Source organism: Enterococcus sp. C76, from assembly GCF_040886985.1.
Taxonomy (GTDB): Bacteria; Bacillota; Bacilli; order Lactobacillales; family Enterococcaceae; genus Enterococcus_B; species Enterococcus_B lactis.
Map to the genome: position 1 here is coordinate 1 of NZ_JBFOEY010000009.1, position 57,671 is coordinate 57,671.

The 57,671-nt window shown below is 38.4% G+C and carries 56 protein-coding genes, 2 pseudogenes and 1 riboswitch (1 of these 59 running past the window's edge); of the genes and pseudogenes, 9 read left to right on the forward strand and 49 right to left on the reverse strand.

Annotated elements, in window-relative coordinates:
- A pseudogene (locus AB3I00_RS11330) lies at positions 1-106 on the forward strand (peptidase M23); the annotation flags it as partial.
- An 83-nt stretch (positions 107-189) separates the two neighbouring features.
- Here the strand turns inward: AB3I00_RS11330 and AB3I00_RS11335 are convergent.
- The 8 genes from AB3I00_RS11335 to AB3I00_RS11370 all read right to left on the reverse strand — a co-directional run bounded on the left by AB3I00_RS11335 (position 190) and on the right by AB3I00_RS11370 (position 8,153).
- A complete protein-coding gene (locus tag AB3I00_RS11335; protein WP_086286089.1) occupies positions 190-912 on the reverse strand; it encodes a TatD family hydrolase in 723 nt (240 codons plus the stop codon).
- A 1-nt stretch (position 913) separates the two neighbouring features.
- Complete coding sequence (locus tag AB3I00_RS11340; protein WP_024636196.1) at positions 914-1,639, reverse strand: ABC transporter ATP-binding protein; 726 nt, start codon at positions 1,637-1,639, stop codon at positions 914-916.
- Between the two features lie 11 nt (positions 1,640-1,650).
- Positions 1,651-2,643 carry an ABC transporter substrate-binding protein gene (locus AB3I00_RS11345; protein WP_368025244.1) on the reverse strand — a complete coding sequence of 331 codons (993 nt, stop codon included), beginning with the start codon at positions 2,641-2,643 and terminating at the stop codon, positions 1,651-1,653.
- A 14-nt stretch (positions 2,644-2,657) separates the two neighbouring features.
- On the reverse strand, positions 2,658-3,401 hold the full coding sequence (locus tag AB3I00_RS11350) for an ABC transporter permease (protein ID WP_368025245.1): 744 nt from the start codon (positions 3,399-3,401) through the stop codon (positions 2,658-2,660).
- 73 nt (positions 3,402-3,474) lie between these two features.
- A riboswitch (TPP riboswitch) is annotated at positions 3,475-3,579 on the reverse strand.
- Between the two features lie 62 nt (positions 3,580-3,641).
- Entirely contained in the window at positions 3,642-4,964 is a 1,323-nt protein-coding gene (locus tag AB3I00_RS11355; RefSeq protein WP_368025247.1) for an NAD(P)/FAD-dependent oxidoreductase, read from the reverse strand.
- A complete protein-coding gene (locus tag AB3I00_RS11360) occupies positions 4,951-5,916 on the reverse strand; it encodes an ABC transporter ATP-binding protein (RefSeq protein ID WP_024636195.1) in 966 nt (321 codons plus the stop codon). The genes AB3I00_RS11355 and AB3I00_RS11360 overlap by 14 nt, the downstream gene beginning before the upstream one ends.
- Complete coding sequence (locus AB3I00_RS11365) at positions 5,913-7,451, reverse strand: ABC transporter permease/substrate-binding protein (protein ID WP_002290253.1); 1,539 nt, start codon at positions 7,449-7,451, stop codon at positions 5,913-5,915. The genes AB3I00_RS11360 and AB3I00_RS11365 overlap by 4 nt, the downstream gene beginning before the upstream one ends.
- A gap of 414 nt (positions 7,452-7,865) precedes the next feature.
- A complete protein-coding gene (locus AB3I00_RS11370; RefSeq protein ID WP_002290251.1) occupies positions 7,866-8,153 on the reverse strand; it encodes a hypothetical protein in 288 nt (95 codons plus the stop codon).
- 132 nt (positions 8,154-8,285) lie between these two features.
- Between AB3I00_RS11370 and AB3I00_RS11375 the strand changes: the two genes are divergently transcribed.
- Positions 8,286-8,954 (forward strand): YitT family protein, encoded by a 669-nt coding sequence (locus AB3I00_RS11375; RefSeq protein WP_002290249.1) that lies wholly within the window; start codon positions 8,286-8,288, stop codon positions 8,952-8,954.
- Positions 8,955-9,244: 290 nt separating this feature from the next.
- Here AB3I00_RS11375 and AB3I00_RS11380 read toward each other — a convergent pair whose 3' ends face one another.
- From AB3I00_RS11380 to AB3I00_RS11395, 4 genes are all read right to left on the reverse strand, one after another.
- A complete protein-coding gene (locus tag AB3I00_RS11380; RefSeq protein ID WP_070770716.1) occupies positions 9,245-9,985 on the reverse strand; it encodes a hypothetical protein in 741 nt (246 codons plus the stop codon).
- Between the two features lie 129 nt (positions 9,986-10,114).
- Positions 10,115-11,062, reverse strand: coding sequence for a LacI family DNA-binding transcriptional regulator (locus tag AB3I00_RS11385; protein ID WP_002309535.1), 948 nt, complete (start codon positions 11,060-11,062; stop codon positions 10,115-10,117).
- Between the two features lie 135 nt (positions 11,063-11,197).
- Positions 11,198-11,956, reverse strand: coding sequence for an alpha/beta fold hydrolase (locus AB3I00_RS11390; RefSeq protein WP_024634678.1), 759 nt, complete (start codon positions 11,954-11,956; stop codon positions 11,198-11,200).
- Between the two features lie 3 nt (positions 11,957-11,959).
- On the reverse strand, positions 11,960-12,349 hold the full coding sequence (locus AB3I00_RS11395) for a hypothetical protein (protein ID WP_002290241.1): 390 nt from the start codon (positions 12,347-12,349) through the stop codon (positions 11,960-11,962).
- Positions 12,350-12,483: 134 nt separating this feature from the next.
- Here AB3I00_RS11395 and AB3I00_RS11400 point away from each other — a divergent pair, with 134 nt between their 5' ends.
- Entirely contained in the window at positions 12,484-13,026 is a 543-nt protein-coding gene (locus tag AB3I00_RS11400) for a DUF2179 domain-containing protein (RefSeq protein WP_002289260.1), read from the forward strand.
- A gap of 147 nt (positions 13,027-13,173) precedes the next feature.
- A complete protein-coding gene (locus AB3I00_RS11405; RefSeq protein WP_368025248.1) occupies positions 13,174-13,806 on the forward strand; it encodes a hypothetical protein in 633 nt (210 codons plus the stop codon).
- Positions 13,807-13,942: 136 nt separating this feature from the next.
- On the opposite strand, the pseudogene AB3I00_RS11410 reads toward AB3I00_RS11405, so the two are convergent.
- The 8 genes and pseudogenes from AB3I00_RS11410 to AB3I00_RS11445 form a co-directional block, all read right to left on the reverse strand.
- A pseudogene (locus tag AB3I00_RS11410) lies at positions 13,943-14,155 on the reverse strand (GNAT family N-acetyltransferase); the annotation flags it as partial.
- Positions 14,156-14,226: 71 nt separating this feature from the next.
- Positions 14,227-15,108: a DUF1803 domain-containing protein gene (locus AB3I00_RS11415; protein WP_368025249.1), complete on the reverse strand. Its 882-nt coding sequence runs from the start codon at positions 15,106-15,108 to the stop codon at positions 14,227-14,229.
- A gap of 181 nt (positions 15,109-15,289) precedes the next feature.
- Complete coding sequence (locus AB3I00_RS11420; protein WP_002372303.1) at positions 15,290-16,216, reverse strand: manganese-dependent inorganic pyrophosphatase; 927 nt, start codon at positions 16,214-16,216, stop codon at positions 15,290-15,292.
- Positions 16,217-16,300: 84 nt separating this feature from the next.
- Positions 16,301-17,062: a pyruvate formate-lyase-activating protein gene (pflA, locus tag AB3I00_RS11425; RefSeq protein ID WP_002309545.1), complete on the reverse strand. Its 762-nt coding sequence runs from the start codon at positions 17,060-17,062 to the stop codon at positions 16,301-16,303.
- A 243-nt stretch (positions 17,063-17,305) separates the two neighbouring features.
- Positions 17,306-19,537, reverse strand: a complete 2,232-nt coding sequence (pflB, locus tag AB3I00_RS11430; protein ID WP_002309546.1) for a formate C-acetyltransferase — start codon at positions 19,535-19,537, stop codon at positions 17,306-17,308.
- Positions 19,538-19,813: 276 nt separating this feature from the next.
- Positions 19,814-22,264 (reverse strand): DNA topoisomerase IV subunit A, encoded by a 2,451-nt coding sequence (gene parC / locus AB3I00_RS11435; protein WP_368025250.1) that lies wholly within the window; start codon positions 22,262-22,264, stop codon positions 19,814-19,816.
- Between the two features lie 11 nt (positions 22,265-22,275).
- Positions 22,276-24,321 carry a DNA topoisomerase IV subunit B gene (parE, locus tag AB3I00_RS11440; protein WP_002329105.1) on the reverse strand — a complete coding sequence of 682 codons (2,046 nt, stop codon included), beginning with the start codon at positions 24,319-24,321 and terminating at the stop codon, positions 22,276-22,278.
- A 165-nt stretch (positions 24,322-24,486) separates the two neighbouring features.
- Positions 24,487-24,921, reverse strand: coding sequence for a CoA-binding protein (locus AB3I00_RS11445; protein WP_002315197.1), 435 nt, complete (start codon positions 24,919-24,921; stop codon positions 24,487-24,489).
- A gap of 126 nt (positions 24,922-25,047) precedes the next feature.
- On the opposite strand from AB3I00_RS11445, the gene plsY reads away from it, so the two are divergent.
- Positions 25,048-25,686: a glycerol-3-phosphate 1-O-acyltransferase PlsY gene (gene plsY, locus AB3I00_RS11450; protein ID WP_002290229.1), complete on the forward strand. Its 639-nt coding sequence runs from the start codon at positions 25,048-25,050 to the stop codon at positions 25,684-25,686.
- A gap of 144 nt (positions 25,687-25,830) precedes the next feature.
- Here the strand turns inward: plsY and AB3I00_RS11455 are convergent, their stop codons facing one another.
- From AB3I00_RS11455 to ylqF, 10 genes are all read right to left on the reverse strand, one after another.
- Positions 25,831-26,706, reverse strand: a complete 876-nt coding sequence (locus tag AB3I00_RS11455) for an aldose 1-epimerase family protein (protein ID WP_002290227.1) — start codon at positions 26,704-26,706, stop codon at positions 25,831-25,833.
- Between the two features lie 81 nt (positions 26,707-26,787).
- The gene (gene codY, locus AB3I00_RS11460) at positions 26,788-27,579 is read right to left on the reverse strand and encodes a GTP-sensing pleiotropic transcriptional regulator CodY (RefSeq protein ID WP_002290223.1); all 792 of its coding nucleotides are present in this window, start codon (positions 27,577-27,579) and stop codon (positions 26,788-26,790) included.
- Positions 27,580-27,594: 15 nt separating this feature from the next.
- On the reverse strand, positions 27,595-28,995 hold the full coding sequence (hslU, locus tag AB3I00_RS11465) for an ATP-dependent protease ATPase subunit HslU (RefSeq protein ID WP_002290222.1): 1,401 nt from the start codon (positions 28,993-28,995) through the stop codon (positions 27,595-27,597).
- Between the two features lie 13 nt (positions 28,996-29,008).
- Positions 29,009-29,557, reverse strand: coding sequence for an HslVU peptidase proteolytic subunit (gene hslV / locus AB3I00_RS11470; protein ID WP_002290221.1), 549 nt, complete (start codon positions 29,555-29,557; stop codon positions 29,009-29,011).
- A 35-nt stretch (positions 29,558-29,592) separates the two neighbouring features.
- Positions 29,593-30,498 carry a tyrosine recombinase XerC gene (xerC, locus tag AB3I00_RS11475; protein ID WP_002290220.1) on the reverse strand — a complete coding sequence of 302 codons (906 nt, stop codon included), beginning with the start codon at positions 30,496-30,498 and terminating at the stop codon, positions 29,593-29,595.
- A gap of 197 nt (positions 30,499-30,695) precedes the next feature.
- Positions 30,696-32,072 (reverse strand): FADH(2)-oxidizing methylenetetrahydrofolate--tRNA-(uracil(54)-C(5))-methyltransferase TrmFO, encoded by a 1,377-nt coding sequence (gene trmFO, locus AB3I00_RS11480; protein ID WP_002372288.1) that lies wholly within the window; start codon positions 32,070-32,072, stop codon positions 30,696-30,698.
- On the reverse strand, positions 32,041-34,119 hold the full coding sequence (gene topA / locus AB3I00_RS11485) for a type I DNA topoisomerase (RefSeq protein ID WP_002288411.1): 2,079 nt from the start codon (positions 34,117-34,119) through the stop codon (positions 32,041-32,043). Before topA ends, trmFO begins: the two co-directional genes overlap by 32 nt.
- A gap of 121 nt (positions 34,120-34,240) precedes the next feature.
- Positions 34,241-35,098: a DNA-processing protein DprA gene (dprA, locus tag AB3I00_RS11490; RefSeq protein ID WP_104764183.1), complete on the reverse strand. Its 858-nt coding sequence runs from the start codon at positions 35,096-35,098 to the stop codon at positions 34,241-34,243.
- Between the two features lie 55 nt (positions 35,099-35,153).
- On the reverse strand, positions 35,154-35,921 hold the full coding sequence (locus tag AB3I00_RS11495; protein ID WP_368025253.1) for a ribonuclease HII: 768 nt from the start codon (positions 35,919-35,921) through the stop codon (positions 35,154-35,156).
- Positions 35,914-36,774 (reverse strand): ribosome biogenesis GTPase YlqF, encoded by an 861-nt coding sequence (ylqF, locus tag AB3I00_RS11500; RefSeq protein ID WP_002315204.1) that lies wholly within the window; start codon positions 36,772-36,774, stop codon positions 35,914-35,916. Before ylqF ends, AB3I00_RS11495 begins: the two co-directional genes overlap by 8 nt.
- A 260-nt stretch (positions 36,775-37,034) precedes the next feature.
- On the opposite strand from ylqF, the gene AB3I00_RS11505 reads away from it, so the two are divergent.
- Both AB3I00_RS11505 and AB3I00_RS11510 read left to right on the forward strand, forming a co-directional pair.
- A complete protein-coding gene (locus AB3I00_RS11505; protein WP_002290207.1) occupies positions 37,035-37,433 on the forward strand; it encodes a VOC family protein in 399 nt (132 codons plus the stop codon).
- A 236-nt stretch (positions 37,434-37,669) separates the two neighbouring features.
- The gene (locus AB3I00_RS11510) at positions 37,670-38,212 is read left to right on the forward strand and encodes a folate family ECF transporter S component (protein ID WP_002315205.1); all 543 of its coding nucleotides are present in this window, start codon (positions 37,670-37,672) and stop codon (positions 38,210-38,212) included.
- Between the two features lie 87 nt (positions 38,213-38,299).
- On the opposite strand, the gene lepB is transcribed toward AB3I00_RS11510, so the two are convergent.
- The 6 genes from lepB to AB3I00_RS11540 all read right to left on the reverse strand — a co-directional run bounded on the left by lepB (position 38,300) and on the right by AB3I00_RS11540 (position 42,374).
- The gene (gene lepB / locus AB3I00_RS11515) at positions 38,300-38,851 is read right to left on the reverse strand and encodes a signal peptidase I (RefSeq protein WP_002290203.1); all 552 of its coding nucleotides are present in this window, start codon (positions 38,849-38,851) and stop codon (positions 38,300-38,302) included.
- Positions 38,852-39,000: 149 nt separating this feature from the next.
- A complete protein-coding gene (locus AB3I00_RS11520) occupies positions 39,001-39,228 on the reverse strand; it encodes a YozE family protein (RefSeq protein ID WP_002290200.1) in 228 nt (75 codons plus the stop codon).
- Complete coding sequence (gene msrA / locus AB3I00_RS11525; RefSeq protein ID WP_002288397.1) at positions 39,225-39,743, reverse strand: peptide-methionine (S)-S-oxide reductase MsrA; 519 nt, start codon at positions 39,741-39,743, stop codon at positions 39,225-39,227. Before msrA ends, AB3I00_RS11520 begins: the two co-directional genes overlap by 4 nt.
- A gap of 19 nt (positions 39,744-39,762) precedes the next feature.
- Positions 39,763-40,476: a YpmS family protein gene (locus AB3I00_RS11530; protein WP_368025254.1), complete on the reverse strand. Its 714-nt coding sequence runs from the start codon at positions 40,474-40,476 to the stop codon at positions 39,763-39,765.
- A gap of 5 nt (positions 40,477-40,481) precedes the next feature.
- Complete coding sequence (locus AB3I00_RS11535) at positions 40,482-41,375, reverse strand: SGNH/GDSL hydrolase family protein (protein ID WP_010732778.1); 894 nt, start codon at positions 41,373-41,375, stop codon at positions 40,482-40,484.
- A gap of 156 nt (positions 41,376-41,531) precedes the next feature.
- The gene (locus tag AB3I00_RS11540) at positions 41,532-42,374 is read right to left on the reverse strand and encodes a DegV family protein (RefSeq protein ID WP_002290196.1); all 843 of its coding nucleotides are present in this window, start codon (positions 42,372-42,374) and stop codon (positions 41,532-41,534) included.
- Positions 42,375-42,503: 129 nt separating this feature from the next.
- Between AB3I00_RS11540 and AB3I00_RS11545 the strand changes: the two genes are divergently transcribed.
- On the forward strand, positions 42,504-43,157 hold the full coding sequence (locus tag AB3I00_RS11545; protein ID WP_086286099.1) for a hemolysin III family protein: 654 nt from the start codon (positions 42,504-42,506) through the stop codon (positions 43,155-43,157).
- 63 nt (positions 43,158-43,220) lie between these two features.
- Here AB3I00_RS11545 and AB3I00_RS11550 read toward each other — a convergent pair whose 3' ends face one another.
- From AB3I00_RS11550 to AB3I00_RS11585, 8 genes are all read right to left on the reverse strand, one after another.
- Positions 43,221-43,739, reverse strand: a complete 519-nt coding sequence (locus AB3I00_RS11550; RefSeq protein ID WP_104870058.1) for a dihydrofolate reductase — start codon at positions 43,737-43,739, stop codon at positions 43,221-43,223.
- A gap of 19 nt (positions 43,740-43,758) precedes the next feature.
- Positions 43,759-44,706 carry a thymidylate synthase gene (locus AB3I00_RS11555; RefSeq protein ID WP_368025255.1) on the reverse strand — a complete coding sequence of 316 codons (948 nt, stop codon included), beginning with the start codon at positions 44,704-44,706 and terminating at the stop codon, positions 43,759-43,761.
- A gap of 11 nt (positions 44,707-44,717) precedes the next feature.
- Complete coding sequence (locus tag AB3I00_RS11560) at positions 44,718-46,601, reverse strand: ABC-F family ATP-binding cassette domain-containing protein (protein ID WP_002290190.1); 1,884 nt, start codon at positions 46,599-46,601, stop codon at positions 44,718-44,720.
- 158 nt (positions 46,602-46,759) lie between these two features.
- Positions 46,760-48,838 carry a cation:proton antiporter gene (locus AB3I00_RS11565; protein ID WP_368025256.1) on the reverse strand — a complete coding sequence of 693 codons (2,079 nt, stop codon included), beginning with the start codon at positions 48,836-48,838 and terminating at the stop codon, positions 46,760-46,762.
- A 12-nt stretch (positions 48,839-48,850) separates the two neighbouring features.
- On the reverse strand, positions 48,851-49,126 hold the full coding sequence (locus tag AB3I00_RS11570; RefSeq protein WP_002290188.1) for a hypothetical protein: 276 nt from the start codon (positions 49,124-49,126) through the stop codon (positions 48,851-48,853).
- Positions 49,127-49,590: 464 nt separating this feature from the next.
- Positions 49,591-50,046, reverse strand: a complete 456-nt coding sequence (locus AB3I00_RS11575) for a hypothetical protein (RefSeq protein WP_002290187.1) — start codon at positions 50,044-50,046, stop codon at positions 49,591-49,593.
- A 153-nt stretch (positions 50,047-50,199) separates the two neighbouring features.
- Entirely contained in the window at positions 50,200-51,408 is a 1,209-nt protein-coding gene (locus AB3I00_RS11580; RefSeq protein ID WP_002342693.1) for a CCA tRNA nucleotidyltransferase, read from the reverse strand.
- A 111-nt stretch (positions 51,409-51,519) separates the two neighbouring features.
- A complete protein-coding gene (locus AB3I00_RS11585; protein ID WP_002315213.1) occupies positions 51,520-51,852 on the reverse strand; it encodes a nucleotide pyrophosphohydrolase in 333 nt (110 codons plus the stop codon).
- A gap of 147 nt (positions 51,853-51,999) precedes the next feature.
- On the opposite strand from AB3I00_RS11585, the gene AB3I00_RS11590 reads away from it, so the two are divergent.
- Positions 52,000-52,875 carry a YitT family protein gene (locus AB3I00_RS11590; RefSeq protein ID WP_002290183.1) on the forward strand — a complete coding sequence of 292 codons (876 nt, stop codon included), beginning with the start codon at positions 52,000-52,002 and terminating at the stop codon, positions 52,873-52,875.
- Positions 52,876-52,952: 77 nt separating this feature from the next.
- On the opposite strand, the gene AB3I00_RS11595 is transcribed toward AB3I00_RS11590, so the two are convergent.
- From AB3I00_RS11595 to der, 5 genes are all read right to left on the reverse strand, one after another.
- A complete protein-coding gene (locus tag AB3I00_RS11595; protein WP_002335598.1) occupies positions 52,953-53,534 on the reverse strand; it encodes a ReoY family proteolytic degradation factor in 582 nt (193 codons plus the stop codon).
- A 5-nt stretch (positions 53,535-53,539) separates the two neighbouring features.
- Entirely contained in the window at positions 53,540-54,799 is a 1,260-nt protein-coding gene (locus AB3I00_RS11600; protein ID WP_070770708.1) for a tetratricopeptide repeat protein, read from the reverse strand.
- A gap of 1 nt (position 54,800) precedes the next feature.
- The gene (locus AB3I00_RS11605) at positions 54,801-55,847 is read right to left on the reverse strand and encodes a hypothetical protein (protein WP_002309590.1); all 1,047 of its coding nucleotides are present in this window, start codon (positions 55,845-55,847) and stop codon (positions 54,801-54,803) included.
- A 232-nt stretch (positions 55,848-56,079) separates the two neighbouring features.
- Complete coding sequence (locus AB3I00_RS11610) at positions 56,080-56,355, reverse strand: HU family DNA-binding protein (RefSeq protein ID WP_002290178.1); 276 nt, start codon at positions 56,353-56,355, stop codon at positions 56,080-56,082.
- A 242-nt stretch (positions 56,356-56,597) separates the two neighbouring features.
- Positions 56,598-57,671, reverse strand: partial view of a ribosome biogenesis GTPase Der gene (gene der, locus AB3I00_RS11615; RefSeq protein WP_002290177.1) — the 3' portion only. It continues 237 nt past the right edge of the window; the window shows 1,074 of its 1,311 coding nt (coding positions 238-1,311); its start codon lies beyond the right edge, outside the window; it ends in the stop codon at positions 56,598-56,600.

Sequence of the window (57,671 nt, forward strand, 5' to 3'; positions counted from 1 at the left end):
TTACTCTGCTGCGAACCAAGAAAAAGTGGCAGAACAATATGTTGCTTCACGTTATGGTTCTTGGGAAGCTGCGAAAGCATTCTGGGAAGCAAACGGTTGGTACTAAGATTCATTTATTAATCGAACGGTTTACTTTTATACAAAGAAAGCCAAAAAGAGGTGCGACACTAGTTGTGTCACACCTCTTTTTTATTTACCTAATCTAATGAAACGTTCCAAGTTTTGATAAGTATTTTTCTTAACTTCTTCAACTGATAGCTCTTTGATTTCAGCGATTGTCTTTAACTGTTCTTCAAGCAGTGAGACATAATCTTTTTCTGAAAAACTATCACCTAATGCCCACTCTGCTGCATGTAGTCCATCCGTTTCAATAAGTAAGTGGTCGATTGGGACTGTTTTAGCTAGTTGCCAGACTGCTGGGTTCTTTTTCAAATCAAGACCAATGCTGAAATAACAGCCTAAATCAATATAGTCTTGTTGATAGTCCAAAGAAGAATACCAATGAATCAAATAGTGATTAGGGTAAGCTTGGATATAGCTTAAGATCTCTTTTTCGCATCCTTTTGTATGCAGTACAACAGGTTTCTTATTTATGGCTGCAAAAGCAAGCTGTTGCTCAAACACTCTTTTTTGTGTAGACAGCGGCACATTCGTCCAGATATTGTCTAACCCTATTTCACCGATGATCCTTGCTTTTTTCAAAAAAAGCTCAACTTGTGCAAACGTATAGCTATCCGCTTTCCAAGGGTGGATACCGTAACTTAAGACTTGATTCTTGCTTGTTGCAAGCCGTCTGTTTTCCTTCCATTCTTCTGGCGAATCACAATTAATGATCGTCAAAATCGTGTGTTCCTGCTGAAGGAGTGCTAAACTCTGACTCCCATCTAAATGGCAATGAGCATCACTTAACATCTCATTCACCTGCCAATAACTGATAAATCGTTTGCTTCAACTCTGATTGCTGCAGTAGCCATTCACGTGACCGTCGTTTTTCAGGCACTTGAATCTCAGCAATCACATGTGCCGGACGGGCGGAAAGCACAAGAATCCTGTCTGATAAATAAATTGCTTCTTCAATATCATGTGTCACGAGCAAAGTAGTCCGCTTTGCTTTTTTAGGCAGTTTCAGCATCCAGTCTTGCATCTGCCCTCTGGTCATAGCATCTAACGCTCCAAATGGTTCATCAAGAAGCAAGTAAGAGGAAGGATTCATGATTGTTCGTAACAAGGCCGTTCGCTGCTTCATCCCGCCAGATAATTGTTCCGGCAAAAAATGTTCATAGCCGTTTAACCCAAAGATATCCAGATAATCCCTTACTTGTTCTTCATCAATTGCTAGATGATTGATTTTTTGATATAACGTAACGTTTTGATAGACGCTCAGCCAAGGAAGTAACATATCTTCTTGCGGCATATAACTAAATGCTGTATGGAGACCCGTTACTTTTTGATCGTCTACTTTGATCGTTCCAGAAGTCATAGGCTGGACTCCTGTTAAAGTTTTCAGCAATGTTGACTTACCGGCTCCGCTTGGCGCGACAATCGATGTAAAAGTATCTTTAGGGAGAGTGAAATGGATGTCTTCTAATATTTTCAGGTTTTCAATAACTACATTCAAGTGGCTGATTTGGATTGACACATCTATCACTCCTATTTTATAAACTGATTAGTGAATAGTTCTTTCGAAGGTACATCTTGTTTGATCAATCCGTTTTCCTGCATAAAAGCTGTATAATTGCGCCAAACTTTTTCTTCCATCAATCCCCAATTCTCAGGATCATCCGTATAATTTTTTGATAAGAATGCTTGTGATTCTTCTAAAAACGTCCGATCATTTCCTTTTGCATATTTTTGCAACAGTTTAGCACTGTCATTTGGATCCTTAATAGCTTCCTGATAGCCTTTTTTCGTGGCATCCATAAAAGACTGTACCAATCCTGGATCATTTTTGATCAGTTGATCATTCGTAATAATTACCGGAGTATAGTAATCTAACCGTTCATCTAATTCTTTCAATGGGATATAGTTTAGTTCAATACCGGCTTCTTTTGCTTTGATCATATCCCAACCTTCAAAGTACCATTGGATATCTGAAGATTTTCCTAAGCTTTCTGGCCCTTCTCCATTGCTTCCTACCATTGTCAGTTTTGAAAAGTCACCGCCGTCTTTTTCCATCACAGCTTTTAAGACAGCTTCTTCACTTGGACTTTGCCAACCTGCATATGTTTTTCCTTCAAAATCTTTTGGTGAATGGATGTTACTGTCTGATAGGGTGGCGAATCCAGAAGTATTATGTTTGATCACTGTAGCAATTGCTTTGACTGGTATATTCTGTCCATCTGCGTGAGCATAAGTGACATCTTCTTGATAACTTACACCAAATTGTGCTTTGTCCGCACCTACTAGACCAATACTTGTCGAATTATCTCCTGGTTCGATGATTTGGATATCTAAACCAGCCTTTTTATAATAGCCTTTTTCTTTTGCTAGGTAGATGCCAGTATGATTAGTATTCGGTACATAATCCAAAACAAGTGTCACTTTTTTCAAATCCTTCGTTTCTTGTTTGCTACTTGTTTCCTTTGCAGTGCCACAAGCGGATAAAAGCAACAGTAGCGGTAATAAAAGCCATAATTTTTTCATTTGATCCCCTTCTCTTAAAAAATATAAAGCATACGGTAATACCCTTTTTTCAATAATGAACAAGCGCCATTCAGCAATAAACTCAATAGAATGACACAAATGATCGCAGCAAAAACTTTATCGATCTGGTAGCTGTTTTTTACGCGTATCATGTAATACCCTAAGCCTGCTTGAGCGCTTAGCCATTCTCCAACGACTGCTCCGCTGACACAATAAGTAGCGGCCACTTTTAAACCGGAAAAGAATCCGGATAAACCCGCTGGTATTTTATATATTCGATAAATCTTCCCTGTATCTGCCCCCATCGTTTTCAAAAAGATGATTTGCTCCTTCGATACTTTCCTCAATGTATCCGAAAAAGAAACTACGATCGGAAAATAGCTTATCAAGACAACAAGAATCACTTTTGGAAGCATACCGAAACCAAACCATAGGGTCAGTAATGGCCCTAACACCATGATTGGCAACATTTGAGAAATCACTAGTAATGGATAAAAAGACATTTCTAAGAACTTCCAATAATCCATTGCCAAAGCAGTAATAAAAGAAAAAACGCTAGCTATTGCCAAACCAATCACTGCTTCATTTAATGTTGTGACAGAATGGGAAAGCAATACGTGTGCATCTGCTGTTAACGCAGAAAATACAGCAGCAGGTCCGGGTAAAATAAAAGCGGGTATTTTCCAAACTAAGACAACGATCTGCCAAATAATTAAAATGAATGCCATACTGACTGCTGGATAAAGATTTTTCTTCATTTTGACGCCTCCTTTCTTCTAATATGGATAACAAAAAACGCTTGAAATGGGCACGACATAGTAACCCGCTTCAAGCGTCTGCTATGTTTCTCCCTTCACCAGTATTAACTGACAGGTTCAATGGGTCTAAGTTCACAACTTACTCTCATGTCGTCTACGACATCCCCAGAAACAGGTATTCATTTTTTAAAGTGTAGCACAAGAAGGAAAAAGCAACAAGCGCTTTAGTTATCATGCTGATTATTTCAATAAATAGGAGAGATCACTTGCCAATGTCGGATACCCCATGATATAGCCATCCAACTCTTTTTTAGTCAATTTTTGATTGATGACTAGTGTCAAATCATCGATCAATTCATCTGCTTGCTCGCTAATCACTGCAGCACCAATCAAATAATTTTGCTGGTCAAAGGTCAATTCAGCCTTAGCAACTGGTTCATTGACGCGATGATAGGTGAACCAACTGGTAAGATCCATCTCCACCACTTGATCTGACGAAGAGGCGTGACTTTTTGTAACTCCTACTTCAGCAAGTTTAGGACTGGCGTAGACGATCGTGGGTATAATCGGATATTTGATAGGTTCGCTTGTTGCATCCGTTATCCGCTTAGCTACATAATTTCCTTCAAAAGTGGCGACTGGTGTCAATTTGGGTGTTTTCCTTGAAACAATATCTCCACACGCAAAAATTTTTGGATTGCTCGTTTGCAAATAATCATTGACCTCAATCCCGTGTTTATCAAAGACGACATTCGCTTGTTCAAGTGCTAAAGATTCTGTATTCGGCTGTCTCCCAGTCGCACAAAAAATCATATCTGCTACTAATTCCGTCTCTTTTCCGACTAAACGATATCGAGTTCCTTCCGAGATGATCTTTTGAGTTTCAACATCAAAAGCAAACTGAATGCCAGATGCTTCCATTTGATGGACGGCTTCCCCTACCAAAGACGCCTCAAATTCTTTTAATGGCCGTTGATTATGATGGACAATGGTTACTTTGCTCCCTGCAGCATTGGCAATCGTAGCCAGTTCAAAAGCAATATATCCGCCGCCGATAAAAATGATTTCTTTAGGCAGTACAGGCAATGATAAAAAATCTGCACTAGTCTTCAAGTATTGCTTTCCTTCCACTGGTAAGATCGTGGGTCTTTGGCCTGTTGCCAGAACAAAGTAATCTCCATGAAAAACTTCTTCATTGACTTCAATAGATGAGTCGTCCAAGAAACGAGCGGTCCCTGAAAGATGATCGATTCCAGCTTCTGCCAATTGTTTTTTCCGATTTTCTGGAACTGGATCTGTGAATGTGCGTTTGAATTTTTGGAGTTCTTCCCAATTAGCGGTTGGGATCTCGTTAAATCCTTTTCCATTCAATTGTTTTATCCGATTACGGGCTTCTACAGCACTTAACAAGACTTTTTTAGGGTCACATCCACGGTTAGGACAAGTCCCGCCCCATAGATCTTCTTCGACCACTAATACTGTTTTACCTGCTTCTTTCAATCCATAAGCAGCACTTAAGCCGCTCACACCTGAACCGATGACGATTGCCTCATATGTTTTCATTTTCTTCCTCCTTTCGACTTAAAAAAGTAAAGACTTCTTTACTTGTCAGTGAACCAATGTTTTTTCCTTTTTCTACTATCACAATGTTTGGGTACACTGAAAGAAGTGAATACACTTCTTTCAGAGGCGTATCAAGGCAAACTTGTTGATGACTGTTTTTTGGTACTTCTTTTAAAAAATATCCATTGACGACTAAATCTTCGACTCGCCATTCTTTCGTCTGTTTCGGTTCATCAAAGAAATGCCGTACATATTCATTTTTAGGATTCATCAATAACTGTTCTGGTGTGTCGCATTGGATAATTTCTCCATCTTTCATAAACGCAATACGATCTCCTAGCTTGATTGCTTCTTCCATGTTATGCGTAACGAAAACGATGGTCGTTCCCAGTTCTTCATGTAAAGATAAAACTAATTCTTGTAATGAATTTCTTGAAATAGGATCTAATGCGCTAAATGGCTCGTCCATCAAAATCACATCTGGGCTTGCAGCAATAGCTCGGATGATCCCGATTCGTTGCTGTTCTCCTCCAGACAACTCTCTAGGCATACGATCTCGATAAATATCAGGAGATAAGCCAACTTTTTGAAGAAGTTCATCTACACGGTCTGCTCTTTTCTGCTTTTCCCAACCTAACATTTCAGGGATGACTTCAATGTTTTGCTTGACTGTCATGGTCGGGAACAAAGCGATTTGCTGCAGCACATACCCCATATTCCACCGCATTTTCTGCAGATTATATTCATTTAACGATTTTCCTTTGAAGTAGATGTCTCCTGCTGATGGTTTAGATAATCCATTGATCATTTTCAAAGTAGTTGTTTTTCCACTACCGGAAGGCCCAACCAAAACAAAGATTTCTCCTTCTTTGATTGCAAGAGTTAGGTCATCAATGACATATTTTCCATCGTACTTTTTTTGCACATGTTTGAATTCGATTAATTTAGTCACTGATCTCCCTCCTTTAGTAATCCTTCGTTTTCCAGGAAGGTTCGTGCTACTTCTGCCGGTTTTTTCTTTTCGACATTGACTTGATAGTTCATATCGATCATTTGATTTTCTGTTATTTTTCCGCTTAATTTATTCAGCGCTTCAACGATTTCAGGATGGTCCTTGGCGAAATCTGTTTTCATCAGTGGCGCGCCTTGATAAGCTGGGAATAGCCCTTGATCATCTTCTAGAGTGACTAGATCATACTCCTTGAGTTGGCTGTCTGTGGAATAAGCATCCACAATATTGACATCTCCATTATTGATTGCTTGGTAACGCAAACTCGGTTCCATGCTTTGTACACTTGAAAAATTCAATCCATATGCTTCTTGAATTCCTTTATATCCATCGGAACGATCAATAAATTCCAGTGTGAATCCCGCTTTGATCTGATCAGAAACTGCTGCTAAATCGGAAATCTTTTTAAGTTGATGCTCGTCTGCAAAAGATTTCTTGACCGCCAAGGCATACGTATTTTGATAAGCCATTGGTTTCAATAATGTCATATCGAATTGTTTGTTCAATAATTCTTCTGCTTCGTCATATGTTTTTTCTTTTGTCAAATCAGCACTTTTCATTGCTTCAGGTACCTTCACCAAGCTTTCTAAGACAGTCCCTGTGAATTCAGGATAGATATCGATTTGCCCTTGATCCAAGGCATTGAACAAAAAACTAGTCTTGCCAAAATTCGGTTTTAATTCAACTTCTGTTTTTGTGTTGTCTTCAATCAATTCTTTGTACATTTGGATCAGGATTTCAGGTTCTGCTCCTAATTTTCCAGCAATCGTGATGGTTTCATTTTTAAATAAGGCAGACTGATATAAAGAAACGCCCCCAAATAAACACACGACGGCTGCTAAAGTAATGATAGAATATCGAGGTTTCTTATGCTGCAACCAGCGAATCAATCCGCTGAATATAATGGCAAGCAAGGCAGAACTGATTGCACCAATCAATGTTAAAACTGGTGTGTTGCGGTCGATACCTAATAAAATAAATGTTCCTAATCCACCTGCTCCGATCAATGCCGCCAAAGTAGCCGTACCGATGATCAAAACTAAGGCAGTTCGGATACCTGAGATAATGACAGGCAATGCGATGGGAAGTTCTACTTTCAGCAAGCGTCTCATTCTGGACATACCAAATGCTACCGCCGCTTCTTCAATAGACGGGTCAATCTCAGCTAGACCAATATACGTGTTTTGGAAAATCGGAAGCAAAGCGTAAATAACAAGTGCAATCAATGCTGGAACAGTTCCGATCCCTACAAATGGGATAAGTAACCCTAATAAGGCAAGTGAAGGAATCGTTTGAAGCACACCCGTGATCTGCAATAAGACTTCTGCCATTTTTTTATGATTAGCTGCCCAAATTGCTAGAGGAATAGCAATCAGTGCTGCAATCAGCAAAGAAATGAGAGAAATAGACAGATGTTGAAATGCAGCTTCCAGCAACTCGCCTTTTCTTTCACTTAATGTTTGTATAAAATTATTCATGCGACCTTCCTTTCTGTTATTCTTTAAGTATAAACATTTCTTTACATTTTCCCAACTAACTTGACTTGCCTTAACCCTACTAGACGTCAGTAATTAATAGAAAAATCACCTCTAAATATGCGGATAAAAAAAGAATCCGAGCAACAAAATCGGATAGATTTTTTGGTTCTCGTTTCTTCACAACGAACATCCAATACATCTATACGAAATGATTACTCGGAATCAACCGTATTTTTTCATATACAACTTTTCTTTTAAATAAAAAGAAACAGCCAATAAAGTAGAAATCTCGTGGGGGAGAACACCTTTATTGGCCTGTTCAACAAGTATTATACTGTATCATGACACTTTTTTGCCAAAAATGTAAAAAACGGTTGTTTTGGCATCATAAACGTCTTGTTTTCTTATTTTTACTTATATCACCACTTTATTTTCTATCTCTTTCACTCCATAAAGCGGAATGAGTTCTTCTTTTGACTGATAATAAACAGCTTTTTCACGGTTCTTCATCAAAAATAGAAAGATTTCTTTCATAGCAAGTGGTGCTTTGCCTTGTTCAAATAAAAAGATGAATTGATACGATTCATTTATCTGGATTCTTGTCACAGGAATCAGTTTTTGGTCTTGAGCCAAAAAAACACCTTGATAATCTGTTTTTTTGGGTGATTTTGTAAGAATTGTCAATAAGTCTGCTGCTCGCATTTTTCCACTCCTTTTTGATAATTTGGAAGAAACAACCAAAAATAAATTTTTTTCATTTTCCTCTTGAAGAAAGAGTATAAGTCAGTATAATGAAGAGGTTGCTGAAAATTTTCAAAAGAAAAGAGGCTAGAAATGAAAAAATTAAATTTAATGACAGAATTGTGCGGAATCATTTTAGGCGCAGGGATCTATGGATTGGCTGTGACAGGCATCAATATTCCATCTAAACTGGCAGATGGTGGTGTTACTGGTATTGCTTTGCTCTTGCATAATCTTTTTGGATTCGCGCCTTCTATCACTTCGCTGCTTTTTAATTTACCTTTACTGCTTATCTCATTGTTTCTTTTTGGAAAACACGCTTTTCTTCGGACGATCGTCGGAACATTTGCGCTGGTTTTCTTTTTACATTTATGGGAAAGCCTTCATATACATTTTGCTGTAGATAGTCTACTGATCAATAGTTTGATGACAGGGATTCTTTCTGGCATTGGTTGCGGTCTCGTCTTTCGATTTGGCGGAAGCACAGGCGGAACAGATATCATTTATCAAGCCATTGAAAAATATTTTCATATTAAGATTGGCAAAAGTCTTTTCTTGATCACTTTTGGTATTTTAGTTGTCTCCTTGCTTTATTTGGATCTCACACATTTTCTGTATACATTGCTTAGCTGTTCTATTCTATCTTATACATTGAATAAAGTGAAGTATCTGGAAATTGGATCTGTTTTACCCCAATTGGAAGCAAAACAGACTACAGAAACATTTGAACCACTTGATCCTCTTGAACAGTTAGAGCACTGATTCTTATTTTTACTATTTTATTTACTTTACTAAAAGACCATTATGTAAACTACGACGTATATTCTTTCAATAAAATTTTTTATAAAATATGAAAACAAACTATTTTTGCAGACAATCTGTGAAAATAGTTTGTTTTTTACTCTTCACCCTTTTTCCTCTTGCTCACGGCAGAAAACATCAGCTAAGAAAAAAAGATTAGGTTACGATATAATCATTCGAGTAGAGTATAAAAAAAGAAACGCCGCAGCGTTTCCTTCCCCACTATAACATAATACAAGGTTGTATTTGACTTATTTAAAATAGCTATTCTCTCCTAAAGAATTTCCCTGATCGTCAATCAGCCCTTGCAGTGAACGTTCTAAGATACTATGGCTTTTTTTCGATTTTTTTTCTTCTGACTGCTTTGTTTCCTCTAATGTTTTTGTTCGATTGAACGTGCGTACAGAAGGCTCATCATTTCTTTTTTCTTGATAAGGCGTTGGTTCTGTATCAAACAACAGATAAGAGTCATCTGTTTTTTTCATTGATTCGATCAAATGCTCTTCAGAAATTTTACTTTCTCTAGGGTCTGGAATAATAGATGCAGGTACATATTTAGGAACAAAATAAGAACGTTCCCGTACCTTTGTGTCCACTGATGAACTTCTCATAGTATTTCGAGACTCTGTCCTCGTTTCACTTTGCCTGACAGGACGAGAAGACTCACCAAAAAGTTTTTTTCGTCCAGTCGACGTGAGTTCTGATTGATGATGTCCAGTATAATCCGGTAATTTTTCTTTATGTTTTTCCAAATTTTCCTTACGCGGAGCTGACTTCAATCCATTTGTTGCACGGCGCTTGCGTCGGACCTGTTCAGTGTTTGTGTTCGTGAAATGGAATTCTTTCATTTGTTCAAACGGGTGCTGATTCTGTTCAGTCAAAAGATCTTCCTGTCCGTCAAATAATACCCGCTTCTTCTCGCTGGTTAATTTTACGCCTAACTCGTCATCGTACGCAGGAAAACGGAAATGTTTTCGTCTGATTTCTTTCATTCAAACCATCCTTCTCAAAAATGGAACTTTTCTCAATAATAGCACAGATTTTTTGTTTTCAGTAGCAATGCGCTGATTATTTTAAGAAAATAGCGATGAATTTCATAAATATATAAAAAGTAACGAGGCTTAATTTGTCGTTTCTCTGATAACTAGTTCAGGGAAAAAGCGACGATAACCTTGACTTGCCCCTTTCTCTTCTATTTTTTTCAGCAACATTTCCCCGCATACTTCCCCCATACGGATAATATCTTGCTTGATCGTTGTCAATTTAGGCGAACTGATTTGGTCTAAAAACACGCCATCAAAGCCGATTACACCAAATTCTTCCGGCAAGCGCCCACCAGCATTTACAATTCCTCTTACCGCTCCTAGTGCCAGTCGATCTGAGCTGCATACAAAACAAGTTTTATCGGTGAAACCTGCCCAGTTTTCTATCATATATCTTTCTACTTCTGTCGAATGATTTGGAAATCGCAAGATCTTACTTGGAAGATCAGCTTCCTTCATCACAGATAAGTAACCAGCTTCCCTTGAAAGCTCAAACGATTCGTCCACTTCGATCCCGATATAAATAATTGTTTGGTAATCTCTTTCTAAGGCATATTGCGTTGCTTTTGCTGTACCATATTCATTATCGCTGTCTACATAGTCATATCCTTCACAATTTTCTCCAAACAAAACAACTGGTTTTTCCAAGCGGTCAATCCAATCGAAGTCTTTTTTTCTGACACCTGTGATGATGTATCCATCACAAGAACCGACATCGAATGCGTCATTTGTAACTAGTTGGAGAGAATAATGCGCTTTTCCGATCCGTTTAGCGATCCCCATCAGCAAATTCATGTAATAGGGCTCGGTTGTGTCGATTTCTTCCAGTATAAATAATTTGATGATCTGTGACCGATTCGTGACAAGTGCTTTTGCAGCAATATTTGGGCGGTAATCCAATTCAGCCATTGCTGAGAAAACTAACTCTTTCAATTCATCCGTCACCTGTTCCGGATGATTGATGACTCGAGAAACCGTCATTTTTGAAACATTGGCACGTTTTGCAACATCTGCTAAAGTGGGCATGCTCTCTTCCTTTCTAACATGTTGTCGTTCTTATTACCAATTATACCAAATTTTCCTAACAGGGTTCATTATAGCCCAAAAGAAAAATCAGAAAATCTCCTATCCTCCTTAAGTGATTTTCCGATTCAGCTATTTCTATTTTTTTATCAAATTCTTTGCTAAAAAAGCGGAAGCTTCCTCCATCAGTGGTATTTGTACCATGTGTCGCTGTGTTTTGGAGGAACGAAAAACAATTTCTTTTCCGTAAGGCTCATGCCGGTTTTTCTCTACAAATCTTTCCGTTTGTATATAAGGGATCTTTTCATCTGCTTGTCCATGCCAAAAGAACAGAGGGCGTCCAGCTAGCTTTTCCGGCTGCAATGATAAATCATAACTCTTGACCCACGAGATCAGATCAAAATAGTCTTTTGGCAAGATATAGTTGTATTCTGACGCTCGTCTTGCGATTTCTTTCCCATATTCCAGAGGCGCAGGAGATCCCATCAAACATACACCTGCTGCTATATGAGGATGCTTGGCTAACAACGCGCATGTTGTCATTCCACCCATCGAAACCCCGCCAACTGCAAGCCGATCATGTAAAAGATCTCTTTTTTCTAAATGCTTGATAAGCGTGTCAAACTCAAACAAGTTCCCGTAGATACTATCCCAAAATGTATAGGATGGAATAGAAGAAACTGGCTGTTTTCGTTCCCCATGATTCATCGCATCTGGCAGGATCACGCGAATACCTTGCTGTGCAATTTTCCTTCCTTGTGTCAAAACTAACTCCTTACTTGTCTGCCATCCGTGATAATAGATGACAACGGGAATCCGTTCTTCTCTTAATTCTTTCAGGACAACTTCTAGCACTGGAATTTGATTGACAGAACGTTTCAATATAATTGGATTCAATGGTTACTCACCTATTTTCATTAAATTTCCTGATCGCCATAGCAACCATGATCCGACAGTCGTCTGGAACAGGTTCAGTATACCAAATAATATAAATGCAGGACTGAATGGCTCAGGAAATAAGAATAGGGAACAAAGCCCCACCACTCCTAATGCTAGCGAAAGGAGAGGATAAATAGAGAAATTCAAAAAACTGGCAACGCTACCGAAAATATTACCAATAAATAGTATCAAAAAGAAAAAAACGCTTAGAATCAAACCATCTGTCAGCGACATCTGAAAAACAATGTTCTCTACATCAATTGGCTGTTGAATCGCATAGACACCTAAGTATATACTGAGAAGGAGACTGAGCACGTGGCTGGCACAAAACACTCGATTGACCGTTTTCATTTTAATCACCTAACCTATCTTTATAATTCTATTATAATCATTTTATCATTTTTTGGTACCAATAAAGTTTCAATTTTTCTTCACTTGCGATTTTTTTTGATATTGTTGTTATACAAATGAAAGGAGTTTTACAAATGATTGATCCTAAAATGTTGGGGATGATCTTCCTCATCAATTTTGCTTATATCACTTTGAACACGTTACGTTTTATGCTGACAATGAAAGGCTACCGGCTGATTGCTCCCCTTGTCAGTATGGTTGAGATCACGATCTATATCGTAGGGCTATCTCTTGTATTGGATCGTTTAGATAATCCGCTGAATTTATTTGTCTATGCGCTAGGTTACGCAGTAGGTATCAGTGTTGGGATTTTGATTGAAGACAAGCTGGCATTAGGATACATCATGGTCACAACGATTTTGCCAGCAAATAGCGCGGAAGATAAAAGTTTGCCTGGTATACTGAGAGAACACGGTTACGGTGTGACACAAACTTCTGCAATGGGTCTAGAAGGCGAGCGACTGGTCTTGGAAATACTTTCTCCTAGAAAAAGCGAACGTGAACTGTATCGTCTGATCAAAGAAATTGAAGAGCGTGCTTTCATTATCTCATATGAGCCAAAATATATTTCAGGTGGTTTTTGGACTAAAAAAGTAAGAAAAAGACAAGGAAAATAACTCACAAATTAAAAAACTGTCGAACATATAAATTAAATTTTAGATGTTCGACAGTTTTTATTTATAATTTTGATTAAAAAACATCGACATATACTCATCGATTTGTTATTATACTTTATATACTTATCAATTTAATTTGGAGATATTATGGAAATTCAACGTAAAACAACTAATTTTTTACATTTAGGCTCTTTTTTTGCAACTTTGACGATTTTATTTTTTCTATGTTATTCGTACGTTAAGACCTCACATGCGCCTTCTAGTGCATTAGGCTGGTTGCTTTTGGATCATTCTGATATTACAGAAACCGAAGAAAATCCGTTTTTTTTGATTCTATCTTCTTTATGCGGCTTGATGTTTTCTGTGTATTTCGGTGCCTATTTTTTTCATCGACATCCTGGTACGTTAAATGAAGCTTCAGGTGTATTGATTGCATTTAAAACGTTTTCTTTTTTAGCTATCCTTTTTTATTCGTTTAATCACAATACGCTTTTCTTCTTTATCATGAATGGTTTAGTCGTGATTTTATCTATTTTCACTTATTTTATTTTTTCACTCATTTTTAGCCAAATGAGATGTCCGCTCTTCTTTCGATTAGTTCCTGTCACATGTTTTATCTACAGCTTGTTTTCCTTTTTTGTCCTTGCTTTGATACCATTGGCCAACCCTTCGACGATCCAAGTCGCAGGAAATCTGTTGGATATGCTTTTCATCGTCAGTCTAGGTGTATTTATGTGGCAAAGAAAAAAGAAACAAAATAAAAAGCATTATGAAGCCTGACTATGACGACTTCATAAATGCTTTTTTAGTTTTAAACACTACAATCTAAAAGAATAACCCAAGATTGGGTAGATGATTAATAATGACTTCCCATTCGTTTCTGAGTAATTCTGGATCACCAAATGGGCTTCCTAATCTAATCGGCTAGTTCTTCCCTTAGAATGCCATACTTGACTGAATCATAATATTGATTATTTAAAAATCTAACTTTTCTTATGACTCCTTCCTTTGTCATTCCACATTTTTCACCAATTTTTTGCATTCCTTTGTTTCCAGACCATGTAGTGAATCCAATATGTGGTAGATAGGCAAAATACTCGAATAATTCTTTTAACCATAAAAGAAGAGAAAGACTCCTCTTGCAAGAATCAGCATAATTTTTTCTTACTGCTCTCTTAGATTCTACTCACCAAAGCTGCTCTATATTGTTCCATATTCTTTGATATAAGAAAATGCATGCGGCATAAATTTCTTGCTCAGCTCAGAAAAGATTTGTCGTTTAAGAAAGGCCGTTTCCTCCATTGTCAATGAAGGATCCAATGTTGGAAATTCGATCTCAAGATTGTTTTTTTCGACAATAGGCAATGCTAGTGTAAATGATTCTTCTTCCTTTATGGTATTCGTCACAAGTAATGACTGATGGAAAATACTAGGCCGACGATTTTTATATTTATTCTTACGTATCCTGTCAACGATAACTTCTATTTGATCAAAAAAGTACGCTTCATTTACATCTCCAATAAGTTCGGCTAATTCTTTGAATACCTTCGTTACAGGAAGCTGATTCTTTTGTATAAAAAAATAATTAGCCAACGTAAGCGGGAAGCGTTCTTTAGAGGAAAGTGTAATAAAACGGTACTTCTGATTTCCTGCAGTCGTTCTCAGCAATTCTGTCTCTCGGCTGTTTCTTACTCCATAAAAATGCGTTTCTTTTCGTTCATCTTCAAAACAATACGCCCAAATAACTTCTCCCATCGCTAATTTTTGTTCAGCCACAGAGAGTCTCTTCAATTGGTCGGCTATGGTTTCAGCAGCCGAAGCGGCTTGTTGCAAGTAATCGTTGGGATCAAATACTGGAAAGTTCAAATGATATCTTCGTTCTTCTCTCTTGATTAATCCTGCATCGATCAATAGATCAAGAAAATGAGAAAATTTGTTTTGCGGAAATTCTTTTTTCAATTCTCTTAGAATCGTTTCTTTTTCCCGATGTTCATATAGATAATCGGTCAATAAAGAAAAAAGCGGATCACCGGTCAGTTTTTGATAAAAGTTTTCCTTATTTTTTGAATAATAATAGTTCATATATGTTCTCTTTTCTATCCATTTTATTTTACTTAAAAGGCTTTTACATAAAAAGGAGGAAGAATAAGAGTCATATTTGACTGTTATTCTCCTCCATTTCTTAGACTTTTAGTATGTTCTGTGTTTCTTTTTATTCAATCGCTTATCCCATTCATTTTGAATGCTTCATCCTACCATTTGATTAGCTGAATACAGCCGTCAACTGAGGTACGACTTGTTTTTTACGTGAAACGACACCTTTAAGCAAAGCTCGGTTGTTGGTCAAAGTTGTTTGAAAAGCTTCTTCTACTTTTTCTTTTCCTTTACCAGCAACAAGTAATTCTGAATCGCTGTCTAAGATATTTGTGACAACTAATACGAATAAATCGTAGCCATTTGCTTTCATTTCTTCTTCCATCGCTGCTTCTAGTTCTGCTTGCCGATCCATCACTTCATTCAGATCCACTGTATTGACTTGAGCGATACGCACATTGGAACTGCCCATTGGGAAACTTTTTGCATCCAAATCAAGAAGAACCGCGGCTGATTTATCACTTAGATTCGTTCCGGCTTTCAACATTTCAAGACCATAGGCAGTTAGATCTACTTCAGCGATTGCTGCAAGTTCTTTTGCAGCTGCTTCGTCTTCAGGCGTACATGTTGGCGATTTGAACAACAATGTATCTGAAATGATAGCTGAAAGCATGATCCCAGCAATTTCTTTAGGGATCGTTACTTGGTTTTCTTTATATAGTTTTAAAATGATCGTACTTGTACATCCAACTGGTTCTGCACGATAGTACAATGGATTAGCTGTTTCAAAGTTTGCAATACGATGGTGGTCTACTACAGCCAAAATATTTACTTCGCTGATATCTGAAATACTTTGTTGGAATTCATTATGATCCACAAGCATGACATCTGCATTTTCTGCTTTAGCTGACTCTACTACTCGTGGTGCAGATAATTGAAAGTGGTCTAATGCGTATTGTGTTTCTTCATTAGGTGTACCTAGAGCAACTGCTTCTGTTTCGTTACCTAATTCATTTTGCAAGTGTGAAAAGGCAATGGCTGCCCCAATTGCATCTGTATCTGGATTTTGGTGACCAAAAACTAAAATTTTTGACATGTCATTCGCTCCTTTGTGATTTCTCCTATTTAATAATAGCAAAAAAACGGAAAGAAGCAATACTTAACTTCTTTCCGATGCGTTCTATCGCGTTAAATATTTTGTATACTCTTCTGTATGAAGCAATCGTTTAGCATTTTCGACACGTTCTTTTGTAGGTGGTTCGATTCCTTCTAATGGATATTTCAAACCAAGTGTTTCCCACTTGTATTTTCCCATCGTATGGTAAGGAAGGATCTCTACTCTGTCTACATTTGACAAGGTTTGGATAAAGTTGTCTAGTCGGATCAAATATTCATCATAATCACTTCGCTCAGGAACTAGTACATGGCGAATCCAAACCGGTTTGTTGATTTTTGACAAATATTGAGCCATTTCTAGAATATTTTCATTGTCCCAATGCGTTAGTTTTTTATGCTCTTCATTATCGATGTGTTTGATATCAAATAACAGTAAGTCTGTATACTTCATCAATTCTTGAAAACGAGAGAAGAAGGGGTCTTCATACGTAAAAGGTTTTCCGCATGTATCCAATGTAGTATGCATTTCCCGCTCTTTTGCTTTTTTAAATAGTTCGATCAAAAAATCGATCTGCAATAGAGGCTCTCCGCCACTAACAGTAATCCCACCTTTATCTCCCCAGTAAGGTCTGAAGCGTTCCGCTTTATCTAAAAGTTCATCTGCTGAGTACTCTTTCCCTCCGCCAATATTCCAAGTATCAGGATTGTGACAGAATTGGCAACGCATGCGGCATCCTTGCATAAACACGACAAAGCGCAGTCCAGGGCCGTCTACTGAACCGAAAGTTTCGATAGAATGAACATATCCGATTGTTTTTTCTTCCATTTAAATTCACATCTTTTCTTTGATTTCATTTTAAGTACAAGTTAGCTGTCGAAGCGAAGCTTTCTGAACAAAATTTTTCGCAATCACCGCTTCGTTATGTGTAAAATTTACAGGGACGGAACATACTTGTCCTGCCCCTGTAAATCGTGTCTTTCAAATAAGCATACTGATCATTCGATTATGATGCGAAGGATATCTAACGATCTTTCGGCACTGAGTCGAAAGGCTGTTTCCTAAACTTTTTTACATTCTGTCGTGTGAAGTTCTCATCAAGACATCTAGTTGTTGTTCTCTTGTCAAGTCACGGAATTTAACTGCATAACCAGATACCCGGATCGTCAAGTTCGGATATTTCATTGGATTTTCCATTGCATCACGCAATAGATCATTACTGAATACATTGACATTCAAATGATAAGCCCCTTTTGAGAAGTATCCGTCTAAGACATTACGCAAGTTTTCGATTCTTGTATCTTGTTCTTTTCCAAGACCAGAAGGATTGATTGTTTGGGTATTTGAAATTCCATCCAATGCACAGCCGTAATTCATTTTAGCTGTTGAGTTCAGGCTGGCCAATAACCCACTTTGTTCTGCATTGTAACTTGGGTTTGCTCCTGGCGCAAGTGGTTTTCCAGCTTCACGGCCATCAGGAGTATTTCCTGTATTTTTACCGTAAACAACATTTGAAGTAATCGTCAATAATGAAGTTGTTGGTTTTGAGTTGCGGTAAGTTTTATGACGTTTGATTTGTCCCATGAAGTATTCCAAGATCCATGAAACTAATTCATCTGCACGGTCATCATCATTTCCGTATTTAGGGAAGTCGCCATCTACTTCAAAATCAACTGCTATTCCTTTTTCATTACGGATTGCTTTTACTTTTGCATATTTGATGGCTGACAAGCTGTCTGCCGCATGAGAGATTCCAGCAATACCTGTAGCAAATGTGCGTTGCAAGTCAGAATCCATCAAGGCAAGCTGAGCTGCTTCATAAGAATACTTATCATGCATGTAATGAATGATGTTCAACGTATTGACATATAGTTCTGCTAACCAATCCATCATATTCATGAAGTTATGTTTCACTTCTTCAAAATCTAGTACTTCTGATGTGATTGGACGATATTCTGGTCCAACTTGGGCGCCAGTCACTTCATCGACCCCACCATTGATAGCATATAATAGTGTTTTAGCCAAGTTAGCACGAGCACCAAAGAACTGCATGTCTTTTCCAACAACTGTTCCTGATACACAGCAAGCAATCGCACAATCATCAGAACCCCATTGTTCACGAAGCTGATTGTCATTCTCGAACTGAATCGAAGAACTTTCAATAGCGATTCGGCTCGCATATGTTCTGAATCCTTCTGGAAGGTGTTCAGAATACAAAACAGTCAAGTTTGGTTCTGGTGAAGGTCCCATATTTGTCAATGTGTGAAGCAGACGGAAATCATTCTTCGTCACTAATGAACGACCATCTAAGCCCATACCAGCAATGGATAAAGTAGCCCAGATAGGGAAACCTGAGAATAATTGGTTGTATTCAGGTGTACGCGCGAATTTGACCATACGTAATTTCATTACTAAGTGATCGATCAATTCTTGCGCTTCTTTTTCTGTGATTACTCCATTATCCAAATCACGTTGGATATAGATATCAAGGAATGCTGAGATACGTCCGATTGACATCGCAGCGCCATTTTGTGATTTGATTGCTGCTAAATAACCGAAGTATAACCATTGGACAGCTTCTTTTGCATTTGCAGCTGGTTTAGAGATATCATAGCCGTATTTTGCAGCCATTTCTTTCATTTGTGCTAATGCACGATATTGTTCAGTGATTTCTTCACGTAAACGAATCACTTCTTCACTCATCGTATGATAACCAGTCATATCATGATCTTTTTTCTTTTGTTCCATCAAATAGTCGATTCCATACAATGCCACACGACGATAGTCGCCGATGATACGTCCGCGACCGTAAGCGTCTGGAAGCCCTGTAATGATTTTGTTTTTACGAGCTGCACGCATTTCCGCAGTATAGGCATCAAACACCCCTTGATTATGTGTTTTGCGCCAGTCAGTGAAAATATGTGTTAATTCATCGTTTGGTGTATAGCCATTGCTTTTCAGCGCATTGTTAGCCATATTGATTCCACCGAACGGCATGAATGCTTGTTTCAAAGGTTTGTCTGTCTGTAGACCGACGATTTTTTCCAAATCTTTATCCAAATAGCCTGCATCGTGGGAAGTAATGGTTGATACGATTTCTGTATCCATATCATAGACACCGTTACGTTCGAATTGGATATCATTCAGCTTTTGCAATTCATCCCATAATTTTTCTGTTGCTTCTGTTGGGCCTTCCAAAAAGCTGTCATCACCGCGATATTCAGTGTAGTTGTTTTGAATAAAGTCTCTAGTGTCTACGCCTTCTTTCCATTTGGTACCTTTAAATCCATTCCATTGCTCCATTGTATGGACCTCCTAAATTTCTGTTTTATGTAACAGTTTTTACGTGATTAGTATAACACAGCACCTTATCTTTGCAAGGGTTTTCTTGTTTTTTATTTAACAATTTTTATGTTTTATCTATGTATATTGCAAGTAACGTTGATATACCAATATTTAAGCATTGTGAACACTTTCATCTTTTTTTGCAAACGTATAAGGATTTATTAAAAATGAATGAAAAAGAGGGGCCATCTGTATTAATACAGATGGCCCCTCTTCACTAAAATACCATAACAGTTATGATTCGATGAAAATCTCAGGAGCATCGATAACTTCGATGACTTCTCCACCTTTTTTCTCGTCCATAGCAAACGAACCATTCGATGTTCGATCACCTATAGGAAAATCCGTTGGATCAATCGTTATCTGTTGTCCTTTTTGATTCATCAAGGTTATTTCTTTTGATCTTCCTTCCGACATATAGATAATGCGGTGCGGATTTTTTTTCAGCTCACGCATGACCGTCACTCCCCGCTTCGCACGTGAAGTTTGGCTGATTTCTTGAGCAAGCATGCGTTTCACAGCTCCTCGCTGAGTAACGATTACGATCGGCGTATCTCCGTCTGCTAACACAAGCAGTCCATTGACAATCCTATCTCCATCTTTCAAATTCATAGACTTCACTCCAGCTGCCTTTGCTCCAACAACGGGAACATCTGTTAAAGGATAGCGCAAGCCCATTCCTTGATTCGTTACTAAGAACACATCTAAGCCTGGCTGATCTTCTTTCAGATATACAGCAATAAGTTCATCTTCTTCCGCCTTTAGCTTCATACAGCTGAGCGGACGACTCTTGTAGGTGCGCCATGGTTCGAACTCTGTCATTCGTGTTTGCTTGATCAATCCATTCTTGCTGATGAATACAAATGTTTTCTCTGCTTGGATTTTTTGATATGGGAAAACAGCTAAGATCGATTCATCTACAGACAGATTGGAGATTGTTTGAGAAATGTGTTCACCAGCATCTTTCCATTTCAAATCGGGTAGTTCATGAACAGGACGGTAGATCACATTTGCTTTATTCGTAATCAGAAGAACATGGTCCAATGTGCTCAATTCACCTGAATACAGCAAGTAGTCGCCTTCTCGCATCCCGATTTCTTCTGGTTTGGAAGCACTATAAGAACGAAGGCTTGTTCGCTTCACATAGCCTTCTCGTGTCACACTGACGATTACGTCTTCTTGCGCCACTAAAACTTGCGTATCGATTTTGATTTCTTCGATTTCGTCTTCGATTGTCGTCAGACGAGCGGAAGAGTAATTTTTTTTCACTTCTCGCAATTCTTTTTTCATAACAGAGAAAAGCTCTTTGTCGTTTGAAAGGATTTTATTCAACTCTGTGATTTGTGCAATCAAGCTTTCAGATTCCTTTTGAAGCTCTGTGATATCTGTGTTCGTCAAACGATATAGTTGCAATGTGACGATTGCTTCTGCTTGTTCTTCTGTAAATTGGAAAACGTCGACTAAATTCTTTTTGGCGTCTTTTTTGTCTTTACTTTCACGAATCGTTGCGATTACTTCATCCAGAATCGATAAAGCTTTCATCAGGCCTTCCACGATATGCTGTCTTTTTTGAGCTTTGGCTAAATCGAATTGGCTGCGTTTTGTTATGACTTGCTTTCGATGCTCGATATAACTTCTTAAAATGTCTTTCAGTCCAACTTGATGCGGAGTCATATGATCGATAGCGACCATATTGAAATTGTAATTGATCTGTAACTCAGTGTTTTTGAACAAATAATTCAAAATACCTTGAGCGTTGGCGTCTTTTTTCAATTCAACGACAATTTGCAGACCAGTCCGATCACTTTCATCTCGTACTTCAGCTATTCCATCGATTTTCTTATTCAAACGGATCTCATCCATTTTTTTCACCAATGTCGCTTTATTTACTTCATATGGGATTTCAGTGATCACGATTTGCTGTTTGTTGCCCTTCATTGCTTCTATCTTTGTTTTCGAACGAAGAATAACTTTTCCTCGCCCTGTTTCATAAGCTTTTTTGATTTCATCTTTTCCTTGCAAGATCCCTCCTGTTGGAAAGTCAGGTCCAGGAATATATTCCATCAATTTTTCAAGGCTCGCTTGTGGATGATCGATCATATAGATTGTGCCGTCGATCACTTCAGCTAAGTTATGCGTCGGGATTTCTGTCGCATATCCAGCAGATATACCTGTCGATCCATTGACTAGAAGGTTTGGGTATCGAGCTGGAAGGACTGTTGGTTCTTTTTCTGTATCATCAAAATTCCACACGAGATCAACTGTTTCTTTTTCGATATCTGCTAGCATCTCTCCACTTAACTTGGATAATCTGGCTTCAGTATAACGCATCGCAGCAGGTGGATCACCGTCCATACTCCCGTTATTCCCGTGCATTTCGATCAGTACTTCCCGCAACTTCCAATCTTGGCTCATGCGGACCATCGCTTCATAAATACTGCTGTCACCATGAGGATGATAATTCCCCATGATATTTCCGACAGATTTTGCTGATTTACGGAATCCTTTGTCATACGTATTGCCATCTTTGTTCATGGCAAATAATATCCGGCGTTGCACTGGTTTCAATCCATCACGGATATCAGGCAGTGCACGTTCTTGGATAATATATTTGGAATAACGTCCGAAGCGGTCACCCATCACTTCTTCTAAAGTTAATTCTTGTACTTCTTGTCGATTTTCCATCAGGTGACCTCCTATTCTACTTCAAATAACTGATTGTCTTCGTTTTTATCTGCTCGTTCTTCATCTAATAATTCATTAGAAACTGAAGGAGAGATTTCAGCATCCTCTTTTTTATCTAAGATACTGCCATCTTCTTCCAACGTAAATTGTACGTGATTTTCGATCCATTTTCTTCGAGGTTCTACTTTGTCACCCATTAGTGTGGTTACTCGACGCTCAGCTTGCGCAGCATCGTCGATACGGACGCGGATCAACGTACGGGAAGTTGGATCCATCGTTGTTTCCCACAATTGTTCCGCATTCATCTCTCCAAGTCCTTTATATCGCTGTAGCATATATCCTTTGCCGACTTTTTTAATCATTGCTGCCAATTCGTCATCTGTCCACGCATATTCAATGACTTGCTTCTTCCCTTGTCCTTTGGATACTTTATATAAAGGCGGTAACGCGATATATACTTTCCCAGCTTCAATCAGCGGTTTCATATAACGATAAAAGAAAGTAAGCAGTAATACTTGAATATGGGCGCCGTCAGTATCCGCATCGGTCATGATGATTACTTTGTCGTAATTACAGTCTTCGATAGAAAATTCAGGGCCGACTCCTGCACCAATCGTATAGATCATCGTATTGATTTCTTCATTTTTCAAGATATCTTGCATTTTAGCTTTTTCGGTATTAATGACTTTTCCTCGTAAAGGTAGAATTGCTTGGAACTTTCTGTCTCTTCCTTGTTTAGCAGATCCACCGGCAGAATCCCCTTCGACTAAATACAATTCATTTTTCTTAGGGTTTCGGGATTGTGCGGGTGTCAATTTTCCTGAAAGAAGAGATTCGCCTTTTTTACGTTTCTTCCCATTTCGGCTTTCTTCTCTGGCTTTACGTGCTGCTTCTCTCGCTTCTCTCGCTTTGATTGCTTTACGGACCAACATCTGGCTCATTTCGCTATTTTCCTGCAAATAAAAGCCCATTTGTTCACTGATGACGTTATCTACTACGGTACGAGCAACTGGCGTACCAAGTTTTTCTTTTGTTTGGCCTTCAAATTGCAGAAGATTTTCAGGTACACGGATAGAGAGAACAGCAGCTAATCCTTCTCTGAAATCACTACCTTCCAGATTCTTGTCCCGTTCTTTCAGCAAGCCGACTTTTCTCGCATATTCGTTATAAGATTTCGTCATTGCCGCTTTCATTCCAGCTTCATGGGTTCCACCATCTTTTGTTCGAACATTATTGACAAAAGATAAGACATTTTCTGAATACCCGTCATTGTATTGATAAGCGACCTCTACTTCGATACCTTCTTTTTCTCCTGAAAAATAAACGACCGGTGTCAATGTATCTTTTTCTTCATTCAGGTAATCAACAAATTCTTTGATTCCTTCTTCATAATGGAAAACTTCCTTGACTGGTTCTTCTCCCCGAAGATCAGAAAGTGAGATTTTAACGCCTTTTAGAAGAAAGGCAGATTCTCTTAACCGTTCGGCTAAAATTTCATATGAAAATTTTGTTGTACTGAATATTGTATCGTCTGGTAAAAAATGGACAATCGTCCCATTTGCTTTTTTTGTTTTTCCTATTTTTTTCAACGTGCCGTCAGGTTTACCGCCGTTTTTAAATTTCTGCTGATACTCTACGCCATCTCTAACGATTGTTACAGTCAGCCATTTCGATAAGGCATTTACCACACTGGCTCCTACACCGTGAAGTCCACCAGAAGTTTTGTACCCTCCTTGGCCAAACTTTCCGCCAGCATGCAGCACAGTAAAAATCACTTCAACTGTTGGGATTCCGGAAGCATGCATCCCTACAGGCATCCCGCGTCCGCTATCTGCAACAGTTATACTATTGTCTTCATGGATGGTCACATCAATCTCACTGCCATATCCTGATAATGCTTCATCAACTGCATTATCGACGATTTCATAGACTAAATGATGCAAGCCTCGGCTGTCAGTGGATCCAATGTACATCCCTGGTCTTTTTCTAACTGCCTCTAACCCTTCCAATACTTGGATGGACGAGTCATTATATTCGTTGTTTACTTTTTTTGCCAAGGCAAACGCTCCTTCAATAATACTTTGCGGCAAAACCGCACCACGATTATCATACTAGAAAAGGTCGTGAAAAAAAAGAGGTTAGATGAGAAATCAATTTTAATTATCTCCTAACCGCTTTTTCGACATTCCTCTCTATCGATCATCTCTTCTTTGTGGTCATTTTTATTTTTGGTTTTCTTTCAACTTACCAAGTTCAATCTTGATACAGCGATCCATTACGATGTCTGTGCGTCCTGCTTTTCTTAGCATCTCATCTGCTTCTTCGTTTTCGATCCCTAGTTGTGCCCAAAACACTTTAGCATCGGTTTTCAAAAAATCAGCTGCTATTTCAGGCAAAAATTCGCTCCGTCTAAATACATCTACGATATCGATTGGATCATCGATTTCTGTTACATTCGCATAGACTTTCTCTCCTAGAATTTCTTCACCAGCCAATAATGGATTTACTGGTATGATTTTATATCCATTGTCTTGCAATACCTGTGCAACCATGTAACTTGTTCGCTCTGGTTTATTGCTCAAGCCTACGACGGCAATATTTTTTGCTTCTTTCAAATAGTTAAAAATCGTTTCTTGTGTTGGATTTTTTATAGACATTGCTGTCACCCCTTGCTTTTCTTTTTATTTCATCTATTATACTTCTATCTTTCATTTTTTCAATTGTTCCTGTTACCTATTCATGCTAAAATAAAGGATAGTTTTCAACTTGAGAGAGGGTAAAAAATGAAATTGATCTTATTACTTATTTTAGCATATCTTTTAGGTTCTATTCCTTCCGGTGTCTGGATCGGCAAATTGTTTTTCAAAAAAGATATTCGGCAACATGGGAGCGGTAATACTGGAACCACCAATACATTTCGAGTATTAGGCAAAACCGCCGGGATCGTTGTCCTTCTTATGGATATTTTAAAGGGTACATTGGCTACTTGTCTGCCGATGATTTTTCACCTTTCTGGGACTAACCCTCTTTGGTTTGGGGTATGTGCAATTCTTGGTCATACATTTCCGATATTTGCTGGGTTTAAAGGAGGAAAAGCTGTTGCGACAAGTGCAGGAATGCTTTTAGGATTTAATCCTGTATTTTTTGTTTATTCCTGTATCATTTTTATCGTTAGTCTATTTTGTACAAGTATGGTGAGTTTGAGCAGTATGATCAGTGCAGCGTTGATCACTTTATCCACGATCGTCCTTCCTTATGTAGCTCCTGTGATTTTGGCTAAGCCCAATTGGTTGCTGACGATCATTGCCTTTTTAGTCTCTTCCTTCATCTTCTATCGTCATAAAGACAATATCAAGCGTATCAGAAACCATACGGAAAGTCGAATCCCATTTGGTTTGAACAGCAGCAAGAAAAAATCCTGACACTTTTTCAGTCCAAAGAGATAAAACAGGAGTGTGACAAATCCATGTCACACTCCCTTTTTTCGAACAAACGATGTTCCAGAAGCTGACCACTTCTGCCACAACCTCTTATTACTTGATGTAGAATAGCTTTTTTACACCCTCTTACTTCACTGTGATCGAATATTTTGTCTTGAAGATTTCATGGGCACCTAGTTGATTGATTCCTACTTTTTCCATCAAGTTTCCACTGCTATTCACCGTGTCAGCAATTCCACACCATGGTTCGATACAAACGAAAGGAGCTTCTTTTGGATAAGGAGACCAGATTCCTACATAAGGCATATCTTTATAGCTTAAAGTTATGCTATGGTAAGATTTTTCACTCCGAATGGCGTACGCATTTAGTCCTCTTGTTTCAAAAACCAATGCATCTTGATCAAAAAGCTCCCGATTCAAAGCCAAATTCGTATTTGTCTGTCCTAACGTCTTTTGATCCATATCAATGAATGGGCCTTTCAAAGGCAGGCGTAATCTTGATTTCAATGGAGAAAATGCTAGATAAAAGTCTTCGAATGACAATCCTTCTTCAAGAGGTACATTGAAAGCAGGATGTCCACCGATAGAAAAGAACATTTCTTCTTCACCTGTATTTGCTACTTGGTAATGGACCGTGATACCGTCTCCTCCTAATTCATAACTAATCACTAATTCAAAATCAAAAGGATATTTTTCTAATGTCTCCGGTGTACTCCGCAAGATGAAACTAGCCATTTCTTGTCCATGTTCAATGACTTCAAAATCCATATCTCGGGCAAATCCATGTTGTCCCATTTGATATGTTTTCCCTTGGTAAACATACTGGTCATCTTTTAAGCGTCCAACAAAAGGGAATAAAACTGGTGCATGTCTACCCCAATACGCTGGATCACCTTGCCAGATATACTCTAAACCGTGTTCTTTTGATTTTAAACTGATCAATTCCGCACCGTGTTCAGCGATTTCAGCGATCAGCTGGTCATTTTGAATAATAACAGTCATTGCCATTCCTCCAACTTCGACTTACTTTTTAAAATGGGAAGGCTGGAGCAAACATCTATATCCGCCCCAGTCCCCTTGTTTCTAATAACTATGTTTTGCCAATTCGTCTTTAAAACGGGAATTCAATACTTTTAAATAAGTTCCCTTCATGCCTAACGAGCGAGATTCAATGATTCCAGCTGATTCCAATTTTCGTAAAGCATTGACGATCACAGAACGAGTGATTCCGATGCTATCGGCGATGTTAGAAGCAGTCAAACGTCCTTCATCTCCATCCAATGCTTCAAAAATGGCTTGTACAGCCTTTAACTCGCTGTAAGACAATGTGTTGATTGCCATTTGAACAGCCGTTGCACTCCGTACATCAGCTTCGATACTTCGAGACTTCTGATAAAGGATCTGCATACCGACAACCGTAGCTCCATATTCTGCTAAGACGAGATCGTCATCTGCAAACGATTGTTCCATGCGAGATAAAATAATCGTCCCCAGACGTTCGCCAGCTCCAAAGATTGGAACGACAGTCGTCAAACCAAATGGGTATTTTTCTCTTGACTCTACCGGAAACGCAGTAATATCACTTGTAATCGGGATATTAGCTTCAGTTTTCATCAGCTGTGCCACTGTATCAGTGTAAGATTCAGGAAATTGTTTCTCAACAAACATTGTTTTGATTCGTTCATTATTCACATCGTGGCGTTCATTATAACCTAGTAATACTCCGTCACTTCCTATGATATAGGTGTTGCTGTCAAGAATACCACCTAATGTGACAGCCATTTTATCGTAAGGCAAATCTGCTTGCATGTCAAAAGTATTCTTTTGCTGCAAAAGTGTGTTTATCTTGCGGGTTTTCGTTAGCAAGTCTGTCATGGTCGTCCTCCGATTTTATAAAATATAGCGACTTAAATCTTCATTTGCCGCAATTGAGCCAAGTTTGTCATCAACGTATGCTTCTGTGATCGTTATTTCACCCATTTGCATATCTGGTGCTTCAAATAATAGGTCTTCTAATAGTTTTTCCAAAATAGTATGCAGTCTACGTGCACCGATATTATCTGTGTCACGATTGACATCGAAAGCAATTTGAGCGATCCGTTCAATTGCTTCTTTTGTAAATGTAACTGACACATTTTCTGTACCAATCAATGCTACATATTGTTTTATTAAAGCATTATTCGGTTCAGTCAGGATTTTCACAAAATCTTCAGCTGTCAAATCATCTAATTCTACCCGTATTGGGAAGCGTCCTTGAAGTTCTGGAATTAGATCACTTGGTTTAGACAAATGGAAAGCTCCTGAAGCAATGAATAGGACGTGATCTGTTTGGATGATCCCATATTTTGTGTTTACTTGTGAACCTTCGACAATTGGCAATATGTCTCTTTGGACGCCTTCTCTGGATACTTCTCCAGATTGCTGTGATTTAGAAGTAATTTTATCGATTTCATCGATAAAGATAATCCCGCTTTCTTCTGCTAATTTGATTGCCTCGCTGTGGATATCAGCATCCTTGACTAGTTTTGCTGATTCTTCTTTGATTAATAACTCTAAAGCTTCTTTGACTGTCACCGTCCGTTCCACTTTTTTCTTTGGTGTTAGAGCACCTAACGTTTCATTTAGGTCGATCCCCATTTGCTCCAATCCATTGTTCATCATTGGTGCAGGTTTCTTTTGATCTTCGACTTCAATGGTTACTTCACGATTGTCCAGTAATCCCTTTTGTAGTTGTTCCAAAACTGTACGGCGGTTGATCCGAATATCTTCTGTCACTTCTTCTTGTGGTTCAGCGTTGTTTTGCTGACTAGCATTAAAAAGATTCATCATTTGTTCAAATTGATTAGTGGATTGTTTCTGTTCTTTTTTTATACCAGGCACTAAGATTTTTACCAAACGTTTTTCAGCATTTTTTTTAGCACTTGTGTATACACGGCTGTATTGCTCTTTTTCTACGATTTGGATCGCATTTTCTACTAAATCCCGGACCATTGATTCTACATCTCTTCCGACATAACCGACTTCAGTAAATTTTGTTGCTTCAACTTTGACAAATGGTGCATTGACGATTTTGGCCAAACGTCGCGCGATTTCTGTTTTACCGACCCCTGTAGGTCCGATCATCAGCATATTTTTGGGTGTAATATCTTGTTGCATTTTTTCATCTAACTGCAAACGGCGGTAGCGGTTACGCAAAGCGACGGCAACAGATTTTTTTGCTGCATGCTGTCCTACGATGTACTCGTCTAATTCACTTACGATTTGTCTTGGTGTTTGTTTCAATTCATACATATTTACTCACCTCTTACAGTTCTTCTACGATAATATTATGATTAGTAAAGATACAGATGTCTGCGGCAATATTTAACGCATTTTCTGCAATTTCTTTCGCACTCATGTCATTTTGAGCATAATTTTTCATTGCTCGGGCTGCGGCCAACGCAAAATTCCCGCCTGATCCGATAGCTAAGATGCCATCATCTGGCGTAATCACTTCTCCTGTACCTGAAACAAGAAGCATTTCTTTCTCATTCATTACGATCAGCATCGCTTCAAGTTTTTGCATAGATTGCTGTGTCCGCCATTCTTGAGCTAATTCAACAGCTGCACGTTGCAGATTTCCATTGTATTCGTTCAGTTTGCCTTCAAATTTTTCTTCTAAAGTAAATGCATCTGCGACACTTCCGGCGAAACCTACAACGACTTCGCCATTGTAGATACGTCGTACTTTCTTTGCTGTGCCTTTCATGACAACAGATTCACCCATTGTTACTTGGCCATCTCCAGCCATGGCAAATTTTCCGTCTTTTTCGACAGCACAGATTGTGGTTGAATGAAATGGTGATTCGACCATGTTTGTTTCCTCCTAAATTTGTTCTTTTCCTTATTTTACGCTCTTGGATGGAATGAACGATAGTTTTTTTGTAAACTTTCTTTTGTTACATGGGCATAGATCTGGGTAGTTGATAAATTGGCATGTCCTAACAATTCTTGGACTGTCCGCAAATCTGCCCCATTATTTAATAAATGAGTGGCGAATGTATGGCGCAGCATGTGGGGATGGATATCGCTATCCAAGCTGCTTTTTTTGATCATCTGATTCAAGACATATTCAATACCAGTAGGCGTGATTGGTTTTCCATGATGATTCACAAAAACAATATCATGCTCTTCGTGATATTTTGTCATCAATACCTGACGGCCTTCTGTGAAATATTCTTGTAGAGCATCTTGGGCAAAAGAACCTAGAGGCGCGTATCTCTCCTTGTTTCCTTTACCATGAATCAACATAACCTCTGAATCAAAATCAATGTCTGATACCAACAGATTGCTACACTCGCTTAAACGGATACCAGATCCGTAAAGGACTTCCAGCAAAGCGCGGTTCCTCAAATCTAGAGGACTATCTCCTGCTACGCTGTCAAAAAGTGCTTGCATTTCATTTTCATAAAAAAAACGTGGCAATCTCAAATTTTTCTTTTTGAGATGAACGTAAGAAAATGGATTTTCTTTTATCACTTCTTCTTTGAGAAGGTACTGATAAAACGAACGTAGGCTAGCTATCTTGCGACTGATAGAGTTTCTGCTATAGCTGGGGCGATGATCAGCTAATGCACTCAAATAGACACGAACCGTAAAGTATTCCGCCTTCAGCAGATCAGCGTCTCCAGATTCCTCCAAGAAATGTTTAAAATGGAGAATATCTTCTTCATATGCTTCTTTCGTTTTTTCTGAATATCCTCTTTCGACAATCAAATAACGCAAAAATTTTTGTTCCCACGTGGCTTCCGTCATTTTCTCACCTTCCTTTTGTCCCAGAGAATAATTTAGCACAGCGTCTACAAAAAGACAAATAAATTGTCAGAATTTAACCAATATTTCTAAGTTTGTTCACAATTAATGCAATTCCCCACATTTTGTTTGAGAAATCCTTAAGAAAAACGCAAGAAAAAGAGCGAGACTATCCGTCTCACCCTCTTCATCGAGTTTGCTCACTCATTTGGGACTGCTGTTTTTTCTAATTCTTTTTTTATTGTCTCATTCGCTTTTAAAGCGCGTTGGGCAATTGCTTCATATCTTGCTTTTTTGTCCCGAATGCGTTCCGGCAATTCAGGAAACAGACCGTAGTTGGCATTCATTGGTTGGAAATGTTTTCCTTCCGCATGAGTAATGTAATAAGCCATGCTTCCAATAGCTGTTTCTTGTGGAAACTCGACTGGTTCCATTTCTTTTGCTAAGCGTGCGGCATTGATTCCAGCAAGTAATCCGCTTGCTGCACTTTCAACATAGCCTTCTACACCAGTCATCTGACCTGCAAAGAACAAATCTTCGCGTTTCGTTGATTGATACGTCGGTTTCAGTAATTCTGGCGAATTCATAAAGCTATTTCGGTGCATAACACCATAGCGAACGAATTCAGCATTTTCCAATCCAGGAATCATCCGGAAAACACGTTTTTGCTCGCCCCATTTCAAGTGAGTTTGGAAGCCCACGATGTTGTATAAAGAAGCTGCAGCATTGTCTTGACGTAGCTGGATAACAGCATAAGGACGTTTGCCAGTTTTAGGATCTTCCAATCCAACTGGTTTCATAGGACCAAAAAGCATTGTTTTGAATCCACGCTGTGCCATTACTTCGATTGGCATACATCCTTCAAAATATTTTTCTTTTTCAAAAGATTTAAGTTCTGCCACTTCGGCATTGATTAGTGCCTCATGGAAAGCTTTGAATTCCTCTTCTGTCATCGGACAGTTCAAGTAAGCTGCTTCTCCTTTGTCATAGCGGGACTTCAAATATACTTTATCCATATCGATCGTAGCTTTGTCTACGATCGGTGCAGCTGCGTCGTAGAAATAAAAACCATCTGAACCATTGAATGCTTTGATGCTTTCTGCCAATGGATGAGAAGTCAGCGGTCCTGTTGCTACTACGGTGATTCCTTCTGGTATTTCAGTAATTTCTTCGTTTATCACTGTTACTAATGGATGCTCTTTGACTTTTCGGGTAATCGTTTCAGAAAAAGAATCTCGGTCAACAGCTAAAGCACCACCAGCTGGCACTGCTGTTTCATCTGCCGAAGTGATTACTACTGAATTCAATCGTCGCATTTCTTCTTTCAATAATCCTACTGCGTTAGCCAAACTGTTTCCTCTTAGTGAATTGGAACATACTAGTTCAGCAAAATTACTTGTGTGATGCGCCTCAGTCGATTTGACTGGACGCATTTCATATAAACGGACAGGTACTCCTGCTTGTGCGATCTGCCAAGCAGCTTCACTTCCGGCAAGTCCTGCTCCAACAACATTTACCATTTTCAATGAAAGAACCTCTTTTCTATTATTTTTGGATGTCTTCTTCGTAGTCTCCATTTACACAGACTACTTGTTTGCCACCTTTGACTTTCTTTTCGACCAGATATCCGTCACATTTTGGACAATTTCTGCCCACTGGTTTATCCCAAGAAGTGAATTCACATTCTGGGAAACGAGAACAACCGTAGAACAGTCTGTTTTTCTTAGATTTTCGTTCGATGACTTGCCCTTCATGACATACTGGACAAGTCACACCGATTTCTTTTACGATCGGTTTGGTATTCCGACAATCAGGAAAATTGCTACAAGCATAAAACTTCCCGTATTTCCCTAATTTTATCACCATCGGATGTCCACAGACATCACAATCGAATCCTGCTGGTTCATCTTTGATTTGGATTTTTTCGATTTTTTCTTCCGCATTCGTCAGTTCTTTTTCAAACGGTTTATAGAAACGATCGACTACTTTGACCCACGCTTCCGTGCCTTCTTCGATTTTATCCAAATCTCCTTCCATTTCTGCTGTGAAATGGATATCGACGATTTGAGGGAAGAATTCACAGATCAGCGAATTGACAATCTCTCCTAATTCTGTCGGCTCAAATCTTTTTTGTGTCAATTTTACATAGTAGCGTCTTTGGATCGTATCAAGTGTTGGTGCATAAGTGGAAGGTCGCCCTACCCCGTTTTCTTCTAGTGCACGAATTAACGTAGCCTCACTGAAACGTGCAGGTGGTTGAGTAAAATGCTGTTTTGGTTCAATATCAACAGATTGGACGACATCGCCTTCTTCAAGTTCTGGAAGAATATTTTCTTTCTCTTCTTTGCCGTCATCTCTACCTTCCACATACACTTGCATGAATCCTTTGAATTTGATTTTTGAACCGTTCGCAATGAAGATCACACCATTTTGTTCTAATGTTACTTTCATTGTATCCAAAATAGCCGGCGTCATCTGACTAGCCACAAAACGTGACCAGATCAATGTATAAAGTTTCAATTGATCTTTATCTAAATATTGTTTGAGTTCATCTGGTGTACGAAGCACACTTGTTGGACGCACAGCTTCATGGGCATCTTGTGCACCTTGAGCATTTTTGATCTTTCGGTGATCATGTCTAGAAAATTCTTTTCCATACGTATCTTCAATAAATGCTGCGGCCTCTGCTTTTGCTGTATCGGCAATCCGGGTAGAATCAGTACGCATGTATGTAATCAAGCCGACTGTTCCTTGTTTACCCAAAGTGATTCCTTCATATAATTGTTGTGCTACCATCATGGTTTTTCTTGTTCGAAAGTTTAATTTACGGGCAGCTTCCTGTTGCAGGCTACTTGTAGTGAAAGGATTCGCAGGGTTTCTTTTGCGCTCTTTCTTTTCTACTTTTTTAACTTCGAAGTCTGTTCCATCAATTCTAGCAGTGACTTCTTTTACACTTTGTGCATCTGGTAATTTCTTTTTCTTACCGTCGATTCCCCAGAAATTTGCTTTGAATTTCTTGCGAGCTTTTTTAAAATTACCGTCGATGCTCCAATATTCTTCTGGAACAAATTCTCGGATCTCTTTTTCACGGTCAATAATAATTTTTAAAGCGACAGATTGGACACGTCCTGCACTTAACCCTTTCTTGACTTTGCGCCAAAGAATAGGGCTGATCGAATAACCAACGATTCTGTCTAAGGTACGACGTGCTTGCTGTGCATCTACTAAATCTACATCGATCGTTCTTGGTTCCTTAAAGGCTGCTTTGACTGCATCTTTTGTGATTTCATTGAAGACCACCCGATTTTTTTCTTTCAGATCCAACCCAAGTAGGTACGCTAAATGCCAAGCAATCGCTTCTCCTTCTCTATCCGGGTCACTTGCCAAGTAAACTTTTTGAGCTTTTTTTGCTGCGGCTTTCAGGCTTTTGATGACATCGCCTTTTCCGCGTATAGAAATATAATGGGGTTCATAATTGTTTTCAAAATCGATACCCATTTTACTTTTCGGTAAATCTCTTATATGGCCAACACTGGCCATTACTTTATAGTTTCGTCCAAGATATTTCTCAATCGTCTTGGCTTTTGCAGGTGATTCTACAATCACTAAATATTTATACGCCATTACTGAATGGACTCCTTTCCATTGTCGTGTTCCTACTATTAAAAGAGGATTCATACAAATCGTAGCTAATCATATCCATTCAGAAAACGTTTGTCAAGAAAAGCAAATGAAAAGTATGGTGTTATTCTTTAAATTCTGCCAAGATATCTTCACCCGAAACCGTGCAAACTGCACCGTCTTGGATCAAATGATGACATCCGGTAGAATGTTCTGTTAAAATATTTCCTGGAACAGAAAAAACTGTTCTTCCAAGATCCAATGCTTGCTGTGCTGTTATCAGAGAGCCGCTTTTTTTCTTGGCTTCAAAGACACATGTTCCTTTAGACAAAGCTGCGATAATACGATTTCTCATTGGAAAACGATGCTTTTTCGGGCCGGATTGAGGAGGATATTCACTCAAAAGAAGATGATCATTTGCAATCACCTCTTGCAAGTCACGATTTTCAGCAGGATAGACTTGCTCTATCCCTGTTCCAATGACCGCGATTGTCCGTCCACCATGAAAGATTGCTGCTTGGTGACTGTATGTATCTATCCCTTTCGCGCAGCCGCTGACGATCACATATCCAGCTTCTACCACTGGTTTTAGTAAATAATAAACTGTTTTTTTGGCTAAAGCAGAAGTACGTCTTCCACCAACAACGCTCAACATATTACAAGAAAGTAAAGACAGGTCACCACTGTAAAACAGGACAATTGGCGGATAGGTCAAGTGAAGCAACTGAGGGGGATAGTTGGGATCAAAGCAAGTAACAAACGACTGTTTCGATTGGATATTGTCCCAATTATTGTGAATTTCTTGCCAACTTGTACGGAACAGCTCCCGATGTGCGGTGATTTTTCCTATCTTAACGATGTCTTCAAATCCGATTTCTTTGTAAGGATACTGCATCATCCAGTTAGCAAGTGCCCATTTCCCTTGGCTACTGATTCCTTTTGCATAAGCAAGTTTCAATAAATTCTCTTCTATTTGATACATCATAAAACCGCCTTTCGTCTCTCTTTCTAATAAGATACGTAAAAGCGGCTGTTTTTTATTGTAAATATTTTTTTACAGGTGCAAAACTTTTGCGATGGATTGGCGTAATCCCTTGTCTTTCAAGTCCTTCTAAGTGTTCCTTTGTTCCATAGCCTGCATTATGCGAGAAACCATACCCAGGATAAAGCACGTCATATTCTTTCATCAATTGGTCTCGATATACTTTAGCAATGATACTTGCAGCCGCAATCGACACAGATCGTGCATCCCCTTTGATTATTTTTTCCTGCTGTATAGGCAAATCCAAGGTCATCGCATCGATCAACAAATAGCTTGGTGCAATAGACAAGTTTTCTACTGCTTGGATCATCGCCAATTTACTTGCTTCATAAATATTCACTTCATCGATTGCCTGCTGATCAATGATTCCGATCCCGATGGCCAAAGCTTTTTCTTGAATTTGTTGAGAAAGAAGTTCTCGTTTTTTCTCTGATAACTGTTTTGAATCATTCAGCCCTAATATGATCTCATTTTTCGGCAAGATAACTGCAGCTGCCACGACAGGTCCAGCTAACGGTCCTCTTCCTACTTCATCAATGCCGGCAATCCATTGGTGACCTTGTGCGTACCCTTGTTTTTCAAAGCAAAACATTTCTTCATATTTTTCCTTGATCAATGCCTCTTTTTTCAATCGTCGTTCAAAAGAAACTAGCGCTTGCTGTACGCCTTTGCGTGGATCGTTTCTCAATGATTCTAGTGCAGGATCATCTATTCTCTGTATGCTTTTCAATCGTTCTTTGATACTTTGGATGGATTCATTCATCGCTTTTTTGCTCCATTTCTTCGCAACGATCCAATGTGTATCGACCAAGTTTTCCTTGACGGATATCATGCACGACTAGTTCGCTGCCGCGATCATAGTCTTCTTTATACCCACGTTTTGCTGTGATATCCATCAGCAATTCCGGTGCCAATTTTTCTTCTTGCTCGATTGGCAAACCATAACGATCGCTGATTCTTCCTGAATAATATCGGGCAAAAAAGTCCAATCCGTAAATCGCCAAATCATCTAAATGGACAAGTTGGTCTTTGATGGCGCCTGTCAGCGCTAGTTTTTTGCCGATTTCTTCATCTTCAAATTTAGGCCATAAAATCCCTGGTGTGTCTAACAATTCCAACTCGTTACCTAAACGAAGCCACTGCTGACCTTTTGTTACACCTGGTTTATTTCCTGTCTGAGCAATTTTTTTGCCTACTAGTCGATTCATCAACGTAGACTTTCCAACATTCGGAATACCCAACACCATTGCCCGAATAGCGCGAGGCTTGATCCCACGAGCAGCGTCTCTTGCTCGCTTTTCTTTCAACGCTTCTTTAGCTGCAGGTACTAGCCCTTTGATTCCTTTACTTTCTTGTGCCGTGATAGCTAACGCAAGGTGGCCTTGCTTACGAAAATATTCTTGCCACAGCTTTGTCTGTTGTGGATCTGCCAGATCCGCTTTATTCAACAAAACAAGCCGAGGCTTTTGCTGAATGATCTGATCTAGCATTGGATTACGAGAAGATAAAGGTAAACGTGCATCTACCAATTCAAATACGATGTCCACATATTTCATTTTTTCAGAAACTTCTCGTCGGGCTTTTGCCATGTGTCCTGGAAACCATTGGATGGTCATTGTTCTCTCCATTCCTTTCATATCGGAATATTCTCCGACTTTACTTGTTTTTTATTTTTCAATACATATTCACTTTTTCTATTATAAAAAAATCCTATCTATTAGTTAAGTGAAAGTGAACCAGTCCTCATTCTATCACATCTTCTCTTTTTTGATGATGTAAATTTTTTATTTTGATTTCTGTATACGAGCCTGATTTTTTGACAGCGTTTCCTAAATAAGAGATGATAGACGAACAAAGCAGAAAGGAGACGAAACAAATGAATAGTATGGTTTTTGTTAATTTTCCTGTTGCCGATGTCAATCGTTCCGTTGCTTTTTATGAAAAGCTTGGGTTTAAAAAAAACGAAGAATTCTCTACTGAAGAAGCTAGTTCAATGGTGTGGGATGACACTTTTTGGGTGATGCTCCTCTCTCATGATTTTTATAAAAAATTTATAAAAGATAAAGAAATAGCCGATAATAAAAAAACAAGTGGCGCTTTGATTTCGTTTAGCATGGACAACGCGGACAAAGTAAAAAAATTCGCTCAAATTGCCAAAGAAAATGGTGGTACTTTCCACGAAGTCGATATGGGAATACCTGAAGAAGAAATGTTTTCATTAGAAGTCCAAGATTTGGATGGAAACACATTAGAACCCGTATGGATGAAGATGTAAGCAGATAACAAAACTGACGTTTTTATAACAAAAAAATAGAGATGGGTGATACGATAAGTATTCTCCACCTCTATTTTTTTCGATCGTACAATTGCCTTTTTTACAGTTTATAAAATCAGTCTTCTTCTCCTTTTATTAGTCGTTGGATGGTTACTTGTGTAAATCGCAAAGGTGTCATGACACATTGGCGATTTTATGGTATCCTTTTCTTATTAACTGACAAAGGAGAGAATATTTTGAACACTTTGATTGCAAAAGACGTTTTTAGATTGCCTGAAATGAATGCAAGATTGTTATCGACCTCTGCCCTTTTATTAGCCCTTGATGTCATCTTATACAAGATAGCGATTGGTCCTGCTTATTTTCAAGTCACATTCGGATTTTTAAGTATGGCGCTTATGGGTTATCTATATGGGCCGATCTGGGCTGGTTTGCTTGAAATGTTGTCGAACACTTTGAATTTCACAATATTTGGTTCAGGTACGTTTCAAGCTGCTTTTCTTATCACAGCATTCCTTGGTGGGTTTATCAATGGCTTATTTTTATATCATAAAAAGATAAATCTGCTTTCCGTCATCGCCGCCCAACTATTGATTATGATTCCAGTTAGCCTTTTTATCAATTCTTGGCTGATGTCTGTTTTGTTTGGTGCAGATTTCAAAGTGATTTTTCTAGGTAGGGTTATCAGGAATATGATCCAGATTCCTATTCAAGTAACAGTCGTTTATTCATTTATCAAAGCTTTAGAGGCTAGAAAAGTGTTTAAACGAGCTGTTTGATTTTATGTACTAAGGTAATATGCTGATTTTGGACCAAACGATAAAGAGGTTGTGACAAAAGAATGGTCACAACCTCTTTATTATTTCTCACTGGATCCATTTTATTTCATCAAGCGGATAATACACGAATCTTGCTTTACCTAAAATATCCGTTTTATTGATCGTACCAAATGAGCGGCTATCTTTTGAAACTCTTCGATTATCTCCAAGTACAAAGTAACTATCTTCGGGAAGCTTCGATTGTCCCGTCAGTTCTTGTAGTGTGAAGTCCGTCGTATAGGACGCATTTGCATGATCTGACTTCATGTTTTTAGTTAGATAAGGCTCCTTCACTACTTTTCCATTGATCTTCAATTGATCATTTTGGTAGCTAACATTTTCTCCTGGAAGCCCGATTACTCGTTTGATATAAATCGTCCCATCTGCTAATTGAAAAACAACAATATCAAATCGTCTGATCTCCGAAAATTTTTCCATCACAACCATGTCGCCTTGTTTCAAGACATTTTCCATTGAATTGCCTTCTACTGGTACAGGGATGAACAAAAATCCCCGCAACATGAACGCAATGAATACAGAAACAAGTAAGTATTTGAATATAAGCCAGAAGCGATCAATATAGCGTTGTTTTTTTGTCAATCTCTATCAATCCATCCCTTGTTTTTTCATTCTTTCTTTATTATAAGAAAAATATCAAAAAAATGCGACTAGATAGCTGAAATAAAAATAATTCTTTCTATCAAACTGTTGGACAAAAAGCGCTTGGATCATAAATGGAAAGCCAATTTTTATAAGTCATGATTGTTCTCTAAATATTTTTCCCAGGCTTCGTCAAAAATATCCATGGATGGCAAATAGTCGACATTCAATTCTAGATAACTAGAAATTTCTTCGTAGCTAGAGCTGTGCTTAGGGAATTGGATATCTTTACCGGCTTCTGTAGCAAAAATAGATAAAGTATCGTGTACACCACCGCCTCGCAGTGTCATTAAATAGTGAAAAAAGCTTCGATTCACCCTTCGTTCCTCCAATTTTCTTCAATAAAGGCAGCCCGGCGTGCATGGTTTCTTTTAAAATTTTCAGGATGCTTTTTATAATACTCTTGATGGTCTTCTTCTGCTAGATAAAATGGTTGGGCTGGTTCGATTTTCGTAACGATTGGCTGTTCGAAACGTCCACTTTCAGCTAGCTGTTTCTTACTTTTTTCAGCAATGATCCGTTGTTCTTCTGTCAAATAAAAGATGACCGGACGGTAATTGTCGCCGCGATCCTCAAATTGTCCAAAAGCATCAGTCGGATCCGTTTGCTGCCAGTAAAGTTCTACTAACTGTTCATATGAAATCAATGTTGGATCATAGATAATCTCCACTGCTTCCGTATGTCCAGTCGTTTGGCTTTTTACTTGTTCATAAGTTGGATCTGGTACGTGTCCTCCAGTATATCCTGACATCACTGTATGAATACCAGGAAGCGTATCGAAAGGTTGGATCATACACCAGAAGCAGCCTCCTGCAAATATTGCTCGTTCCATTATTATTCCTCCTCTAATACTACTCATTTGATGTTTTATTGTTCTCTTTTGTTTTGCTTTCAGTACTGCTGTTGCTAGTTTTGTTTGTATTTGAGTTGTTTGAAGCATCAGAGGTATCTTTTGGCAAATATAGACTAAATCGAATGTCATCATTTACTAAGTCGATTTTATCTGCTTTAATATACATCCCGTTTTGCATTCGGAATTGATCTAATCTAAGCATGATAGTCAAATCATCTGTATTAACTTCGATCCAATTTGGCAATTTATAGTTTCTCTTGATCATATTCATCACATCTTTGATTGGCAAACTCAATGTTCCAATAGAAAGACTTCTAGCTTTTAGTTGGACATTTCCATTTTCCATCACATAAGGATCAAAATATAAATAGAAATTGATAGGAAAACCTAATACTTCGAAAGTACCATTGAGCAGTGCTTCATTTTCCAAATAGAATTTATATTCGATATCACTATCTTTTTGATACTCACTAAGGAAAAAACTAATGATTTGATTGACTTTTTCTTTATTTGAATTGATCGTGAGGACAGGATCGCCTTGCCTTTCCGTGAGGGCAGGTATTTCTGGGAGTTCTGGTTCCCGATTAGCAAAAATACGGCTACCTAAAAATACTGTCGAACCGAGTACTACCCCAAGAAGGATAAGAAAGGCGACTTTCCAGTAATTCGTTTTCTTTGCTTTGTTTGAAGTTGCTCCAGATCTTGTTTTCATGTTTTTTAATCGTCCTCCTTCTCTAGCCATTGGTTTTGTGTCTCGATCAGCTGATCTCTCACTGCATTTGCCATCAATTGATAACCTAAATTATTCGGATGGAAATGATCTTCTTCGTAAAGCACATTGTTTTTGATACCATTTAGATTTTCTGTCGTGCTAGTTGTTTGATCTGTGCCTTCTTCCGTGACACCTACTTCCTGATTCAATCCTTGATAAAGCAAATCGTTGATTGGGATAAAGTAGCAGTTCGGCATTTTTTTCGTTACCGTTTCTGTTCCTTTGTTCCAATTATTAACGATGGTCTGCATGTCAGTGATTTCAGGAAAGTTCAAATAAAATGGATTGTAGATGCCTAAAATATAAATTGGCGCGGTTTTATTGAGGGATCGAAATTCTTCCAATAGTTCTGTGACATTTTCCTGATAGTTTTTCAGCGGTTTTTTAAAGGAATTGACCGTTAACCCGAACAAATTATTTTGGATAACTTTCATCAAATCATTTCCGCCAACAGTCAGCGTGATAAAATCAGCTGTTTTGATATTGTTTCGAATTTCTTCTTTTGTTTTTACTCGCTTTAAGATCTGGTCACTTCGTTCACCATTTACACCATAATTTTCTGTTTCAACCGCAGTCAAATTATAACGGTCTTTTAGATCATTTGCGACAAGGGGAACGAAGCCTCCTTGTTTGGTTTGATCTCCTACTCCTTCAGTCAGCGAATCTCCGATAGCTATGTAGTGAAGTTTTTCTTTTTTATTTGGATCTTCTCTCACAGTAGTTACTGGTTTCATTAGAGGGCCAGCTTTCGGTATGGAAGCAGCTAGACCTGCATAGATGATGATCGCAATTAATAATGGGAACAAAACGAGGATCAAATGTCGTTTCGTTAATTTCATCTTTTCACCTCTTGTATTCGATTGGTCTAATGTTATCAAAAATTTTATCAAAAAGGTAGTCTTTATGAAAAAAGAAAATAATTATTTTCCTATTTTTACAAAGAAAAAGAGAATAAGCTAAAAGCCTTGCAGGCTGAGGGCTTATCCTCTTTTTGACTAGTCTACGTAATACATGATTGCAAACGCGTCTTTCCCAGTATGCGTAGCGATAACCGGATTCGTATGCAGTACAGGGATATGCATATCAGGAAACAATTCTTGCAGACCTTCTTTGAATTCTTGTGCCAATTCTTTTGCATCCGCATGTGAGATGCCGATTTGCCGCACATTTGGCAATTCTTTCAGTTCGTTTTTCAAATTATTGAACCATTTGTCAAACGTTTTCTTTCCTCGCCCCTTCGTTACAGGAATCAATTCAGAGTGGGCGAAATTCATCACCACGCGTATGTTCAAAACACTAGACAGTAAACCAGTCGTTCGGCTGATTCTTCCACCTTTTACCAAGTTGTCTAGTGTGGAAATTCCGATGTATAATTTTGTATGATCTTGTACTTTTTTGACTTCTTCAAGGATTTCCTCTACTGATTTACCTTCTTTTGCTAATTCAGCTGCTCGAATTACCTGAAACGATAAACCTTGGTCAGTGGTATCACTGTCGATAACCGTTACTTTCGTTTTTGTTAAATTACTAGCTTGTCTTGCTGCTTCTACTGTTCCGCTCAAGCCTTTTGTCATGTGGATCGAAATCACTTCACTGCCGTCTTCTCCTAACTCATCATACATTGAGATGAATTCTCCAATCGGTGGTTGGCTGGTTTTTGGCAGATTTTTTGCTTTCGCCATCATTTCCATAAATCTTTCACCGTCTAATTGGTCATCATCCGGATATACTGTTCCGTCGATCATGATGGATAGCGGCATGACACGAATGCCTAAAGCGTCGCGTATGTTTTTTTCCATCGTACATGAAGAATCTGTTACGATTTTTACGTTTGTCATTATTTTCTCTCTCTTTCTTTAACAAGATGCCTTATTCATGTTAAACTACATGTAAGACAATTTCTATTTTTAGTATAACAGACAAATAATGATTTTTCATTAATTACACCTAGTAAAGGAGCCGTTTTCATGGAAAAAACGAAATTTAATCGAACGTATGAAATATTAAATGAAGTGTTTAATGCAATCACCCATGGAATTGGGACTGGATTGAGTATCGCAGGACTAGTGATTCTTTTGATAAAGGGTGTCCACTTGCATTCCTCTCTCCATATTGTCTCTTATGCTATCTATGGATCGATGATGATTCTTTTATTTTTAACGTCTACGTTGTTTCATTCATTGATTTTTACAAAAGCAAAAAAGGTGTTCCAAGTATTCGATCATAGTTCGATTTTTCTTTTGATTGCAGGAAGTTATACTCCTTTTTGTTTGCTGAGTATCCGAGGATGGCTAGGTTGGACTTTATTTGTATTGATCTGGTTGTTTGCGATTCTTGGCATTATATATAAAGCGTTGACGTTGCATAAACGCGAGAGAGTATCAAAAGTATCTACGATCATCTATATTTTTATGGGGTGGCTCTGTGTCGTGGCTGCTGTTCCTCTTTATCATTCTCTTGGAATGACTGGTGTTATTTTGATGGTGGCAGGCGGCCTTTCTTACACGATAGGCGCATTCTTTTATAGTTTGAATTCTATCCGCTATATGCATGTTGTTTGGCATTTGTTTGTTATGTTAGGTGCAGGTTTTATGTACTTCTCTGTTTTATTCTTTACTTAATAAAAAAGCTATTGATGGGTCAGCTCTAATAAAAGCTGTTCCATCAATAGTTTTTTTTATCGTCTATTCGCCTGTCCCTTTTTTTAAAGGATTCTCATTACGCTGATAGGTTTCAAATTGATGCGGGTAACGATTTTTTTCATCTATTTCTCCTTGACTCGTATTGATCAATGACCAATCAGACCAGTCAACAGGTGGAAAATAAGCATCTCCATCAAATATATGATGGATGACTGTCCGGTATAATATCGTACAAAATGGTAGAAATTCTTGATAAACAGCTGAACCTCCGGCGATGAAAAAAATACCGTCTGTTTCTTTTTCCAAGGCAAGCACTTCTTCTACACTATGCATAACATGCACGCCTTCTGCTGTATAGGAAGGATCTCTAGTCAAAACAATCGTTTGACGATTCGGCAACGGACGGCTGCCCATCCCTTCGAAAGTTTTACGTCCCATCACTAATGTATTTGCTTCTGTCATTTGTTTAAAGAATTTCAGATCATTTGGCAAATGCCAAGGAAGACGGTCTTCTTTTCCAATCAATCCGTTTTCGTCCTGTGCCCAAATTGCAGCTAACATTTTCTCATCCTTTCTGATTTTAAACAGCGATAGGCGCTTTGATCGTTGGATGTGGGTCATATCCTTCTAACTGGATATCTTCCATCTCAAAATCAAATACTGACTGCTTTTCCTGATTCAAAGCTAAAGTTGGAAATGCGCGTACTTCTCGGCTTAATTGTTCTTTCATTTGTTCGATATGGTTGATATAAAGATGAGCATCTCCTAATGTATGAACAAATTCTCCCACCTCTAAACCTGTTTCATGTGCAATCAAGTGAGTCAGCAACGCATAACTTGCAATATTGAACGGAACACCTAGAAAGACATCCCCGCTACGTTGATACAATTGGCAGCTTAACCGTCCCTCTTGCACATAAAATTGAAACATCGTATGGCAAGGAGGCAAAGCCATGCTAGGAACATCTTCTGGATTCCATGCAGAGACAATCAATCTTCTAGAATCAGGTGTCTTTTTGATTGCTTCGATCACTTCTTTGATTTGATCGATAAAACCGCCGTCTTTTGTCTCCCAATGCCGCCATTGATAACCGTAGATGTGACCAAGATCACCGTATTTCTCAGCAAAGGAATCATCTGTTAGGATCTTTTCGCAAAAAAGTTTGCTCTGCTTTTTGTATTCTTCATTGAATTCAGGATCTGCCAAACTTCTATGTCCAAAATCAGTCATATCTGGTCCGTTATAATCTGTACTTTTGATATAGCGTTCAAATGCCCACTCATCCCAAATATGGTTTTTATTTTGTAATAGATAGCGGATGTTCGTATCTCCTTTTAAAAACCAAAGCAGTTCGCTTTTGATCAAGCCAAAAGGTACTCGTTTCGTTGTTAACAAAGGAAACCCATTTTGCAGATCAAACCGCATTTGGTACCCGAATAAACTTAACGTGCCCGTGCCCGTTCTGTCTTCTTTACGATGTCCTTCTTCCAACAATTTTCTTCCTAAGTCAAGATACGCTTGTTCCATCCCTTTTCCTCCTAATCTTCTGCCCATTCACTCAAATATTCCCAACGTGCCATTTTTTCTTCAAGTTGTGCTTCTGTCTCAGATACGTCGTTTTGCAATTCCTGTAACCGAGTGAAATCATCTCCTTGATGATTCATCTCTTCTTGGAGCAATGAGATTTTTTCTTCAAGTTCTGCAATATCCTCTTCAATCGTTTCCCATTCTTTTTGCTCCATATAAGATAATTTTTTCTTTCCAGCAGGTTCCTTGCTCTGTGTTTTTGGCTTCACTTTTTCAGCAGGCTGCTGGAGTTCTTTTTGCTTCAGCAAATAACTGGACATGTTTCCATAATAAAGTTCTTGTTTTCCGTTTCCTTGGAATACCAATAGCTTATCTGCTACCTTATCCAAGAAATAACGGTCATGGGAAACAGTGATCACAGCACCTGGGAAACTTCTGAAATAGTCTTCCAAAATCGTCAATGTTGCTATGTCCAAATCATTGGTCGGTTCATCCAATAATAACACATTGGGTTGTTGGATCAGCAGTTTCAACAAAAACAATCGCCGTTTTTCTCCGCCTGAAAGTTTGCCAATCAGTGTCCCATGCATAAATCTCGGAAATAAAAATCGTTCAAGTAATTCTGCTACCCCGATTTGACTGCCATCAGCCGTTTTTGCTTCTTCAGCAGCTTCTTGCAAGTAAGCAATCATCCGTTTATCTGGTGCCATTTCTTCATTTTCTTGTGTATAATACGCAAGCCGAACCGTTTCACCGATAGAAATTGTACCGCTATCCAGAGGAATTCTGCCAGCTAGAATATTAAGCAATGTCGATTTCCCTGCCCCATTTTTACCAGTAATTCCTAGCCTTTCCCGAGATTGGATCAGCAAATCTAAATGTTCTAGCAGTGTTTGGTCATTTATACGGTAACTGCCATCTTTGATTTCCAGTACTTTTTTTCCTAAACGTTGTGTCGCTAGATTCAATTCTAAGTCATCTTCTTGGTTTACTTGATATAAATTCTCCTTTAGATCTTCGAAACGGTTGATTCGTGCTTGCTGCTTGGTACCGCGAGCCTGCACTCCTGCCCTCATCCATGCTAGTTCTTGCTTATAAAGCCGCTTGCGCTTTTCTTCTTGTTCTACTTCTACACGATCACGTTCTGCTTTTTCTAAGACGTAAGCTTCATAATTTCCTTTGTACTCGTATAATTTCCCAAATGAAAGTTCGAAGATCCGGTTTGCTACTCTATCTAGAAAATACCGATCGTGGGTAACCATCAGTAGGGCGCCACGGTATTGTTTCAAATAGTTTTCCAACCACTCGATCGCTTGATAATCCAAATGGTTTGTTGGCTCGTCTAGTAATAGTAAATCGGGTTCATCAATCAGCACTTGAGCTAAACTAACTCGTTTTTTCTGTCCACCCGATAGCGTATTTATTTTTTTATCTAATTCACTGATTCCTAATTTTTGCAAAATAATCTTCGCATTGGTATCTGTGGTCCAAGCATCTTCTTTATTCATTTGTTCTTCTGCTTTAGCATAACGTTTTTGCACATTAGGGTCTTCTCCATTTTCCCCAAGTTCGATCAATGCTTCCTCATATGCTCGAACAGTTTGGATCAAGGGACTGTTTCCCTGAAAGACTGCTTGGAGAACAGTTAGTTCATCAGAAAATTCAGCTGCTTGAGAAAGATAACCTATACGGTAATCAGTTGGATAAAACACTGTTTGCCGATCGCCATCGCCGCTATCGATACCAGCAATAATATTTAAGAGACTTGTTTTACCCGTCCCGTTCGTCCCAATCAACCCGATACGGTCTTTTTCGTGGATCAAAAAAGAAATCTGGTCAAACAAATCTTTTTCACCATAAGTTTTTTTGAGGTCAGTTACTTTTAATTCTTTCAACGTGTTCCCTCCTTATCTTGGATATTGTATCATAAAAATAGTGAACTTCAGGAAAATTTTTTTCGAATTTGTTCTTTTTGTGTTCCAAAAAAAGAACAGGACCGATCCGATCCTGTTCTGACATGTTTTGTTTTTATCGTTCTTGAAAATCTATTTTTTTATTTCGTTGCGCTCGATTTTTTTGACTTTGCTCGAAACGCAAATCGGAAAGAAAAGTTATCTGACGGTTTGTTCATCGTATAAGATTCTAACAAATTGATATTCCTACGGTAGCTATTCGCAGAAAACGTCGTGATTTTCTCAGCAACTTCGTATTCATCAATGATTTTTCTTTCAAGATAATAACCTCTCAGCATTTTTTTCGTAAACAGGCTATCTTGCTGGATCATCCACGAAGAAATCAAATTCCCCGAGCTCATTTTTATTCCCTCAAGTTTACGTTGCTGGATAAAAAATTGAAGCATCGTTTCATCATAAATATCAGTCAAGTTATCTAAACTTTCAATAATCAATTGGGTATTTTTTTGATATGTCTCCCTGATTTCTTGGATATCTTCATCACTAATAAATGTCTGACGATCCGCATACCTTCTTTGCCAAAACATTTTGGGGTGGAGAACGATTCGCATCAACCTACGGACAACAATGAACCAAAAGCCGATAAAAGATAAAAATTGACTGGTGATCGAATGTTCGAACCGGGAAAGAAAACGGGAATAAAAGCGATAACCATTAGAAGAAAGTTTACCCGAACGATAACTTTCATCTAATCCGTCGCGTTCGATCGACAAAATCAGCGCTTGTATTTCTTGTACTTCTTGCTTTTCATCATCGGTTAAATCTTCCAAGTACAAATCACGTATCCGTTCCTGGTAATTTTCTATCACTGCTTCAGTGGCTAAAAATTCTTTTGTATCACGATCAATTTCCTTTATTTCTTTTCGCAAAACTTCAACGACCTCTTCTAAGATCATCAAAGCATTCAAATCCGTGCTTTTCGCTTCCTCTGTTTCCGTCAGCATAGGCAAGACAATGATCCCTATGACCAAAGTCACTAAGATGACACCGGCCGTCAGAAACAAAAGTAAAGATCGCTGGTAAAACATCATATTATTGATCGAAAAGGGCAAAATAAAGATCGTAGCCAAACTGACTGTTCCCTTTACACCGCCAAATGTCAAAATCAAGATCTCGTTCAACTGTTTTTTGAACTTTTTACTGCCATCTTTGAATACATAAAAAAGACTGATGGAAATGAATCTAATCACAAAAAGCATAATAGAGATCAATACGATAATTGCTAACAAAAGACCGTTTGGATATAAACCGTCGCCCCATACCGGCGAGAATACTTGTGTCAGTTCGATTCCTAAGAATATAAACACTAATGCATTCAGTGTAAAAGCAATAGTTGCCCATGTACTGTGGGACAAACTCGATAACTCTGCATCAAACACGGTGATTCTTCTAAAACCAGAAGCTTGGAGAATACCTGCTGCCACTGCAGCAATGATTCCAGATACATCAAATGCCTCTGCCAATACATAGGCTAGAAAGGGAAGCAAAAGTTCGATCAGCAGATACCCTGTGACATCTTGTGCCGATGCTTTTTCAATCAAATGGATTATTTTTTGTTTGAACCAGACAAGCAAAAAACCGATCAAAGCTCCACCAATACTGGAGACCACTAAACTCATCCCAGCATTTACTGCGGAAAAAGAACCGGTGATCAGCGCACCAAGAGCAAACTGGAAGGCAGTAACACCAGATGCGTCATTCAACAGGCCTTCTCCTTCTAAAATATGCATTGCTTTCTTAGGGATATTCACCCGTCCAGAAAGCGAACTGACTGCTACCGCATCTGTCGGACCTAACGCTGCTCCAAAAGCAAAGCAGGCAGCAAGAGGGACACTTGGCAACAGGAATGACAACGTCGCACCTACGCCGACAAGGGTCAAAATGACTCCGCCAAATGCCAAGAACAGAATCGTCCCGAAATTTTTGAGAATCGAAGAAATATCTGCTTTTTCTCCTTCTCTAAATAATAATGGTGCAATGATCATAACCAAGAACAATTCAGGTTCAAAATCAACTGATTGTCCCCACTCTGTCAGACCTAATACCACTCCAAGGAAAATTTGGATCAGTGGAGCTGGGATCATTGGCAAAATGCGGCTAGCTATGTTCGATAAGGTGATCGTTACTGCAAATACAATAACTAACTCAGCAAATTCCATCGTCCATCCCCTTTATTTTTTATTTTGTGTAAGCATTTTTAAAAATTGTTCTTTTTTCTTTAAAATTTTGGTTTCAACTACTTCAACTTGTGTTTGATTTCCCTCTAATTCACACTGTACACGTTTTGACTCCAAACGAAGCAGATCATGTTTCAGACGTTCCAACTGACGATACATCAATATATTTCTTTTACGCAACTTACAAAGTATTTGACGGCGGTCATCCATCGAAAGGGCGCCATAGCGATCATGCAACAGTTTTTTTTGTTGTTCAAAACTTTCTCTCATTTTCTAGATCTCCTATACACAAACTTCCATCATTATAGCAAAGTTCTCTTTGAATGAAAAATATTTCATTGTTTCATCGTTTATTGCTAGTTAGAAATTTCCATAAATTTTTCAACGCCTCATTCTATTCCAAATAGTCACAGATATCAAGTAAAACTTAAGAAAGATAAAAGTTTCTAACAAAAATAATATCCGTTTTTTTATCATATCCTCCTTGTTCCTTTGTCATAACAAAAAAAAGACTGTGACAAAAATCTTGTCACAGCCCCTTATTCTGAATAAATGGTGTTCTAGAGACAGCCTATCAGCCATAAGGCACGATGTTGTAAAATATGAGAAGCTATTTTTCAACATCACTTCTTATCGCTCCTGCGGTTACTCGTCGCAATTTTTTTGTTAGAGTTTTCATCATCGCTCAAGGCTGAATGTCTCTTTCACAACCTCATTTTTTGCGTAAAATCAATTTATTCGAAAAATTCTCCGTATACATCTTCTACACGTTGGTCTGGGTTGATTACGATGTACAAGTTACCTGTTTTTTCGCTGATTTTTGTAGATTGGTATTGGTTGTCTAATCCTTCTGTTCCTTTATCTAGATATGGGAAGTATACAAGATCAGGTGTTCCATTGCGATAAAGGATTTCCATTCGTTCGATATCTTCGTATTTCAATGCACGATTAAACATGCCCATTTCCAGTCCACCTAAGTTGATATCATGTGTCGCAACTGCGTCCCCTTCATGGAAGATTTCGATTTTAAATCCGGCACATGGATGGATTTCAACAAATTCACTGCCGTTGATCCGTCCAAAACTTGTTGTGATTTGTTTGATCCAAAGATCGCCGATGTGGCGGCGGTTAATCGTCCATGTTTCTCCATTTCTAAAATAAAATTTTAGCGCTGTCATTTCTTTACTCATTAAAAAGACTCCTTTATGATGTAATTTATTCTTGTACTTCCTCAGTTTAGCACAAATTTATGTAAGTGGTCACATTTTATGTTTTTTCTTCTAATGACGTATCTGCCCAGTTTAAGTAGCTAGCCAAGCTGAGCAGATACAGTCTAGCTTTTTTTAAATCAATTTTTCTTTCGATAAAAAATCCAAAACCTGTTTTTTATCATTTTCTATTCTTTGTTCTACGACAGCTTTTTCAGCTGATTGCAAAGCTTCACTAACCCACTTGCCAGGTTTTTTTCCACTTTCTTCCAGCAAGATTTTACCATCTACAGCTAATTCGCTTAATGACTTGATAGGTAAACGATCATAGGATTCTTCTACGACATCCATCTGTGGTGTTTCATCAAAATAAGTCATCAATTCTTCTACTTGCAATGCATGCTCTTTGCCTAAGAAGTATAATTCAAACGGTTCTAAAACTCCAGTTTTTCGTTGACGCAGTCCTTGAACAAGTGCTTGGACATCCTTGATCATTTGATTGGAACACTTCCACGATTTCAAAAAGGAGCGGATTTCATTTTCTTTTAGATCCAGTTGACTGATTAATAATGTCCATGCTTGACTCTCTTCTTTCAATGGAACGGAAGGTAATTCAGCAAAACGTAAAAGTGCTTCACCTTCTTCTCTCAAACCAGGGCAGCAAATATAACATTCTGTTTCAATGAATGCATGGATTCCTGCAGACCGTTCATTTCCCAAAAGCATCTTGATGAATTCCACATTTATACGTTCTACAGATATTTTGCTTAATAGCTCGTGGTTTTCTTTGATGGCGTAGAAGGTTTCTTCCTCTAATTTGAATCCTAATTGACTGACAAAACGCAACCCGCGCATCATTCGCAAGGCGTCTTCATGGAACCGCTCATGAGGATTGCCTACAGCTCGCAAGATTTGTTCTTCTAAATCTTGCAGGCCATCGAACAAATCGATGATTTCGCCGTCTTCTTTCAAAGCAAAGGCATTGATTGTGAAATCTCTTCGTTTTAAGTCTTCTTCCAACGAACGAACGAATTCTACATGATCTGGTCTGCGGTAGTCTTGATAAGTTGATTCCGTCCGAAATGTGGTGATTTCATATTGTTCATCGTTTTCTAATACCAATACAGTCCCGTGTTCGATCCCGATATCTATCGTTTTTGGAAAAAGCTGTTTGATTTCTTCTGGAAATGCGCTTGTTGCGATATCCACATCATGGATCGGCTGGTTCAGCAAGATATCACGAACACTTCCACCTACAAAATAAGCTTCATATCCTGCATTTTCTAATTTTTTCAGAACTGGAATTGCCTTTTGGTATTCCAGAGGTAATTGTTTTAATTTCATTTTTCCAACCTTTCCTGTGTGTTTCTTGTACTGAGATAAGTACTCAGTTGCATGATGCCTGATTGATACGTCCGTTTTAGCGGCTTCAAAGCACAAACCACTTCATCTTTTTTACTTGTCCTTCCGTTCAAAGCGGTTATAGTCTCTGTGATTGAATTTTTCCATATTTTTTTCAAAAACATCAGTTAAGTCGATATTCAATGAATTAGCCATGATCATCGTAACGAATAAAACATCTCCAAGTTCTTCTGCTACCGAGTTATCTGGTTCCGAAGCTTTTTTGCTTTTTTCTCCATAAGTGTGGTTGACTTCTCTGGCCAATTCACCTACTTCTTCCGTTAATCGAGCCAGCTGAGCTAATGGAGAGAAATACCCGACCTTGAATTGTTGGATATATTCATCTACTTCTTGCTGCATACTGTATAAAGAACGTTTTTCATCCATCTTTTTCCCTCCAAAACTATCTTACCAAAACTTTAACGCAAATCCTAGATAAGAGCAATTGAGAAAATCGAATTTCCATGCTACATTTAGGAAGGAATTTCTAAATGTAGATTCTGTGAAAATACATAATTGAAAGCTGGGATTCATATGGCTACACGGAAAACAGTAAAAGAAGTACTTTTTATTATTATAGGAACGAGTATTTACGCATTTGGACTTGTTTATTTGAACATCGCTAATCACTTAGCAGAAGGGGGCGTCTCAGGGATCACCTTGATCTTGAGAGCTTTATTCGGAATTGATCCAGCTTATACGACTTTATTAATCAATATCCCGTTGATTTTACTAGGGGGAAAGATCCTCGGAAAACGTTCTTTAGCCTACACTGTTCTAGGTACACTCTCTTTGTCATTCTTTTTATGGATCTGGCAACGGGTTCCGCTAGAAATCAATTTACAGCATGATCTACTGATCGTTTCTCTACTTGCGGGTTTGGTTGCAGGGGTAGGAAGCGGGATCGTCTATCGGATGGGTGGAACAACAGGCGGAAGCGATATTATCGCTCGGATTTTAGAACAAAATTACGGCATCTCCATGGGGCGTTCTCTATTGGCATTCGATATCATCGTCTTGCTTGCTTCCTTAACCTATATCGACTTGAAACGCATGATGTATACATTGATCGTTTCCTATGTTTTCAGTCGCGTAATTGATTCAATCTTGGATGGTGGGTATTCTGCAAAAGGTCTGCTTGTCGTCTCCAACAAAAGCGAAGAAATTGCACCGCTGCTGATGACCGGTCTGCAAAGAGGTGTCACCTTCCTCTCTGGCGAAGGCGCATTCTCTGGAAATTCAAAAAAGATCATCTACATGGTCGTTAGTTCTAGTGAATTAACGGAAGCCAAGAGAATTGTCCACGAGATTGACGAAAAAGCTTTTCTGTCGATTATTAATGTGCATGAAGTTGAAGGGCAAGGGTTTACCTATTTGAAGCCACAAACAAGATTACTGAAAAAACGATAAAAAAGACGAGGGGTAGCTGTGAGGAAAGATTCCAAATCCAGCTGCCCCTTGTCTTTTTTGGTATGATTCATTTTTAGCTAATTATTATGTTCGCTTACTCGATTATTTTTCTTTTGCGTCTGCAAAAGGATTTTTCGGTTGACTTCATCAGACAATTTCAAAAATGCATCCCTGTCTCCATCTTCTAGCGCTTGATCGATTTGAGCATAAAGCATATTTAGTTTTGCTGCTTCTTCTTTTTCTTGAAAATATCGCTCGATCAATTCAGTATCTTCTTCACTGACAGAAGCATCCCAAGAAGAAAATGGATTATCTTCTAAGATCGATAGATATTCTCTTGTCTGCCAAGCATTCTCAAATAGACATTCCACATATAAGGGTTTCTTCCAATTCAATCGGATCTCATGAAAAATCTGATCTGTATCCGTAAATTCTTTTCCCTGCAAAAACAATTTCATTGGTTCCCCTTCAACAGATAGATCACTGATTTGCAGACCTCGATCCGCAAAATTTGCCCCTTCTACAAAGTGGACATTACTTAAAATCGCTTCATGATTGGCAAGATAATTCAAGATCCAAAAAACTTCTCTTCGGCTAAAAGATACATGATTGACCATCCACGTTAAAAAATTCTTCTTTTCCCGTACATCAATTAGCATTTTTCTCACCTCTCTGTTAGATCATCTAATAATGACAGTGCCTCCATATCTCCTGGTTCAAGTTTTAAATAATGAGTCAATAATTCTTGCGCTCTTTTTAGCTGTCCTTCTTCTCTTAAGAAAAAGGCATATTCTTTCAAGAAATCTGGTTCATGAGATAGTTCATGATAAGCTTGTTCATAGTGTACAGCTGCAACGATGAAGTCTTCTAATTCATTATAAGCATGCGCTAGATTCCATTCCGCATACGGATTAGCAGTTTCTTCCATCTGATTGATCACTTGTATCACATCTTCATATCTTTCATCATCCAAGTAAAGATTGCTTAAAGTAAGTAATGTTTCATCTTGTTTATCTCCTACTTCTAAAGCTTTCAGCAAGAGTTCCTCTGCTCGCTGTTTGTCGTGGAGACGAAAAGCATTTTCAGAGGCTAGATGATAAAGTTCAACTTGGTAAGGATTTTCTTTGATTCCTTCTTCTAACACTGTTTGCGCTTCTTCAACCATTTCTTCTTCTTGAAGAGCTTGTCCTAGATATAGATATAACGATTGATAATGCGGATTGACTTCTCGAAGTTCTTCCAGATAGTTGATTGCCTGCTGATTTTCTTTTAATTGGAGATTCGTAAAGGCTAGCTGGAACAGTCGATCATCTGTCTTTTCTTCTTTCAATGCTTCTTCTAAAGGTGCGATAGCTGCTTCAAATTCACCTTGCATGCTTAAGGATTGCCCTAAACGTTCTTGCATCGAGATTCCTGACATCTCGTTTATCCCACTTGCCAACAATGTTTCATAAATCACTGCTGCCTCTTTGAAACGATCGACTGAAAAATACAATTCAGCTAGTGCAAACTGGATCAATGGTTCATCCGGTAGCAACCCTGCCGCTTCTTTCAATTTTGCTTCACTTACTTCAGGAATCCCGATGACTTGGTACAAATCAGCTATCGCCAATAAGCTTTGCGGATAGTAATCACTTTCCTTATCCACTTTTTCCAAGTATTCAAAAGCTAGGTCGATCTCATTGTCTTCGATTGCAATTTCTGCTAGGGGGATGTTTAGTCCGTCATTTTCTGGATATTGGTTGATCAATTGTTCAAAAATCTGTTTTGCTTCGATCAAAAAGCCAATAGCTAGCAATTCTTCCCCTAGTTCAGCTAATATATCTGCTGGATCTTCTTTTAATGCTTTTTCTAAAAAGAGTTGTGCTTGTGCCAGATCTTCATCTGATAAAGCTTGCAACATTTTTTCGCTATTTGTATTCATTTCAATTCCCTCTTATCTCGCTGACGATTTGTTGAAATACCGTCATTGTTCTCAACAATTCTTTTTCGTTTGGTCGTTGGTATCCGTCTATTATACCTATTTTTTCTAAAACAAGTATTTTTTTGCTTTTTTCTGCCAAGAAAAGGACTTTTTCCAAATACTCCATCTTTGAAATCTGTTCTAACCATTGGATAGGATAGCCAAGCAGGTCTAGCCATACAAAAAAATTTTTTAGTTGGAAATCAAAAGGATAGGCTTGGAGATTCCACACGAAATGAAACATCATCCCTAAAAATTTTTTCATACTAGCAGAAAGCAAGTGCCCATTTTCAGTCAGATAAAAAGCTTGTTCAAACAGTTTACCATAATTTGACAGATTTTCTGCCTCTAATTGATAAAAATAAATCATTTCTTCGATCATCCCGGCAAATGGCCGGGTCGTTAATTGCTTTTTATTTGGATAGTTTTTATACAAATTTTGTAAAAAACGGTGATCACAAATCATTCCGCAACAGATAAAAGTCAAAAAGTCAATCTGTTTTCCGTCCACTTGCCGCTCGCTGATCGTTTGATCATAAACGATGCGTTCTGGCATGTTGATGGTTTGCAGCACGACACGATTCGGTAGCTGCAAAATCGTTCGCTGTGGAGTTAATGCTCGGCTCAGCGAACGGATCGACACAGGAATCAGCCAAAGTGATGAATCAAGGATTGTATGTTTTTGAAAAAAACCTGCCAGATCCATGATCCCTTCATTTCCAAATCCGATAACAAACATGGATTGATTTTCGGGATAGCGTTTGGTGAAATCAAGCAAATTCTTCAATTCTGTTAAATGATTACATTGAGTATTGGCACAAATGTACCAGTCATTATTTGCCTGATTTGCAAATAATGGGTTAATCTTATCTGCAAACAAATCATAATAACGCTGATTTGTTAAAAACAAGATGGGTTGATCGATTGAAAGTGCTCTTAGTTGACTGACAAGCGTTTCTCCGTAGAACACTTTCGTCAATGCTTCTTCTACTTGATAATCAAGTTCCATGCGCATCCCTCCTCTTCTTATTTTTATTTTACCATTAGTAAGCAAAATCTAGAAAAGATAAGGGCAAAGTCCACCTCTTAACTTGGAAATAAATAAAAATTAAATAAAATACATGTGTTTTTTATGTATGACATGCGGATTCGAAATTTTTGTCTCTTAATTGACTTTTTCTGCTAGGAAATAAAAAGAAAAGCACTTGTAGCCCTAGAGCCACAAGCGCTTTTTTACTGTCTTATTTAACAGCGTCTTTTAATGCTTTACCTGGTTTGAATGCAGGTACTTTGCTAGCTGGAATTTCGATTTCTTCACCAGTTTGTGGGTTGCGACCTTTGCGAGCTGCGCGTTCGCGAACTTCAAAGTTACCAAAACCGATTAATTGAACTTTTTCGCCGTTAGCTAAAGCATCTTGAATAGTTGAAAATACAGCATCTACTGCTGCAGTTGCATCTTTTTTAGTTAAATCAGTAGCTGAAGCAACTTTTTCGATTAATTCTGCTTTGTTTGCCATGGATAGATTCACCTCCTCCACAAGAGATATGATAGAAATATCATTTAGTTAAAACTTTCTGAGTGGTCCAGAAGTTTAAAAAGAAATATTGATTAACTTCAATATTCTGTTATCACGATATCATATGAACCGCTTAATAGCAAGGTTTTTACCAATTTTCATATGCTTTTTTTAGTCATAGAAACGTAACAAACAAAACTGTCTTTTTCTTTTGAAAAAAAAACGTTGATATGGTAAAATGCCTATTTTCTTCTACGAGGGATGATTCGAATGGATGTCCCTTCAAAAGTAAATGCTTTTCTGATTTGATTTTCTAAGAAACGCTCATAAGAAAAGTGCATCAATTCCTCTTCATTGACAAAAACAACAAATGTAGGCGGTTTGACAGCAACTTGTGTAGCATAAAAAATCTTCAGCCGTTTTCCTTTATCTGTCGGTGTTGGATTGATGGCTACAGCATCCATAATGATATCATTCAAAACAGCAGAAGAGATACGAAGATTCTGGTTCATACTTACTTGTTCGATCATTTCAGGAAGACGTTCCAACCGTTGTTTAGTCACTGCAGAAACAAAGACGATCGGTGCGTAATCTAAATATCGGAATTCATCACGGATCTCTTGTTCGAAATCACGCATCGTATTGGTTTCTTTCTTCACAAGATCCCATTTATTCACAACGATAATGACACCACGCCCAGCTTCATGAGCGTAACCCGCTACTCGCTTGTCTTGTTCTCGAATCCCTTCTTCCGCGTTCAGTACCATCAAAACGATGTCAGAACGGTCGATCGCACGCATCGCACGCATCACGCTGTATTTCTCAGTATTTTCATATACTTTTCCGCGTTTACGCATGCCGGCTGTATCGATCATCAAGAATTTCTGTCCACTTTCAGAAACAAAGTGAGTATCGATTGCATCCCTTGTCGTTCCTTCAATATCCGAAACAATCACACGTTCTTCTCCTAAAATCGCGTTGATCAAAGAAGATTTACCAACATTTGGGCGACCAATCAAACTAAACTTGATTGTGTCGTCATCCTCTTCTTCAGTCTCTTCAGAGAAATACTTCACTGCTTCATCTAAAATATCGCCAATTCCTAGTCCGTGGCTTCCTGAAACAGGATAAGGATCGCCTAGTCCTAAAGAATAAAATTCATAGATATCATTTCTCATTTCCGGATTATCTACTTTATTGACTGCTAAAATCACTGGTTTATTACTTCTGTATAAAATTTTCGCAACCATCTCATCTGCGTCTGTCACGCCTTCGCGTCCGCTGACGACACAGATGATCACATCTGCTTCTTCAAT

Bases quoted from the DNA above. Each gene is read 5' to 3' on its own strand.
- AB3I00_RS11335 (WP_086286089.1), bottom strand. From the start codon at position 912: ATGTTAAGTGATGCTCATTGCCATTTAGATGGGAGTCAGAGTTTAGCA.
- AB3I00_RS11345 (WP_368025244.1), bottom strand. From the start codon at position 2,643: ATGAAAAAATTATGGCTTTTATTACCGCTACTGTTGCTTTTATCCGCT.
- AB3I00_RS11350 (WP_368025245.1), bottom strand. From the start codon at position 3,401: ATGAAGAAAAATCTTTATCCAGCAGTCAGTATGGCATTCATTTTAATT.
- AB3I00_RS11355 (WP_368025247.1), bottom strand. From the start codon at position 4,964: ATGAAAACATATGAGGCAATCGTCATCGGTTCAGGTGTGAGCGGCTTA.
- AB3I00_RS11365 (WP_002290253.1), bottom strand. From the start codon at position 7,451: ATGAATAATTTTATACAAACATTAAGTGAAAGAAAAGGCGAGTTGCTG.
- AB3I00_RS11370 (WP_002290251.1), bottom strand. From the start codon at position 8,153: ATGCGAGCAGCAGACTTATTGACAATTCTTACAAAATCACCCAAAAAA.
- AB3I00_RS11375 (WP_002290249.1), top strand. From the start codon at position 8,286: ATGAAAAAATTAAATTTAATGACAGAATTGTGCGGAATCATTTTAGGC.
- AB3I00_RS11380 (WP_070770716.1), bottom strand. From the start codon at position 9,985: ATGAAAGAAATCAGACGAAAACATTTCCGTTTTCCTGCGTACGATGAC.
- AB3I00_RS11385 (WP_002309535.1), bottom strand. From the start codon at position 11,062: ATGCCCACTTTAGCAGATGTTGCAAAACGTGCCAATGTTTCAAAAATG.
- AB3I00_RS11395 (WP_002290241.1), bottom strand. From the start codon at position 12,349: ATGAAAACGGTCAATCGAGTGTTTTGTGCCAGCCACGTGCTCAGTCTC.
- AB3I00_RS11400 (WP_002289260.1), top strand. From the start codon at position 12,484: ATGATTGATCCTAAAATGTTGGGGATGATCTTCCTCATCAATTTTGCT.
- AB3I00_RS11405 (WP_368025248.1), top strand. From the start codon at position 13,174: ATGGAAATTCAACGTAAAACAACTAATTTTTTACATTTAGGCTCTTTT.
- AB3I00_RS11415 (WP_368025249.1), bottom strand. From the start codon at position 15,108: ATGAACTATTATTATTCAAAAAATAAGGAAAACTTTTATCAAAAACTG.
- AB3I00_RS11420 (WP_002372303.1), bottom strand. From the start codon at position 16,216: ATGTCAAAAATTTTAGTTTTTGGTCACCAAAATCCAGATACAGATGCA.
- pflA (WP_002309545.1), bottom strand. From the start codon at position 17,062: ATGGAAGAAAAAACAATCGGATATGTTCATTCTATCGAAACTTTCGGT.
- pflB (WP_002309546.1), bottom strand. From the start codon at position 19,537: ATGGAGCAATGGAATGGATTTAAAGGTACCAAATGGAAAGAAGGCGTA.
- parC (WP_368025250.1), bottom strand. From the start codon at position 22,264: ATGGAAAATCGACAAGAAGTACAAGAATTAACTTTAGAAGAAGTGATG.
- AB3I00_RS11445 (WP_002315197.1), bottom strand. From the start codon at position 24,921: ATGTCTATAAAAAATCCAACACAAGAAACGATTTTTAACTATTTGAAA.
- plsY (WP_002290229.1), top strand. From the start codon at position 25,048: ATGAAATTGATCTTATTACTTATTTTAGCATATCTTTTAGGTTCTATT.
- AB3I00_RS11455 (WP_002290227.1), bottom strand. From the start codon at position 26,706: ATGACTGTTATTATTCAAAATGACCAGCTGATCGCTGAAATCGCTGAA.
- codY (WP_002290223.1), bottom strand. From the start codon at position 27,579: ATGACAGACTTGCTAACGAAAACCCGCAAGATAAACACACTTTTGCAG.
- hslU (WP_002290222.1), bottom strand. From the start codon at position 28,995: ATGTATGAATTGAAACAAACACCAAGACAAATCGTAAGTGAATTAGAC.
- hslV (WP_002290221.1), bottom strand. From the start codon at position 29,557: ATGGTCGAATCACCATTTCATTCAACCACAATCTGTGCTGTCGAAAAA.
- xerC (WP_002290220.1), bottom strand. From the start codon at position 30,498: ATGACGGAAGCCACGTGGGAACAAAAATTTTTGCGTTATTTGATTGTC.
- trmFO (WP_002372288.1), bottom strand. From the start codon at position 32,072: ATGGAGACTACGAAGAAGACATCCAAAAATAATAGAAAAGAGGTTCTT.
- topA (WP_002288411.1), bottom strand. From the start codon at position 34,119: ATGGCGTATAAATATTTAGTGATTGTAGAATCACCTGCAAAAGCCAAG.
- dprA (WP_104764183.1), bottom strand. From the start codon at position 35,098: ATGTATCAAATAGAAGAGAATTTATTGAAACTTGCTTATGCAAAAGGA.
- AB3I00_RS11495 (WP_368025253.1), bottom strand. From the start codon at position 35,921: ATGAATGAATCCATCCAAAGTATCAAAGAACGATTGAAAAGCATACAG.
- ylqF (WP_002315204.1), bottom strand. From the start codon at position 36,774: ATGACCATCCAATGGTTTCCAGGACACATGGCAAAAGCCCGACGAGAA.
- AB3I00_RS11505 (WP_002290207.1), top strand. From the start codon at position 37,035: ATGAATAGTATGGTTTTTGTTAATTTTCCTGTTGCCGATGTCAATCGT.
- msrA (WP_002288397.1), bottom strand. From the start codon at position 39,743: ATGGAACGAGCAATATTTGCAGGAGGCTGCTTCTGGTGTATGATCCAA.
- AB3I00_RS11530 (WP_368025254.1), bottom strand. From the start codon at position 40,476: ATGAAAACAAGATCTGGAGCAACTTCAAACAAAGCAAAGAAAACGAAT.
- AB3I00_RS11535 (WP_010732778.1), bottom strand. From the start codon at position 41,375: ATGAAATTAACGAAACGACATTTGATCCTCGTTTTGTTCCCATTATTA.
- AB3I00_RS11540 (WP_002290196.1), bottom strand. From the start codon at position 42,374: ATGACAAACGTAAAAATCGTAACAGATTCTTCATGTACGATGGAAAAA.
- AB3I00_RS11545 (WP_086286099.1), top strand. From the start codon at position 42,504: ATGGAAAAAACGAAATTTAATCGAACGTATGAAATATTAAATGAAGTG.
- AB3I00_RS11550 (WP_104870058.1), bottom strand. From the start codon at position 43,739: ATGTTAGCTGCAATTTGGGCACAGGACGAAAACGGATTGATTGGAAAA.
- AB3I00_RS11555 (WP_368025255.1), bottom strand. From the start codon at position 44,706: ATGGAACAAGCGTATCTTGACTTAGGAAGAAAATTGTTGGAAGAAGGA.
- AB3I00_RS11565 (WP_368025256.1), bottom strand. From the start codon at position 48,838: ATGGAATTTGCTGAGTTAGTTATTGTATTTGCAGTAACGATCACCTTA.
- AB3I00_RS11570 (WP_002290188.1), bottom strand. From the start codon at position 49,126: ATGAGAGAAAGTTTTGAACAACAAAAAAAACTGTTGCATGATCGCTAT.
- AB3I00_RS11575 (WP_002290187.1), bottom strand. From the start codon at position 50,046: ATGAGTAAAGAAATGACAGCGCTAAAATTTTATTTTAGAAATGGAGAA.
- AB3I00_RS11580 (WP_002342693.1), bottom strand. From the start codon at position 51,408: ATGAAATTAAAACAATTACCTCTGGAATACCAAAAGGCAATTCCAGTT.
- AB3I00_RS11585 (WP_002315213.1), bottom strand. From the start codon at position 51,852: ATGGATGAAAAACGTTCTTTATACAGTATGCAGCAAGAAGTAGATGAA.
- AB3I00_RS11590 (WP_002290183.1), top strand. From the start codon at position 52,000: ATGGCTACACGGAAAACAGTAAAAGAAGTACTTTTTATTATTATAGGA.
- AB3I00_RS11595 (WP_002335598.1), bottom strand. From the start codon at position 53,534: ATGCTAATTGATGTACGGGAAAAGAAGAATTTTTTAACGTGGATGGTC.
- AB3I00_RS11600 (WP_070770708.1), bottom strand. From the start codon at position 54,799: ATGAATACAAATAGCGAAAAAATGTTGCAAGCTTTATCAGATGAAGAT.
- AB3I00_RS11605 (WP_002309590.1), bottom strand. From the start codon at position 55,847: ATGGAACTTGATTATCAAGTAGAAGAAGCATTGACGAAAGTGTTCTAC.
- AB3I00_RS11610 (WP_002290178.1), bottom strand. From the start codon at position 56,355: ATGGCAAACAAAGCAGAATTAATCGAAAAAGTTGCTTCAGCTACTGAT.